We start from the raw sequence: 57671 nt of genomic DNA, 5'->3' as shown, positions 1-57671 counted from the left end.
TGCCGCTGGGCGGGAGGAGCAAAGGGGAGCTGACCAGAAGCGGCCCGGCTCCCCTGCCCTGAGCCCGGTCCCAGCGGCTCGTCGCAGGAGCGACGGTGCTCTCCTAGACGGTGCTCTCCTAGACGGTGCTCTCCTAGCGGTGCCTGGACAGGACGCGGTCGACGCGGTCGGCGAACCGCCGGCAGGCGAGCCGGGCGGTGCTGATCACCGTCGGATCCACCGTTCCCGACTGTGCGATGGCCAGGATGAGCGCCGCGGCATGGTCGACGCACTCTCGGGCGGCTCGCGCGCCGTCCTGGCCGGGGCCGGCGCGCAGGTGATCGGCGGCGCGTGTGACGGCCTCCGCGAGCGGGGCGCCGATCGGGATGGTGGTGCCGCCGGACCTGCGGTGGCCGTTGCGGGCGAGCAGAGCCCGCTGGCGCATGCCCGCCACCATCCCCTCGGCCGGAGCGCCCCCGCCACCGGCGGTCGATGCCCGGACGCCGTCGAGGGCGTCGAAGACGCCCGCCGTGAAGTCGGGCAGGGTGCGACTGGCCTCCTTCATCCTCGGCGGGCACTCCTCCGAGTCGCCGTCGTCGTCGCAGCAGTCGTCCTTGCAGCCGAAGCCGTCACCGCCGCCCCCGCCGAAACCTCCCCCGAAACCACCGCCCGATCCGGACGCGCCGCCCTCACCGCCACCGCCGCCATCGCCGCCGCCTCCTCCAGTGCCGCCGCCGGAGGAGCCGGATCCGGACTCGCTTCCAGGGCTGGGTTCGGGTGCCGGCTGGCCGATCTGCGTGGTGGTCGTGGTCTGCGTGCCGTCGGGGTGGTAGACGGTCGTCGTCTCCGTGCCCACTCCGTTCGCGTCGATCGTCGTGGTGGTGACGGTCGTCGTGCCGTCGGGGGTGGTGCGTTCGACGGTCTTGCTGTAGTTGCCGTTCGCGTCGACGGCCCAGCCGCTGCGCTCGCTGAAGGTCTGGCCCTGGTCGTCGGTGTAGGTCAGCTCCCAGTATCCGGAGCTCGTGCCGGTGGATTCGTTCGTACTGCTCTGGGTGAGCTCGTGGTACACCACCGCCGACGTGCCGTCCGACGAGATGGCGGTGATCGTGGTCTCGCGACTGCTGGGGATGTCCGGTTCGTACAGGGGGCCGCCGCCGGTCTCGGTGATGGTGGTGATCCTCTGGCTGCCGTCAGGGAACGTTTCGACCCTGATCGTGGTACTGGTGCCATCGGTATCGACGGTCGTCGACTCCTCCACCGTGCTGCCGACGACGAGATCACCGTTGATCGTGTTCACCTTGCGGAACCCGTCGTCGGTGGCGAACACCACCTGCTTGCCTTCGAGGGACGCGCCGGCGGCGTCGGTGACCCGGACCCTGGTCGTCTTCCCGGCTCCGGCACTCCGCTTCCCCGCCGCTCCCGCACTCCGCTTCCCGGAACCGCCCACGCCCCGTGGGCTTCGCGGCTCGTCGTAGGTGGTCTCGCTGTCCTCGGACCACAGCGTGTTGCCGAGCCGGTCGCTCCGGCGCCGCGTCAGTGTGGTGACGCCCTGCGCGAAACGGCCTTCGGCGTTCAGGAGCCCCCCGTCCGGAGACTTCTCCTGGACGGTCCATCTACGCGTGTCGTCGGAGCCGATCGTGAGGTCGCGATCCCGCCGGAAGCCGGTGGTCGACAGCAGCACCGAACGGGCCGCGACGCCGCCGTCCGGGGCCGAGCGCGCGGTGCGTAGGGAGAGCAGCCCGTTGGGCGAATGGCGTTCGTGGCCGGCGGTGACGCTCGTCTCGGTCCACTGCCGGTTGTCCAGCGCCACCAGTGACAGGGTGCCTCGGGCGTCGAACTCGGCCCGGAACATGGAGCCGTCGGCGGCGGGAGTGCCCGCGATGAGGAAGGAGCCGTCACTGTCGATCTGGAGCAGTGCCGAGATCTTCTCGTTTCCGTTGACCGGCCGGCGTCGTTGCATAGGAGCCTCTGAAGGAGCGTTGGGACCAGCTTCCTTCCCGAGGCTAACGACACCCCTCCACACGGTACGTGACCGGCCGGACGCCGGGCGTGGCGGCTCGCTCAGCCGACAGAGTGGAACCAATACGGCAAAACCCTTCGACATACCGGACGGGTGACTGGATCATTGGGGCATGTCTGTGATTAAGGAGGTGCCGTTCCCCAGTCCGGAGACTCCTGAGCTCCCGATGAACATCTGGATCGACGACGCCGACTCGGCCGTCGACGTCATCGACGCACTGGCGCTGTCGCCGTTCGCGACCGGGGTGCAGCCCTGGTCCCGCCTGGTCAGCCTGGAGCGCGTACGCACCGAGGCGGCGCTCAGCCCGGCGCAGGGCCGCGTGGTGCGCACGGCCCAGGTGCAGGACGGCCCCGAATCCCGGCTGATCTGCGGTGACGGCTGGACCCTGCGGGTCGTCCGCCACCGCAACCGCACGGCGACGGTCAGCGTGACCGCCGTCAGCGACGAGCTGGCCCGTTCGGTGCTGAAGGAGAGCATCGACGGCGCTGAGGAGCCGGAGCCCGACACCGACCACGTGGAGATGGGCTTCTGGTGGCGCTCCAGCCACGGCGCCACCCGCTCCGAGAAACCCATCACCGCCCAGCCGTGGGCCGAGATCGAAGGCAACTACTCGGCCGAGGCCCGCCAGTCGCTCGACCGCCTGATGGGCGTCACCCCCGCCGACGTCAACGGCCGCCTCATCCTCCTGCACGGCCCGCCCGGCACCGGCAAGACCACGCTGCTGCGCTCGCTGGCCAAGCAGTGGCAGGACTGGTGTCAGGTCGACTGCGTGCTCGACCCCGAGCGCCTCTTCAACGACCCCGGCTACCTGATGGAGGTCGCGGTCGGCTACGACACCGAGGAGGACCAACAGCGCTGGCGGCTGCTCGTGCTGGAGGACTGCGACGAGCTCATCAGCGCGGCGGCCAAGGCGCAGACGGGCCAGGGCCTGTCGCGCCTGCTCAACCTCACCGACGGGCTGCTCGGCCAGGGACGCGACGTGCTGGTGGCGATCACCACCAACGAGGACCTGACCCGCCTGCACCCCGCCGTGGTGCGGCCCGGCCGCTGCCTGGCGCAGATCGAGGTCGGCCCGCTGGCCCGCGAGGAGGCCGTCCGCTGGCTCGGCGCCTCCACGGGCGTCGGCCCGTCGGGCGCCACGCTGGCCGAGTTGTACGCGATCCGCTCGGGCCGCGCCCCGGCCGCCACCGGCGACGAGTCGACCGGCCTCTACCTGTAACCCGGACACCCCGCGCCGCCGCGGCCGGAGCGCCACCCGGGTCGCGGCCCCGGCCGGGCGGCTCAGATGAGCGCGTCCGTCCGCGCGCGGGCGGCGATCCTGGCGGCCAGCACGTGCTTGCACGGCCCGCGCGACCCGCGGTGGTCGAACCACCACGCGCACGTGCACTCCCCCTCGGCGATGCGCACCCTGCGCACGCCGCCGGAGGTGGTGACCTCGGCGAGGCCGCCGTCGAGCCGGACCGCGCCCGACCCGGCCAGCGCGCGGGCGGCGGTGAGCCGCGGGTTGAGCTGAGCCACCTGCTCCCTGTCGTAGGGCAGCTCCCGGTGGAAGTGGGACGCATCGTGCAGGTCGTAGCCGACCCGGCCGGCGGTGCCGAGCTGGGTGAGCGCGGCGCGCACGCGGCCGACCGGCAGCCCGGAGCGGTCGGCGAGCAGCCCGAGCTCGACGGCCGGCTCGAAGTTGAGCAGCATGCCGACCACGTCGGCGTCACCTGCCGCCTCGTCGGTGGACAGGTGGTCGAGGACCGCGCCCTCGCCGGAGAATCCGCGCCACGGCTGCGGCGAGACGGCCAGGGTGTAGCGCATGCCGGGCAGCTCCAGCTCCCACGCGCTCGCCTGGAAGCCGTCGCCGGCGGCCGGGGCGTAGACCCGCAGCGCCTTGGCGAACCTGAGCAGCGGTGACAGCGTGGCGAGGCGGCCGGTGCCGGACAGGCCGACCGCTCCGGGGCCGGGATCGGCGGCGAGCCGCAGGTCGCCGCCGGACGGCACGGCCCAGACGGTCGCCCCGGCCCGGCGCGGCAGCGACCGCAGGAACCGCACCGCCCGCGGCCCCTTCAGCTCGGCGCGCAGGTCGAAACCCGCCGCGATCACCTGGACCTCGGCGAAGCCGCGCAGCCAGCGGACGGGCAGCGGCACCTTCTTCTCCACCACCGCGCCGTCGAGCGTGGTGACGGTCAGCTCGTCGGGCCCGACGCCCAGGTGCAGCGGGTCACGGCCGCCGACCCGGGCCAGCGACTCGCGCAGCGGCCCGTTGACGTCGACGTTGGTGGTGCCGCGGTCGAGCACCTCACCATCGATCGCCGCCACGTCGAGCCGGGCGTAGACGCCGCCGCAGGCGGAGAACGACTCGAACCTGAGCCGGTCGCCGTCGCACGTCACGACCGGGTCGCGGGTCCAGCCGGGACGGGGCTGGTGGTAGCGGGTGAGCGCCACGTCGGCCACGGCCAGCAGGCCGGCGGCGGCCGGGGCGGCCTGGGTGAGCAGCCCGCTGAAGAACCGGGGATGGGCCGGGGCCCCGGACAACGCCGTGCCACCGGAGGTGGACAGGCCGAGCCGGCCACCGGTGAGCGTGGAGGGCCCGGCGTAGGAGTACGCCTGTACGGCTTGGGTCATGGCCGGAACACTAATGATCGACACCGACAGATCCGGCTGTTACGTAAACCTTCCGATGTGCGACACCACAGGTCAAACCACAATGTGCCTGGTGCTCACCGTCGACCTGGCCCGCGTCGCCTTCCGCCGCTTCGCCCCGCCCCTCTCCGGGCCCGCGACCGCGTGGACGAGCGACGAGCAGCCGATCGGCTTCGAGGCCACCCAGCTCGTCCCCTCGTGGACGGCGCGCACCCCGCCCGGCGGCTGGATCGAGGTGGAGCTGCGGGCCAGGACCGCGAGCGGCGCGCTCACCAAGTGGTACGTGATGGGCCGCTGGTCCGAGCACGGCGACCCGCGCACGTCCGTGGCGGGCCAGGGTGACGACGACGGCGACGTGGCGGTGGACACGTTCGTGGCGCGCCGGCCGGTGACGGCCTACCAGGTGCGGGTCACCGCGTGCGGGGCGGGCGCGCGGGTGGGGACGCTCGGCGTGATGGCCTCCGCGGTCCCGCAGCGTCCCGCCGTTCCCGCCTTCTCCGGTCCGGCCGCCGCCGTCGACCTGGCGGTGCCCCGGCACTCGCAGCACGAGCACGCCGGGCACCACCCCGAATGGGACGGCGGAGGCGCCAACTGGTGCGGCCCCGCCTCGGTGGCGATGGTCCTCGGCTTCTGGGGGCGCGGCCCCGGCGACGACGAGCTGGCCTGGGTGGGGGCGGGCGACCCGCATCCAGGGGTGGACCACGCCGCCAGGCACACCTACGACTCCAGCTACCAGGGCACCGGCAACTGGCCGTTCAACGTCGCCTACGCCGGCCGCTACGGGCTGACCGGGTTCGTGACCAGGCTCCGCTCGGCGGGGGAGCTGGAGGCGTTCGTCCGGTCAGGCATCCCGGTGATCGCGTCTCTGTCGTTCAGGGCGCACGAGCTGCCCGGGGCCGGCTACTCGACGGCCGGGGCCATCATGGTCGTCGCCGGGTTCACCGCCGAGGGCGACGTGGTGGTCAACGATCCGGCGGCGCCGGACGACGGGCAGGTGCGCAGGGTCTATCCGCGGGCGGCGTTCGAGAACGTGTGGCTCAGGGGCACCGGCAGCGGCGGCATCGTCTACGTCCTGCACCCGCCCGAGGTCCCCCTGCCCCCTTCTGACGGCAATTGGTAACCGACAACTGATGGCATTGGGTGACTTATGAGCATTAGACCGATTGATGTGGCACGCACGGATGGCGGCCCCCAGTGGGTGGAGGCCGTGGCCACGCCCGCCGGGGTGGAGGTGTGGTGGGACGAGCCGCGCCCGCACGAGGGCGGCAGGCGCTGCGTGGTGCGGCGGCTGCCCGACGGCTCACGCGCCGACGCGCTGCCGGCCGGGTGGAACGCGCGCAACCGCCTGGTCGAGTACGGCGGCCGGTCGTGGCGCCCGCTGCCCGGCGGCGGACTGGTCTTCACCAACTGGGCCGACCAGCGCCTCTACCGCCTCGACGGCGGGGAGCCGGTGGCGCTGACCCCCGAGGGCGCCTCCCGCTACGGCGACCTCTACCTGCCACCGGGACGTGACGAGGTCTGGGCGGTGCGCGAGACCGACGACGTGCGCGACCTGGTGGCGGTGCCGCTCGACGGCGGGCCGGTCCGGGTGATCGTCAAGGCCCAGCACTTCCTGATGAACCCCCGGCTCTCCCCCGGTGGCGGCCAGATCGCCTGGATCGGCTGGGACCACCCCGCCATGCCGTGGGACGGCACCCTGCTGTGCGTCGCCCCGCTCGGCGAGGACGGCGTCGCCGGGCCGTACGAGGTGGTGGCGGGCGGCCCGGAGGAGTCGGTCACCCAGGCCGAGTGGCGCGACGACGACAGCCTCTACGCGGTCGCCGACCCCACCGGCTGGTGGAACGTGCACCTCGTCCGCCGCGACGGCTCGGGCCGGCGCAACCTGACGCCGGTGGAGCTGGAGTTCGGCCACGCGCCGTGGAAGCCGGGCGCCGGCACGTTCGCGGTGGCCGGCGACCGGCTGGTCGTCGTGTACGGCACCGCCGACCACCGCCGCCTGGGCGTCCTCGACCCCGGCACCGGCGACCTGCGCGAGGTCGGCGGCGACGCGACGTACTGGGCCTCGACCGTGTCGGCCGCGGACGGCGTGGCGGCGGCGGTGTTCGCGACGCCGTACACACCGCTGGAGGTGGCGCTGGTCGACCTCGGCGACGGGACGCGCGAGACGGTGTCGGCGCCGAAGCCGCTGCCCGACCGGGAGCTGCTGCCCGACCCGGAGGCGGTGACCGTCGAGGGCGTGCACGCGCACCTCTACCCGCCGGCGGGCGTCCAGGGCCCCGCCCCGTACGTGATCTTCGTGCACGGCGGCCCGACCGGCAGCAGCCCGGTCGTGCTCGACCTGGAGATCGCCTACTTCACCAGCAGGGGCCTCGGCGTGGCCGTGGTCAACTACGGCGGCTCGACCGGCTACGGCAGGGCCTACCGTGAGCGGCTGCGCCACCAGTGGGGCGTGGTCGACGTGCAGGACTGCGCCCGGGTGGCGCGCGGGCTGGTCGAGACGGGCCGCGCCGACGCCGCCCGGATCGCGGTGCGCGGCGGCAGCGCCGGCGGCTGGACCACGGTCGCGGCGCTGGTGCACAGCGACGTCTTCGCGTGCGGCGTCGCGCACTACGCGATCACCGACCCGGAGGGCTGGGCGGCCGAGACGCACGACTTCGAGTCACGCTACCTGGACGGCCTGATCGGCCCGCTCCCCGAGACCAGGCAGCGCTACACCGACCGCTCGCCGCTGCTGCACGCGGCCCGGGCGTCCGGCCCCTGCCTCATGCTGCACGGCCTGGACGACGCGATCGTCGACGTCGGCCAGGCCGAACGGTTCGTCGCCGAGCTGGACCGCCACGGCAGGCAGTGGGCGCTGCTCACCTTCCCGGGCGAGCAGCACGGCTGGCGCAAGGAGGAGACCATCGTCGCGGCGCTGGAGGCCGAGCTGGCCTTCTACGGGCAGGTCCTCGGCTTCGAGACGCCCGAGGTGCCGCCGCTCAAGCTGAAGGGACGCGAGTGAAGAGCGTTGCCGAGATCTGCTCGGATCTGATCAGGTACGACACCACGAATCCGGGCTCGGGGGAACGCCCGGCGGCCGAGTACGTGGCCACGCTGCTGGCCGACGCCGGCCTGGACCCGGTGGTGTTCGAGTCGGCGCCGCGCCGCACGACCGTGGTGGCCAGGATCGACGGCGACTCCCCCGACGCGCTGCTCATCCACGGCCACCTCGACGTGGTGCCCGCCGACCCGTCGGAGTGGCGCACGCACCCGTTCTCCGGGGAGATCGCCGACGGCTGCGTCCACGGCAGGGGCGCGGTCGACATGAAGGGCTCGTGCGCGATGACGCTCGCCACCGTGCTCGACCTGACGGCGCGCGGCGTGCGCCCCAGGCGTGACCTGGTGCTGGCGTTCCTCGCGGACGAGGAGGCGACCGGCGACCACGGCTCGCGGCACGCGGTGGCCGAGCACCGGGAGCTGTTCGACGGCGTCACCGAGGCGATCAGCGAGTCGGGCGGGTTCAGCGTCGTCTCCGGCGACCACCGCGTCTACCCGATCGCGGTGGGCGAGCGCGGCACCGCCTGGATGAAGCTGACCGCGCACGGCGTGGCGGGGCACGGCTCCCGGCCGCCCGTGGACAACCCGGTCGCGACCCTCGCGCACGCCCTGTCGCGGATCGCCTCCCACCAGTGGCCGGTACGGCTCACGCCATCGGTCGCGGCGCTCCTGCGGAGCCTGTCGGAGATCACCGGCACGCCCGTCGACCTCGACCGGCTGGACGAGGAGGCGGCCCGGCTCGGCCCGCTGGGCGGCCTGTTCAGGGGCCAGATCCGCAACTCCGCCAACCCGACCATGCTGAACGCCGGCTACAAGGTGAACGTGGTGCCGGCCACGGCCGAGGCGCACGTCGACGGCCGCTACCTGCCGGGCCTGCAAGAGGAGTTCCTGGCCACGATCGACGAGCTGCTCGGCCCCAAGGTCACCCGGGAGTTCGTCAACCTGGAGGAGGCTCCGGCCGCTCCTTACCCGTCGTCGTTCTTCGACGAGCTGGCGGGCTCGCTCGTCGCGGAGGACCCGATGGCGCGGCCGGTGCCGTACGTGATGAGCGGCGGCACCGACGCCAAGTCGTTCGCCCGGATCGGCATCCGGGGCTACGGCTTCGCGCCGCTGATGCTCCGGCCGGACCTCGACTACTTCGGCATGTTCCACGGCAAGGACGAGCGGGTGCCGGTGGAGGGCCTGGAGTTCGGCACCCGCGTCCTCACCCGGCTGCTGACCTAGCCGCCGGCGCGGCGCAGGACCCGGCGGGCGGCCAGGCCGCCGAACGCGACGGAGGCGGTGAGCAGGATCGCGGCCTCCGTCCACTGGAAGCGCCAGAACCTGGCCGGTGGGTGGTAGTAGACGGCGAACCGGTACCCCTCAGCGAACAGGCACGCGTGCCAGGCGTCGGTGTTGCGGCCGCTGCGCCCGGTGTCGACCCGGCGCGGACAGGCCGCGGCGGCGGGGCCGGCGACCTCCGCGCCCGACGGCTCCACCCAGGCCGCGCGGACGAGCCGGGCGTCGGGGTCGTCGAGCACGACGGCGCCCGTCAGCTCGGCCCGTACGGGCTCCGCGTAGTGGTCGCTGAGCGCGAACAGCGCGAACATGGTCGCCGCCACCCCGGCCACCACCAGGGCCATCGCGGGCAGCGTGCGCCGGAACACCGCCCCGGCCAGCGTGCCCAGCGCGAACGCGTAGAGCCACCACGCCGCCGGGGCCACGCCGACCATGTTGAACACGCCGATGTTGCCGAAGGCGGAGTCGATCCCGTCGCGGAACACCGGCCGCCACAGGCTGACCATCAGCGACAGGACCAGCCCGCCGGCCACGACCGCGCCGCCCAGCACGGCCAGCTTGACCGCCAGCCAGCGCCACGGCGGCACCGACTGGGTCCAGGCCAGCCGGTGCGTGCCCCGCTCGTACTCCCGCCCGAGCAGTGGCGCCCCCCAGAAGGCGCCGATCAGCGCGGGCAGCACCAGCGGCATCCAGCCGAAGACCGAGTAGACGGCGTCGTATCGCTCCGCCAGCCCCACCGCGAGGTCGCCGCAGGCGGTCGCGGCCCCGGGGCAGCCGGGCGGCGCGTGCTCGGCCAGGTAGAGCCTCGCCTCGACGGCGGAGCCGAGCAGCAGCAGCCCCAGCGCGGCGAGGAAGGCGGCGGTGAGGAGGATCTGGGGCCGATGCTGGCGCCAGGTCAGCCAGATCATCCGCCCACCCCCGCCGGCCGGGGCAGCGCCGCCGACTCGGGGCTGCGCAGGTAGGCCATGACCAGCTCCTCCAGCCCGGGGTGGCGGCTGGTCCAGCGGGGGTCGGCCACCGGCCCGCCCCGCACGAGCAGCGTGGCCCGCCGCCCTGCGCGGCCGGCCGCGACGACGCGCGTCCCGGCCGCCACGCCGTCCGCCAGCTCGACCGGCCCGTTCAGCACCAGGTGCCCGGCCAGCAGGTCCTCGATGTCGCCGCTGACCTGGACCCGCCCGCCGTTGAGCACCACCAGCCAGTCGCAGGTGTCCACCAGGTCGGACACGACGTGGGAGGAGAGCAGCACGGTCAGCTCGCGCTCCGCCACCTCCGCCATGATCGCCCGCATGACGTCGTGCCGGGCGAGCGGGTCGAGGTTCGCCAGCGGCTCGTCCAGGACGAGCAGGCCGGGCCGCCGGGCCAGCGCCAGCGTGAGCGCGACCTGTGCCTGCTGCCCGCCGGACAGGCGCCCGACCTTGCGGCCGGGCGGGATGCCGAGGGCGGCCAGCCTGCTCGCGGCGGCCTCGCCGTCCCAGCCGGGATTCGTGCGGCGGCCGAACGCGAGCATCTCGGCGACGGTGAACCCGTCGTACAGCGGCTTGTCCTGCGCCATGAACGCCACCCGGCCGCGCGCCGTCACCGACCCAGTGGCGGGTCTGAGCAGCCCGACGACCGCGTGCATGAGGGTGGTCTTGCCCGCGCCGTTCGGGCCGACCAGCGCGGCGACCCGGCCTCGCGGAAGCGCCAGCGAGCAGTCGCGCAGCGCCCACGCGCGCCGGTGGCGGACGCCCAGCCCGGTCGTCTCCAGCACCGGGGTCACGCGACGCCCTCGGTGAACGCGTCGGCCGTCACCGCGGCGAACAGCGCCCGCACGTCCTCCTGGTCGAGCCCGGCCTCCCGGGCCTGGCCCACCCACTGCTCCAGGCCGCGTCGCAGCCGGTGGTGCTCGGCGAGCGGCGCGCCGCCGCCGATGGCCCGCCGCACGAACGTGCCCTGCCCCGGCCTGCCCTCGACCAGCCCCTCGCGCTCCAGCTCACGGTACGCCTTGAGCACGGTGTTGGGGTTGATCGCCAGGCTGGCGACGACCTCGCGCGCCGTGGGCAACTGGTCGCCCGGCCGCAGCCCGCCGAGCCGGAGCGCCTGTTTGACCTGGTGCACGAGCTGCAGGTACGTCGCCACGCCCGACGCCCGGTCCAGGTGGAACTCGATCACTTAGGAAAACACCCTTTCACTAATGCAATAGAGAAAGGGTGTTGGACGGATCCCGTCCTTGTCAAGCGGGACAGCGGGTTCGAACCAGCCGCGAACAGCCGCCAGCCCACCACTTCTGCGGTACGCTAGGTCTAGACAGACTAGACAGGAGCGCGCCTATGAGCCGCTGGCAGGTGCAGGAGGCGAAACAGCGCTTCAGTGAGGTTGTGCGACGCGCTGTCAACGAGGGGCCCCAAGTCGTCACCCGTCACGGCGAAGAGGTGGCCGTCGTCATCGACATAGCCGAATATCGCCGTCTCAAAGGCGACGCTCCCGACTTCAGAGAGTTCCTCCTCTCCGATCCCGACTGGGACGACGACATCGAGTTCCCACGCGGCCAGGACCTTCCCCGAGAGGTCGATTTCGACTGATGGGCAGCGGCTACCTTCTCGACACGAACGTGGTCTCCGAAGCACGCAAGCGGCACGGGAGCTCCGAGGTCAAGGACTGGATCGCCTCAGCTCACGGGCCCGCTCTCCATCTCAGCAGCCTGACCGTCGGCGAGATTCGCTGCGGAGTCGAGCTTCGCAGACGTCGCGACCCCGGCCAGGCGGCGATCCTGGAACGTTGGCTGCACAGCCTCCAACGGCAGTTCGGCGACCGCGTCATCCCCGTCACCTCGGAGGTCTGCGAGGAGTGGGGGCGGCTCAACGCCATCCGACCGCTCCCCACGACGGACGGCCTGATCGCCGCGACGGCCCGGGTCCACGGCTGGACCCTGGTCAGCCGGAACGTCAAGGACTTCACCGGCACGGGGGTGTCGGTCGTCAACCCGTTCGACGTGCTCGCCTGATCAGGCGAACCTCGATCAGCCGAACTTCGTCCTCGGACGGTCCTGGAGGACGCCGTCGACGTAGGTGTCGACCTTCTCGTTGTAGAAGGACACCAGGCCGGCGATCTTCTCGCTCTCGGGCAGCGGCGTGCGGTAGGACCAGGCGAGGTCCGGGTGCCCGGCGACCGACCAGTATTCGGCCGTGCCCTTGTACGGGCAGTGGGTGACGGTGTCGGTGGGTTCGAGCAGGTCGAAGCGTACGTCCGGCTTGGGCAGGTAGTAGCGGGCCGGCAGGCCCGTCTCGAACAGGATGCGCGGGCTGCGCGAGTCGGCCACCGTCACCCCGTCGACCTCGACGCGCACCTGCCGCGAACTGGGCAGGATGTCCACCCGGGTGTACGGGTCGCGCGCGTGGACGTAGACCTCCTCGTCCTCCTCGAACCAGGCGTCCATCGCGTCCCACCGGAAGCGGACGTGACCGCGGATCTCCTCCAGCGGCGAGTCGGGGTAGACCAGGGCGGCGTCGGCCGCCTCCACTCCCCCGGACGTCACCGTGTAGACCACCCCGTCGCCTCTGCTCGGCGAGTGCTCGACGGCCCCTGACGGCTTCAGCATCGACGTCTCGACGTCGGCCTGCGGGAAGTAGTAGGTGGGATAGTACGGGATCTCCCACACCAGGGACGCGTGGCTGGTGTCGGCCACCACCCGCCCTCCCAGATAGACCCTGACACGCTTGGCCGAGGGCTCGACCCGCACCCGGCCACGGCTCGCGGTATCCATACCTTCGCCAACCGGCCCGCCCGCTCCCCTATTCCGCCCGCTATGGGATACGAGCCGATCCGGGAGCCTTTGACCAGCCCGGCCCCCGAACGCTCACGCGCCCGGCATCCCGGATTGACCCGAGAACCCACTGGCCGTCATGCAAGATTGTCAGGTTCGGATCAACGCCCCGCCACCGAACCCGAGGAGATCCATGTTCCGGCGACTCGGCCTCGTCCTCCCGCCCTTGCTGACGCTGCTGGTGGTGACCGTCCCCGCCACCGCCGCGTCGAGACCCGTCGTCGTCGCCCATCGCGGGGCCTCCGCGGACGCGCCGGAGAACACACTGTCCGCCCTGGCGCTGGCGAGCCGGTTCGGCGCCGACATGGTCGAGGTCGACGTACGGGAGACCAGGGACCACGCGCTGGTGCTGATGCACGACACGACGCTGACCCGCACCACCGACGCCGAGAGCGTGTTCCCCCGCAGGGCTCCGTGGCGGGTCGCCGACTTCACGCTCGCGGAGATCCGCCGGCTCGACGCGGGCTCCTGGTTCGGCCGGGCCGGCCGGGGCCAACGGGTGCCCACGCTGCGAGAGGCGCTGCGCGCGATGAGCGGGAGCGGGCTCGGGCTGCTGCTGGAGATCAAGGAGCCGCGCCTCTACCCGGGCATCGAGGCGCGGGTGGCCGGCGAGCTGCGGCGCGCCCCCTCGTGGCCGGCCGCCGGGCGGCTGGTCGTGCAGTCGTTCGACTGGGGTTCGATGCGGAGGTTCGCCCGGCTCATGCCCAGCCCCGCCATCGGTCTCCTCGGCACTCCGTCCGCCGCCGACCTCCCCGCGCTGGCGGGCTTCGCCGGCCAGGTCAACCCGCCCTACCAGGACGTCACGCCCGAGTACGTACGGCTGGTCCACCGGCACGGCATGCGCGTCTTCGCCTGGGCGGTGGACGACCCCGGCGACATCCAGCGGATGATCTCCGGTGGCGTCGACGGCGTCATCACCAACCGGCCTGCGGTGGCGCGCTCGGTGCTCCAGGACGACGCGTCCCGCCGGGCCGCCTGACCTGCCCTCTCATCGGGATGGTCAGAGGCCGAAGGCCGCCAGGGTCGCCCAGGTGACCAGGGTGCCCACCGCCGCACCGGCCACCACCTGGGCCCAGGTGTGGTGCGCGAGCCGTACGCGGGCCCAGCACACCAGCGCCACCACGGCGGCCCCGGCGGTCGCGGTCGGCGCGGCGGGCAGCACGTGGGCCAGCACGACCACCGTGCCGGAGCAGACGGCGGCGTGGAAGGAGATCTTCCAGCGCGTCGTGATCGGCACGGTCACGGCCAGGGCGGCGAGCATCGCGGTCACCGTGGCGACCAGCAGCGTCGGCGCGCCGAGCGCGACCAGCAGCACGAGCGCGGTGAGAACCGCCGCCACCGCGGCCAGCAGCGGCCCGGTGCGGCGGGCCCGGTCGACGATGTGGTGGGAGTCGAGCCGTCCCGAGCGCACGCCGACGGCGATCACCGCGGCGGGCACCCCGCCGCACAGCGCTGAGGCCACCAGCCCCCACGCCGCTCCGGCCCAGCCCTGGGCGAGCAGTCCCACGAGGGGCGGCATGGCGATCACCAGCACCTGCGGGGCCAGCAGGTCGGTCACCCTTCTCGCCACCAGATCGGCCGTCACGTCGACCAAGATTACGGGACCGCGCCCGCCGCTCCGGTGCGGGCGGGACGGAGTGGGATATAAAGAACCGTGGCCGAGATCACCTTGACCGTTCGCAAGCTTCAGGCGTTCGCCGAGGTCGGCTACCAGGTCGCGGGCGGCGGCGGCGCGCACGGCGCGATGGCGGCGCTGCGCCGGGTGACCGCGATCGACGCCTACGAGTTCGTCGCGTTCGACCCGGCCACCGGCCGGCACCACAGCGTGGTCTCCGACGGCCACCGGCGCATCGACGGCGACGCGGCCGAGGAGTACACCGGGCTCGACGCCTACCGCCGGGCGATGGCCACACGCGCTCCGGTGGGCATGCCCGAGCCGGGCACCCAGCGCTACTTCCGCCGCCATCTCGCCCCCTACGGCTGGCGGGCGGGGCTGACGGCGCCCCTGTTCCTGGCCGAGGGCCGCTACACGGGGCTGCTGCACCTGGCGGCCCGGGAGTCCTTCCCGGAGCTGACCGGGGCGCTGGTGTCGGCGGTGTCCCCGATGCTGGCCCACGTCACCGACCTGACCCGGTGCGTGATCGATCCGGTGGGGTTGCCGGGCGGGTTCCACGCGGTGGCCTTCGACCGGCTGGGCGCCCGCCGCGACGTGCCGGGGTTCGAGGCGTCCCCGGTGCTGCGGAAGGAGCCGGCGCTGGCGGGGCTGGCCCGTGCGTTCATCGACTCGCGCGAGCTGAATCGCCACGGCCTGTGGCCCGCCGGCGACGGCCGCTGGCACGAGCTGCGCCTGCTGCGGGCCGGGGTCGGCTTCCAGGGCTCGTTGCAGGGCGCGGTGGTGGCCGAGCGGCCCTGCTCGCTCCCCTACGACCTGACCGGCCGGGAGGTGGACGTGCTGACCAGGGTCGCGGCGGGCGACTCCAACCCGCAGATCGCCGCCGCGCTGGTGCTGAGCGTCCGCACGGTGACGACCCATCTGGAGCACATCTTCGCCAAGCTGGGCTGCGACAGCCGCACCAGGCTCACCACCAAGGCCCTGGCCGAGGGCCTGTGCCGGCTCGACCTTTAGCCCGCCTCGGCCAGACCGCCTCGGCCAGACCGCCTCGGCTGAACCTCTTCGGCTAGACCGCTTCGGCGCTCCACACGGCGGGGGCGAGCAGGAGCTCGAACCAGACGGTCGTGGCGCCGTTCTCCCGGCTGAGGCCCCAGCGGTGGCTGATCGCCTCGATCAGCGGCAGTCCGCGCCCGCCGGTCGAGCGCAGTCCGGTACGGCACGCGCACGGCGGCCCGTCCGAGCCCCCGTCCAGCACCCACACCCGCACCAGGGAGCCCGAGACGTGCACCGAGACCTGGAAGAAGCCGTCCTGCCCCGACCGGGTGTGCAGGATCGCGTTGGTGGCCAGTTCGCTCAGCAGCAGCACGCAGTCGTCGTAGAGCGGATGGTCGCGGCCGAGGACGCCCGTCACCAGCTCCCTGGCTCTCGACACCTGCGAGGGGACCCCGGGGAACCGGACCAGGAGGTCTCGGGGGCCGGGCTCCGCTGCCTGTCCGACGCGCTGAAAGTCCGGCGGTGCCACGGCGACCTCCCCGATTCCGGCGACGTTATGAGACGCGCTGACGGGGTGGCGGAGATTATTGCGAAAAGGTAGGAATGCCCTTTCCAATGGTCACCTGTCCGTCCGCACCGGCGAACCGAGTAGTCTGCGATCGACGCATCGACGAGGAGGGTGCCCGCGTGAGCAGCCTGGAGGCCGTCTGGGTGCAGCCGTACGCCCGGCCGGGGGCAGCGGTCGTCACCGGGGTGTTCGACATCCTGCACGTGGGTCACGTGCGCTACCTGGGCGCGGTGGCCGCCCGTGGTCTCCCGTTGGTCATCGGTGTGGAGGACGACCCGAGGGTGCGGGCCTGGAAGGGGCCGAGCCGCCCCCTCAACCCCGCCGGCGAGCGCGCCGAGGTGCTGGCCGCGCTCCGCTTCGTGAGCGGCGTGTTCATCGTCACCGGCCCGCCCGAGGCGCACGGCCCCGAGGACTACATCGACCTGCTCTCCCCGATGGAGCCGGGCGCTCTCGCGCACACCGCGGGCGACCCGCACGCGGGCGGCCGATGCGCCGCGGCGGCCCTGCTGGGCGCCGAATGCTGGGAGATGCAGGCCATTCCCGGCCGCTCGACCACCCGCATCGTCAACGCGGCCGGCAAGGGCTGAGTGCTACCATAGATCCATGCAGCGCGCTTCCGTCACGACGACGCCGGACCCGTTCCCGGCGCGCTGATTCCATGCTTCCCGGGCGAACGCCCGGGACAGCTGGTCGTTCGCCCTTCACCGAAGGGTTCCGATGAACGACCACCCGAGCGGCCGGCTCAACGACCACCGCAGGCTCGGCCGCGAGCTGGCCATCTTCGACACCGACCCGCTGGTCGGCTCCGGGCTGCCCTACTGGCTGCCGGCCGGCGCGGCGATCCGCAAGACCATCGAGGACTACGTCCACGAGCTCGAACGCCGCAACGGCTACCAGCACGTCAACTCCCCCGTGCTGGGCAAGCGGGAGCTGTACGAGCGGTCCGGGCACTGGGCGCACTACGCCGAGGACATGTTCCCGCCCATGCGGGTGGGCGGCGAGGAGTTCGTGCTGCGGCCCAGCCTGTGCCCGCACCACGCGCTGATCTATCGCTCGCGCTCGCGCAGCCATCGTGACCTGCCGCTGCGCGTCGCCGAGCTGGGCGGCATGTACCGCTCGGAGCTGTCGGGCGTGCTGGGCGGGCTGACCCGGGTGCGGGCGATCCAGCTCAACGACGGGCACGTGTTCTGCGCGCCGGAGGACGCCGCCGCGGAGGCGTCGGCCGCGCTCGACCTGATCGAGGCCGCGCACGCCCAGCTCGGCATCGAGGCGGCCCGCTACCGGCTCTCGCTGCGCGGCGACGGCGCCAAGTTCGTCGACGATCCGGCCATGTGGGCGCGGTCGGAGGCGATCCTGCGCGACGTGCTGCGCGAGCGCGGCCGTGAGTACGACGAGGAACGCGGCGAGGGGGCCTTCTACGGCCCGAAGATCGACGTGCAGATCACCGATCCGGCGGGACGCGAGTCGACCCTGTCGACCGTCCAGGTCGATCTCTACCAGCCGGAGCGCTTCGACCTCGGCTACGCCGGCGGGCGGCGGCCGGTGATGGTGCACCGCAGCGTGGTGGGCGGCCTGGAGCGGCTGGTGGCCCATCTGATCGAGGTGCACGGCGGCGCCTTCCCCGCGTGGCTGGCGCCGGTGCAGGCGGTCGTGCTGCCCCTCTCCGACGCCGAGCTGCCGGCGGGCCGCGACGTGCTGCGCCGCTGCGTCGCCGCCGGGCTGCGGGCCGAGCTGGCCGCGCCCGACCGGGGCAGCCTGGGCGCCCGGATCAGGGCGCATCGGCTGGTGCCGTACCAGTTGGTGGTCGGGCCGCGCGAGGCGGTGAGCGGCGCGTTCTCGGTGCGGCTGCGCGGTGGCGAGCAGGCGGGTGAGGTGCCGGTCGAGGAATTGGCCCGCATATCGCGACCGGTTTACTGACCCGGGAAGTCAAAGAAAGATAACAACCCCTTCCGCATCCCGGTAAGCGGCTCGTAAAGTCCCCCCTACGCCGTGTCGGGGAGGTTTTCTTTGACGGAGCTCAGCGATCGCGCCGCAGAACTGGTTTCGGCCCACGAGCAGGAACGCCCCGCCCGGCAGCTGACCGGGCCGCTCCGGCTCGGGGTGTGGATCGTCGGCGGGCTGCTGTCGGCCTACTCGCTGATCGTGGTGTTCCGGCCCGTGGAGGCGCTGGAGCATCGGATGACGTTCCTGGCGGTGGCGCTGCCGCTGGTCTTCGTCTGCTACCGCTCGGGGTTGTCGTCCCTGTTCCACCGGCTGCCCGGGGTGCGCCGTACCGAGGACGAGTCGGGTCCGCCGGCCGGCGATCCCGGCCCCGGCGCGGCGCTCGCGATCGACTCGCCACCGGATGGCGGCGACGCCGCGATCGACTCGCCCGTGGGTGACGGCGACGCGGCACTCGCCGTCAGGGAGCGGCCGGCGCCGGGTGACGCGGAGGGCGTGCGGCCCGACCCGGGCGACGCGGAGGGTGTGCGGCCCGAGCAGGGCGACGCGGAGGGTGTGCGGCCCGAGCAGGGCGACGCGGAGGCGGCGCGCCCCGAGCTGGGCGGGCGCCGGGGAGAGCGGCCGACGGTCGCCGACTGGCTGCTGGCCGCGGCCTCGCTCGCGGTGCTCCTCTACCCGCTGCTGGCCATCGACGCGTTCCGCGACCGGGGCTCGGGGTCGGCGCTGACCGGCCTCGACGTGTTCGCCGGGCTGCTGCTGACCGTGCTGCTGCTGGAGGCGGTACGGCGCACGGTCGGCGCCGCGTTCGCCGTCATTTGCGCCATCTTTCTGGTTTATGCGTATTTCGGGGCGTATTTGCCGATTAATTGGACGATCGGCCATCGAGGCTTCGACCTCTCCCAGATCGTCTCGCAGCTTTACACGGGCACCGAGGGATTCTTCGGCGTGCCCCTCCAGGTGGCCGCCAGTTACATCATTCTTTTCACCATCTACGGCGCCGTCCTCGACTATTCGGGCGCCAGCAAGTTCTTCATCGACCTGAGCTTCGCCGCCTTCCGCAAGTCCCGCGCCGCCCCCGGCCGCACGGTCACCACGGCCGGATTCCTGCTCGGCACCGTCTCCGGCTCGGGCGTCGCCACCACCGTCAGCCTGGGCAGCGTCGCGTGGCCGGTGCTGAGGCGGGCCGGCTATCCCAAGGAGCCCGCGGGCGGCATCCTGGCCGCCGGCGGCATCGGCGCCATCCTGTCGCCGCCCACGCTGGGCGCGGCGGCGTTCATCATCGCCGAATATCTCAGGGTGAGCTACCTCGAGGTGCTCATCTACGCCACGATCCCCACGATCCTCTACTACCTGGGCATCTTCCTGGCCATCGAGATCGACTCCCGGCGCTTCAACACCCAAGCCGTGCGGGTCGACTCCCCTCGGGCGGGCAGGCTGCTGCTGCGCTTCGGCTACCACTTCAGCTCGCTCATCCTCATCATCGTGCTGATGGCGCTCGACCGGTCGGCCTTCCAGTCGGTGGTGATCGCCACCTTCATCGCGTTCGCGCTCTCCTTCCTCGACCCGGCCCACCGCATGGGGCCCCGGCGCGTCGGGCAGGCGCTGGCCAAGGGCACGCTGGAGGTGCTGCCGGTGACCGCCGTGTGCGCGGCGGCTGGGATCATCGTCGGCGTCATCACCCAGACCGGGCTCGGGCTCAACCTCAGCGCGATCATCGTGGACGTCGCCGCGGGCAACCTCATCCTGACCACCGTCATGTCGGGCATCGCGGTCATGCTGCTGGGCCTGGCCGTGCCGGTGACCGCGAGCTTCATCATCGCCGCGGTCATCATCGGACCGGCGCTGACCACGCTCGGCGTCGCGCCCGCCGAGGCGTACATGTTCGTGTTCTACTACGCGGTGCTGTCGGAGGTCAGCCCGCCGACCGCGCTGTCGGCGGTGGCGGCGGCCGCCATCACCGGCGGCAACACCTACAAGACGATGATGATGACCTGGCGCTACACGCTGCCCGCCTTCCTGGTGCCGTTCGCGTTCGTGCTCACCCCCAACGGCCAGGCGCTGCTCGGGCAGGGGCCGTTCGGCACCGTGCTGCTGATGACCGCGGTGTCGGCCGTGGCCGTGGCGGCGCTGGCGATGGCCACCGGCGGGCTGAGCGGCTGGCCGGAACGCGTGCTCGCGGCCGTCGCCGCCGTGCTGCTGCTCTTCCTCGAACCTGTCCCCATCGTCGCGGGCCTGGGCGTGCTGGCCGTCGCGGCAGCCGTACACCTCATCAGAAGAAGGAGAGACCCAGCGTGAAGCGGATCATTGCGGTGTTCGCCGCGAGTGTGCTGGCCGCCGGGGCGGCGGGCTGCGGCGGTGGAGCGGGAGGCGGCTCGGGCAACCGGCTGTCGATCGCGACCGGTGGCACGACCGGCGTCTACTACGTCTACGGCGGCGGCCTGGCCAAGCAGCTGACCGCCAACATCGCCAACACCCAGGCCACGGCCTCCGTCACGTCGGCCTCGATCGAGAACATCAAGCTGCTGGCCACCGGCAAGGCCGACATCGGGTTCTCGCAGACCGACACGGCGGCCGACGCTGTCGGCGGCACCGGCTCCTTCACCGCGAAGCAGCCGGTCAAGGCCATCGCCCGGATCTACGACAACTACGCGCACGTGGTCGTCGCGCCCGGCGTCGAGGCGGCCAAGGTGGCCGACCTCAAGGGCAAGAAGGTCTCGCTCGGCCCGCCCAACTCCGGCACCCAGGTCGTGGCCCGGCGCATGCTGGAGGCCGCCGGGCTCAACCCCGACACCGACATCTCCAAGCAGCAGTTGTCCATCAACGAGTCGGTGCAGGCGGTCAAGGACGGCACCATCGACGCGTTCTTCTGGGTCGGCGGCCTGCCCACGGCCGGCGTGGTCGACCTGGCCACGAGCAAGCCCGACATGAAGATGCTCGACACCGCCGACGCCCTCGCCGGCATGCAGGCGAAGTACGGCAAGCAGTACGTCGGGCTCGACGTCGACCTGTCGGTGTACAAACTGTCGGGCACCATCAAGACGGTCGGCGTGGCCAACGTGCTGCTGGTGCCGGACACGATGAACGAGCAGCTCGCCTACGACATCACCAGGACGCTGTTCGAGAAGAAGACCGAGCTGACGGCGGTGCACCCGGAGGCCGCCAAGCTCGACCCGGCGCTCGGCCGGCAGGTCGAGCCGGTCGCGCTGCACCCGGGCGCGGCCCGCTACTTCAAGGAGAAGGGCTGACCAGGCTGCTCCTGGCGCTCGCCGCCCTGCTGGCGTCCGGCTCCGCCTCGGGAGCCGGGCTTCCGGCGGTCCACGGGCTGGTCCTGCCCGAGCCGGGGGTCTTCGCGCTGGCCTACGTGCATTCGGTCTACCGCGCGCCCTCGGCCGAGCTGTTCACGGTCCGGGGGCGCCGCTTCACCATGCGGGCCGTCGTCTCCGCCAGCGGCGGCGTGCTCGACTACTACGCACTGGACGGCGTGCGCAGCCGCCTGCCCGGCGGCGGGTGGATGCTCCGGCTGGCCACGCCCGCCACGTACGACGAGCTGCCGCTGATCGCCACGCCGATCGGGCGCAGGACCCTGGTCGCGGGCGGCCGCTGCCTGCCCCTCTACCCCGCCTCGGGCGCCAGGCAGGTGCGGCTGGCGGTCGCGCTCACCGCGACCGGCCGGGGCGGGCCGTGCCCGCCGCCCTACAACCAGTCCCTCTTCTTGAACGCCATGTAGAGCGCGACGGAGCTGACGGCCACCAGGGCGGAGGACAACCAGAAGCCCCACGGCTGGCCCTCGCCCGGGTAGGGCACGTTCATCCCGTAGAAGCCGGTGATGGCGGTGGGCACGGCGATCACCGCCGCCCAGCCGGTGAGACGCTTCATGATCTCGTTGAGCCGGAAGCCCTGCTGGGCCAGCCGGGTCTCGCGCAGGTTGGCCATCAGGTCGCGCAGCGAGTCGATCCACTGGTCTACCCGGAGCGTGTGGTCGTACACGTCGTGGAAGTAGGGCATCATCTCCGGGGCCACCAGCAGGTCGTGCTCGCGGCGCAGCAGGGTGCCGACCACCTCCCGCATGGGCAGGGCGATCTTGCGGAACATGGCGGCGTTCCTGCGCAGCGTGTAGACGGTGCGCTGGAGCTCGCGGGCGCCGACCCGGCTCGCCTCCTCGAAGAGCGACTCCTCCAGGTCGTCGACCTGGCCGTCGAGGCTCTCGACGAAGTCGAGGTGGCTGTCGACCACGTGGTCGAGCAGGCCGTGCAGCAGGTAGGCCACGCCGTGACCGGCGAGCCGGCGGGAGGCGTCCCAGCGCCTGACCACCTCGTCGATGTCGAACCCGGCGTTCTCACGGATCGTGACCAGCGCGTTGGCGGTGACGAAGACGTCGACCTCGACCGGGGCGAGCCGGTCTCCGTCCAGATGGATGCCGTAGACCGTGATGAACAGATGGTTGTCGTAGATGTCCACCTTGGGGCGCTGGCGCTCGGACACCACGTCCTCGACGGCCAGCTCGTGCAGGCCGAGCTCCTCCCCCAGCGCGCCGAGCTCCTCGGGCGTCGGACAGCACAGGTCGAACCAGACCGTACTGTCCGGATCGCTGACATAGTCGGAGACCTCCTCGATCGGGAAGCCTTCCTTCTCGAGGACGCCGTGGCGATACAGCCGGGTGTACACCTAGACGAGTCTCGCAAACGTGGAGGCATTGCGCACGGCCGCGCCGCCGGGATCGTTGTTGAAGTAGACGAGGGCGTCCCGCCAACCGGCGTCCTTGATCCGGCCGGCCCACGTCTTCAGCGCCTCGTCGCCGTAGGAGGGGTGGGGATGGGCGCGCCCCTCGTGGAAGCGCAGGTAGCCCCAGGAGGCGGTGCGCCACAGCGGCGCCACCGGACGGCCGAGGCGGTCCGCCCAGCACAGCGCGGCCCCTCGGGCCTGCAGCACGTCACGCACCTCGTCGCTCCACCACGAGTCGTGCCGGCACTCGACGGCCACCCGCACGTCGCCCGGGAAGCAGGCCAGGCACCGGTCGAGCCGCCCGGGGTCGGCCTTGAGCGTGGGCGGCAACTGCAGCAGGATCGGCCCGAGCTTGTCCTTCAGCCGGGAGGCCGCCGCCATCAGGTGCTCCACCGGCTCCTCGGGGTCGGTCAGCCGCTTGATATGGGTGATGTACCTGCTGGCCTTGACCGCGATCACGAACCCGTCGGGGGTCTCGTCGCGCCACTTGGCGAACGTGTGCGGCGTCGGCAGCCGGTAGAAGGCGTTGTCGACCTCCACGGTGGGGAACGTCCCGGCGTAGGTGCGCAGCCACAGCCGCTGCGGGACGCCCTCGGGGTACAGGACGCCGCGCCAGTCCTTGTACTGCCACCCGCAGGTGCCCACCAGCGTCGCCATACCCTGCGACTACCCATGAGACCGGCGGCTACCCGTGAGGCGGCCACCCCGCGAGACCGCGCGCGGCCACCCGGGAGACCGGCGGCCACCCACCTCCGGGTGCACTACTGTCACCCTTCGTGGCACGGAGAAGGGGTCTCAATGGGTGGTGATCACGGGCATGGCGCCGGCCTGCCCGGTTCGCGGCGCGCGGTCGTGGCGACGCTCGCCGTACTGGTGCCGGTGGCGGCCCTGACGCTGGCGATGCTCGTGTGGCTCTGGCCCTCCGGCCAGCCCGCCCGGGAGCCCGCCGCCGGAGTCGAGCGCCTCACCGGGACGATCACGGCCGTGCTTCTCAAACCGTGCCCCGAGCAGTCGGCGGGCGCGCCCCGCTCCGACCCGGCCACCTGCGGCAACGCCACCGTCAGGATGCGCGAAGGGCCCGACCTCGGGCGTGAGCTGACGCTGCGGCTGCCGACCGGGCCGGGCGCCCAGCGGTTCGCCGCCGGCGACGACGTGGTGCTCATCAGCGTCCAGGACGGCGAGTCGGGCGAGTCCGGCTACCAGATCTCCGACCACGACCGGTCGACGCCGCTGTGGCTGTTCGGGCTGGCCTTCGCGCTGGCGGTGATCGCCTTCGGCCGCTGGCGCGGGGTCACGGCGCTCGCCGGCCTGGCGATCACGTTCGTGCTGCTGCTCACGTTCGTCATTCCCGGCATCCTCGGCGGCGAGCCGCCCATGCTGGTGGCCATCGTGGGCGCGGCGGCGATCATGCTGACCGTCCTCTACCTGACACACGGCTTCACGCTGACCACCTCGATGGCCGTGCTCGGCACGCTCGCCAGCCTCACGCTCACCGGACTGCTGTCCTACGCCGCCATCGGGTTCGCCCGGCTCAGCGGCATCACCGACGACAGCTCGTTCACGCTGGACCTCAGCCTGTCCATCGACACCCAGGGGCTGCTGCTGGCCAGCATCATCATCGGCGCGCTGGGCGTGCTGGACGACGTCACGGTCACGCAGGCGGTCACGGTCGGCGAGCTGGCCGCGGCCAACCCCTCCTACCGGTTCCGCCGCCTCTACCGGGCCGGCAGCCGGGTCGGCCGGGCGCACATCGCCTCGGTGATCAACACGATCATCCTGGCGTACGCGGGGGCGTCGCTGCCCCTGCTGCTGCTCTTCAGCGTCGGCGAGCAGCCGCTGGGCGAGGTGCTGACCACTCCGGTCATCGCCCAGGAGATCGTCCGCAGCGTGGTGGGCACGCTGGGCCTGATCTCGGCGGTGCCGATCACCACGGCCCTGGCGGCGCTGGTGGCGACGCGGCGCGACCCGGAGAAGGCGCCCCGCCGGCCCGGCGCCCACGGCGGTCAGCCGGCCTCGGCGCTGCCGCCGACCCGCAGCTTGCGGCGGGCGCGCTCATAGAACGTGGTGCCGAGCCGCACCACCCGGGCCGCGCCCGGCAGGGCGGCGACCGTGATGCGGTCACCCGGACCCAGGTGCCCCAGGACGGCGCCGTCGACCTCGACGGCCAGCCGCCCGCTGCTGGGCAGCAGTTCGAGCTCCACCTGCTCGTCGGCGGGCAGCACCAGGGCCCGGTTGAAAGCCGAGTGGGCGGCGGCCGGGACGACCAGCACGGCCTCCACACGAGGGGAGACGATCGGCCCGCCGGCCGAGAAGCTGTAGGCGGTGGAGCCGGTGGAGGTGGCCACGATCACCGCGTCGGCGGCGTATCTGACGAACGGGTCGCCGCCCGGCGCGACGGAGACGACGGTCAGCCCCTCGCCGGGGATGCGGGCCAGCGCGATGTCGTTGAACGCGATCACCTGGCGGCCCTCGCGGAGCGTGGTGCGCACCGCCATGCGCGGCTCGACGGTGTAGTCGTCGGCGTCGATGGCCGTCAGGGTCGCGGGCAGGTCGCGGACGTCGATCTCGGCCAGGAAGCCGAGCCGCCCGAGGTTGACGCCGAGCACCGGCGTGGGCCGTCCGGCGATCAGCCGCATCGTGCGCAGCATGGTGCCGTCGCCGCCGAGACTCACCACCAGATCTGCCCGCTCGGCGAGCGTGGCGGCATCGACGCCCACGGCGCTGCAGTCGATGCGGCCCACCTCCTGGGGCAGCCCGAGCACGGTGACGCCTCTCTCGCCGGCCCAGCCCACGATGGTGTCGATCGCCTCCGCCGAGTCGCGCTCCGGGTGGAGCACCAGCCCGACCGTCCCGACCATCCCCATGAGGACCACCCTACGGGGGCTCCTGCCAGGCCCTTCGCCGGAACTCTCCCGTTGCTGGGGTTTTCCGCAGGAAACTACAACAGAACGTGTCGTCCCCCAGCGAAGGAGAGGAATGTCGGGCTTGAAACGGCAACGACACTCGAGGTCCGCGAGCGACACGGATGAGACGCCGGCCGACGGGGAGGCAGCCCCCCGGGGCGTGCGTCACTCGTTCCGCGCCTTCCGGCAGCGGGACTTCACCATCTTCTGGTGTGGCGCCCTGGTCTCCAACACCGGGAGCTGGCTGAGCAACCTGGCAGTGCCGTACGTGCTCTACCAGATCACCGAGAGCGCCCTGTGGGTCGCCCTGGTGAGCGTCGCGCAGTTCCTGCCCGGCATCTTCCTGGCCCCGGCGGGCGGGTCGATCGCCGACCGTCGCAACCGCAAGCGGGTGCTGCTGTTCACGCAGTCCGGGATGGCCCTTTCGGCGCTGCTGCTGTGGGCGTGCTGGACCTCGGGGTGGCACCAGCCGGTCGTCCTGCTCCTGCTGGTCGGCGTCGGCGGCGTCTTCGCGGGCATCAACCTGCCGAGCTGGCAGTCGTTCGTCAGCGACCTGGTCCCTCGCGGCGACCTGCACTCGGCGGTGACGCTGAACTCCCTGCAGTTCAACGCCGCCCGCTCGATCGGCCCGGCGCTCGCCGGGCTGCTGCTCGCCGTGCTGGGGCCGTCGTGGACGTTCCTGCTGAACGCCGTGTCGTTCCTGTTCGTGCTCGGCGCGCTGACGCTGATCCGGACCACGCCGGCCCGGCCCGCGTACCCCGCGTCGGGGGGCGTCATCCGCCGGTTCCTCGCCGCCCTCGGCTACATCCGCCGCCGGCCGGGGCTGGTCATGGCGCTGGTGGTCTCCGTCCTGGTGGGCGTGCTGGGCAACCCGATCTTCCAGTTCACCGTGGTGTTCGCGGAGAGCGTCTTCGCGGTGGGGCCGGTCGGGCTGGGCATTCTCAACGCCGCGTTCGGGCTCGGCGCGGTCATCGCGGCACCCCTCGTCTCGGGCTGGAACCACCAGGTGAGCCTTGGCCAGGTGGTGCGCTGGGGCCTGCTGATCTACGGCCTCGGCATCGTGGCCTTCGGCGTCGCTCCCGGTTACGTGTTCGGCGTGATCGCGCTGGTGGTGGTCGGCGGGTGCTTCCTGGCGGTCGTCTCGGCGGTGAACACCTCGATGCAGGTCATCGTGGCCGACCACATGCGCGGCCGGGTGATGGCCTGCCGGATCATGTGCTACACGGCGTCCTTCCCGATCGGGGGGCTGGTCCAGGGGTTCGTCTCGGACCGGCTCGGCCCGCGCACGGCGGTCTGCTGGGCCGGGGCGCTGATGCTCGTGGCGGCCGTGCTGCTGATGCGCTGGCGGGGTGAGACCCGGCTGGCCCGTCTCGACGACCCGCACGACGACGCCCGTCTCGTCCCGGTGACGTCCTGAGTCCTTGGGGTCCGTGCGCCCCTCTGGGACGAGGAGTGCCGGCGACTCCCGTGGGACGGGCGTTGACGATGGTGGCGCTGGGCCCGGCCCGTCTTCGGCGGCCGGCCTGGCAAACCCGCGACCTCCCAGAATGTACGAATTCCGGGAGGTCGCCGGGGCCCCCTGGGGCATCGAGCGGCCGTTGCCCAGGAAATCGTTCCGCCCGGGCGACGTCGTCACGACCTTGGGGCTCCAGGTGCCCTTTCCCTCCATTTACCGTGTCGCTGGCGCACCATTGATGGCACTCGGGAATCCGCGAGAACTCCCCGAATCAGGAGAACGCATTCCCGGCTCGGCATCAGTCGGCCGTCCTCGGCCCGCAAGGCCGCTGCCACCAGGGATATCCGACAATTCACTTTCAGGTGGAGAGGGGCCGGAAATAAGGCTTTGCCGCTCTCCGGAAGACCGCCGCCAGGCGCCGTGCTTACTCTGAGAAATGTTCAGCGCGCCGCATCGGCGCATCCCGGGAAAACCGATTCCGACGCTCACCCGATCCCATGCATCTGGGACTCGACAACATTCAGGGAGTGATCTCTGGTGCTCAAGCGTCTGCTCATCACCGCCACGATGGCGGGATCCACGATCGTCGCAGGAACCTTCGCGGCCATGCCGTCCAGCGCCTCCAGTTCGACCACCACGTACGCGACCGTCAGCCAGCAGGCCTCGATCACGCCGCAGAGCTCGGCTCGCAGGTGCGAGTGGCGGTGGCGCAACGGCAGAAGGTGCTACTACTGCCGCTCCCACGGTGAGTGGCGGCGCCAGTGGTGCCGCAACGGCGGCGGCGGCAGCGGCAACCGCAACGAGAACATGAACCGGAACGAGAACCTCAACCGGAACGAAAACCTCAACCGGAACCAGAACCTGAACCGGAACGAGAACATCAACCGCAACGAGAACATCAACCGCAACCAGTGACCTCACCGGGCCCTGACGAGGCCCTGCGATGACGGTCGCCCCGCGAGGCATCCCCTCGCGGGGCGACCGCCCATTCAGGCCCGGACGCCGCCCGAGCCCGTACCTCACCTGGGCCGGCCGGACCCGTCAGCGGTCGTGGCGCAGTCCGTCCACGAGCGGGTTCGTGTGCAGGTAGAGATCACGCAACAGGCAGACCTCGGACAGGTGGTGGATCAGCTCGCGGTGGATGTGCAGCACCAGATCGGCCATGGGCAGCTCAGGAAAGGGCTCCTTGGCGCCGACCGGGACCCGCAGCCCTGTCTCGCCGAGACCGCGCACCCCGGCCAGCCAACCGTCGAGCTGGGCTTCGAGCTGGTCGAGCGCGGTGGCCGCGCTGCCGGCGTACTCCCAGGTCTCGTACGACGCCGCCGGCGCGCCGAAGTGCGCCGCGTTGCGCGCGGCGAGCACGCCGACGATGACGTGACCGAGTCGCCAGGCGATCGTGCTGAAGGCCGTGGGGACCGGCTCGGGGAAGGCGTAGTCCATGGTGAAGTCCCCGGCGCCGGCCTGCACGGGCGCCTTCGAACTGCCGCGCGGCCGCACGCTCCAGGCGTCCGGCACCGGCGACCAGAAATACTCGTCGTCGGTGAGGCCGTCCAGCCGGCCTCGGAGCTGATGGTTCCAATGGAACTCCCACTGCTCGCGCAGCGTCCGGTTCCAATCGAGCTCGTCTGCGTTCATGGAGGCACCCTGGCACCCCTGGCGGACAGCATCAGTCCGCTATGGATGGCGACATGGACGGGCGAGCGGTGCCGAACAAGCGCCGGCACCGTTGTAGGGGTCGGGCAGGCCGCACTCAGCCACGAGCTGCTTCCTGGTCTCGTGGAGCATGCGAGGCGCGTATGCGGACGCGGGTCTTGTAGCAGCGGGAGCAGGCTTGGGTGGCGATGTGGCCGATCTGCTCGACGGTCTCCCAGCGGTGGCGGAGGTGCATCAGAACCTCCACCGGCCGTTGAGGAATCGGGTCTCGCGGGTCATCGGGTGTCCTCTCGCGTCTTGCGGGTGATGGGCTGGGTTCGGCTGTTCGGAATCGTTCCGAGCCGTTCCGAGTCGTTCCAATGCCGTTCCGAGGCGACGGCCGGGCGGGGCATTGGTTCGGCCGCGCTCGGGTCCGGCAGCTCGTCCTCATGGCCTTGCGCTGCAACCGGATGACGGCGATGACCGGGGCGAGCGCGGCGCGCATGTGCTGCGCCCAGTCCAGGTGCGCCCGTACGCGGTCGCGGATCGCCTCGGCCCCGGCCGCCGAGATGACCCTCACGTCCTACGGCGCGCGCGTGGCGGCCTCGCGGGTGCGAGTGGCGGTGGCGCAACGGCAGGCGGTGCTACTACTGCCGTCACCACGGTGAGTGGCGGCGTCAGTGGTGCAACGACCGCGACGGCCGCGGCAACGACAACATGAACCGGAACTGACCTCATCCGGCCGGACGGTCCCGCGATGACGGTCGCCCCGCGAGGCATCTCCTCGCGGGGCGACCTGCCCCCTCGCGTCGCCCGCACCCCGCTTTCGAGCAGGATCGGCCAGCCCTCGTGACGCATTCAGCGGTAGGCTACGGGTGATCCGATCAGCTTGTTGATCATGGATTTTGCAGCGAACCTCCGGGGTCTTCCGCACAACCGAAGGTTCACTGCAAAACGACCCTTGACCGGCCTCACCGTTGGGCGTGTGACCTGCGCCTTTACTCTGGGGTCTTCATCGCCCCTACGAGGGGTCGCAACTACAGGTAGGCGACGCCGATGCCGCGCGGGATGCCGGGTCTTCATCGCCCCTACGAGGGGTCGCAACCCGTGGTGGACGCGGTAGCCCAGGTACGACGGGTGCAGGTCTTCATCGCCCCTACGAGGGGTCGCAACCCGGGCGGTTTGAGCTTGGGCAGCTTGCCGTCCAGTCTTCATCGCCCCTACGAGGGGTCGCAACCTGCTGCCGTGGCTGCTGGACGACCTCGGCGGCGTCTTCATCGCCCCTACGAGGGGTCGCAACCGCTCGCCGAGCGGGCCTCCATGCGGCGAGCCCACGTCTTCATCGCCCCTACGAGGGGTCGCAACCTGGCGCGGCGGGCGAGGGTGCGTTGGGTTCCGTAGTCTTCATCGCCCCTACGAGGGGTCGCAACCTGTCGTGGAGGCGGTAGGTGAAGGCGATCATGGGGGGGTCTTCATCGCCCCTACGAGGGGTCGCAACCGTCATCACCAGGCGGGCAGGATGACCGCGACCGAGGTCTTCATCGCCCCTACGAGGGGTCGCAACACCGGAATCACAACGTCGAACGGGACCACCAGGATGTCTTCATCGCCCCTACGAGGGGTCGCAACCGGCGGCCGGCCCCCCTTGCGGGGGCCGGCCGTTTTGCGTCTTCATCGCCCCTACGAGGGGTCGCAACACGAGCTTCCGCCCGCCCTTGCGGTAGCGGTCCACGGTCTTCATCGCCCCTACGAGGGGTCGCAACATCAGCCGCAAAACCGCATCGGCACGCGTGTGCATGCGTCTTCATCGCCCCTACGAGGGGTCGCAACCGCGCCCTGGTCCGTCATCCAGGAAGTCTCACTCATGTCTTCATCGCCCCTACGAGGGGTCGCAACCGGCGCCCAAACTGCGGGCGCCGCGCAAGCCCCTCGGTCTTCATCGCCCCTACGAGGGGTCGCAACCGGATGACACAGCCTCGCCACGATCCCGGCTATTCCGACGTCTTCATCGCCCCTACGAGGGGTCGCAACACGCGGTCACGGTGACCCTGCACGCCGATGACGTGGCGGTCTTCATCGCCCCTACGAGGGGTCGCAACACGACGACACCCAGGTACGCAATGACGTCACGGTGTGTCTTCATCGCCCCTACGAGGGGTCGCAACATCCACCTCGCGCCGCACGCCTCACCACGCCGCAGAGTCTTCATCGCCCCTACGAGGGGTCGCAACACGAAGCGCGCCCCCTACTTGAGCACGCAGATCTGAGTCTTCATCGCCCCTACGAGGGGTCGCAACACCACCTCGACACCCTCATCGAGGGCAGCGTCTCGTCTTCATCGCCCCTACGAGGGGTCGCAACCTCACGTGACGCTGGATGGACATCGGCGCTATGAGGTCTTCATCGCCCCTACGAGGGGTCGCAACCTCACGTGACGCTGGATGGACATCGGCGCTATGCGGTCTTCATCGCCCCTACGAGGGGTCGCAACACGCCGAGTGTGAGCCGTCCCCCGGGACGTTCTGGAGTCTTCATCGCCCCTACGAGGGGTCGCAACTCCCACCGGTCGCGGAGGGTGTCGAACTCGTCGTCCGGTCTTCATCGCCCCTACGAGGGGTCGCAACCGGAACGTGGCGCCGCACCCGCGATCACAAGTCATCGTCTTCATCGCCCCTACGAGGGGTCGCAACACGGACCAGATGACCGCTTCCATGGGCTTATACATGTCTTCATCGCCCCTACGAGGGGTCGCAACGCCGCGAGCAGGCCCACGTCGGGGCCTGCTGACGAGTCTTCATCGCCCCTACGAGGGGTCGCAACCGGGGTCCCGCACGCCTTGCACTCCTGGCGCCGCCAGAGTCTTCATCGCCCCTACGAGGGGTCGCAACAAGCTCATGACCCTCCCGTCCGTACCATCGTGGGTGTCTTCATCGCCCCTACGAGGGGTCGCAACCTCCACGAGCGGCTGCCGGTGATGAGGATGCGGGTCTTCATCGCCCCTACGAGGGGTCGCAACCTGCCGTTCAGGTGCTCGGCGATCCTCTCCGGGATGAGTCCTCATGCCCCTACGAGGGGTCGCAACGCGTATGAGGCCGCCTACGACATGGCCATGACGGGGCGGTCCTCATCGCCCCTACGAGGGGTCAAAACTCGGGGCTGTCGCCGTGGCTCACCTTGACGTAGAGGTCCTTATTGCCCCCTCCACCAGGGGTTACAACAATCCGGATCGCTCTGCGGGGACCGACCGTGCGGTCCCCGCAGAGCGTGATGGTTACTGCGAGCGATGGGGAGTCGTACGGCACTGGGAAGCGACCCAGTCCAGGTCCGCGAGGGCGACCAGGTGGATGAGGTGTCGGGCGAAGCGGTCGGCGGCCGTGGGGGTGATCCCGTATTCGTTCGTGATCCAGTGGACGAGCTCGGCGCCGTTCGGGGGCGCGTCAGCGCAGATCCGGGCAAGCAACGGCCGGTAGCGTGCCGTCGCGGTGCGCACGCCGGCATCGCCTGCCAGCAGCTGACCCACCGTACGCCGTGCCGCATCCTTCTCTTCCTGGTCAAGGAGCAGTTCCTCCGGAGACTGCGCCAGTGAAGTCGATGCGGGCGGGAGCTCCTGTCCGAGGTACCCCGTCACGTTGGCCCGGTAGAAGGCAGGGCGGAGTGTACGGAGACCGTCCAGGGCTTCGCGCAGGATGCGCCGTGCCGGAAGCAGGTCCACGCCTAGGGAGTTGAGCAGGACGAGCGGGATGTCGTAGGGGTCCACTGCCCCGTGCCGCAGCCGGGTGACCGCGTCCAGCAGGAGCTGGAACGCGACCCTGTCCGCGCGGAGCGGCTTCGCCCAGGTGGAGTCGCGGAGGTCGCGGTCGGGCTTGGCCGAGGCTCCCCGCCGGGTGGCATCTGCTCGGCGTACTTGGGCTTCGAGGTTGCGCAAGGGGTGGTGGACGAGCTGGGCACGGGCCGCGCGCAGGCCAGGCGGCTCCCCCTCGGTGGGACGCTGCCTGATCTGGCGTGCTTTACGGGTGAGGATCTCGTGAGCGGCTTCGGGCGACGTCAGCCACCGGATGGCCGCTTCCATCTCGCGTACGGTCTCGCCCGTCCGTGTGCAGGGTGGTCCCCCTGCCAGGGCCTTGCGGAACCTTGCGTACCCGCGGAGGAGAAGGTCGGCGATCACGTCTTCACATCCGTCGCACCAGCGGGTCCTACTGACTCCGGCGCACGCTCTCCCGTTGTGCCGGGCACGGCGCAGCGGTCCTCGCGCGGCTTCTCGGAGCGCGGGCGAGATCAGTGAGCAGTACGCGTGGAAGGCGATGTGCTCGTGCGAGGAAACGACGACTGCGAGGTTCATGGATTTGCCCCTCCGAGGCATGACAGGAGAACGCGCCCGATAGCGCGATATCGACCTCGGAGTTCGAGGCCCTCAGAGGGAGTGGTCCGAAACCACTCAAGCTCGCAGGCACGCAGCCGTTGAACGGGACCAGGCTGCCAAGACGTCAAGCCAAGGTCAAGCGCTTTGCCGATATATCCCTTCAAGGCGATTGATCACCGTTTTGTGCGCCGAAACGAGCGCACCGTCCAGCCCCCCGAACTCGCGCGCGGCGCGGACCAGCGTCTCGCGCACGTCGGTCGCGGTGGGAGAGGAAGGGCGACGGATCCGGTCTTGCCGATCCAGCGCATGCCCCTGGAGTGACTCGTTCGCGAGCTTCGCCAGCTGCCTCAGTGCGGGCTGAGCTGCGCACATCTCCTTCCACACCGTCCACGGGAACAAGGCCGGCCGCAGGGCCTCCAGCGCGATGTAGGCCACCGGCACGTGGTGCCGTCGTTCGCTGACCACCTGGGCGAGAAGCGTCAGACGCCTGCTCGCCGCGGACCGTCGCTCGGCCGGTGTCCAAGGGTCGGGGGCGGCACCGAGCAGATCCTGTTCCAGCTCCGCGAGGGCGGGCAACACGGTGCGCAATGTCTCCGAGCCCCGTCCGGCAAGGCGGCGTGCCGTCCGCATGTCCAGCCTCTTCACGGCGTTCACCGCCAGGTGTGCCAGCATGCGATCCGCCCCCAGACGCGCGAGCACCCGCTGGCCGCCGCGCAGCTCCGATGGTACGCCCGCCTTCCGCACCAGCTCCGCCACCCATAGGGGACAGGCCGCGGTCAGGGACCATTCCACGCCTGCCGCGATCATGCCGTAGTTCGTGAGGGGCGGTCCGGGATTGAGGACGATCATGATTTCGTCGACGTCGCGGAGGCTGCCTGATCCGAGTTTGCCGGTCGGAGCCGCCTCGGCCGCCAGCTCGGCGAGGATAGCGTCCCTGGCTCCCGTGAAGTCGGCGGGAACGGGCGCGATCACCCGCACATCCGCGCCGCTTTCCGTGGCTGCCCATCGTGCCAGCGCGTGCGCCCGCTCCTGAGTTTCGACACTGGCCAGCAGCCGCAGCCTCACGACACCTCGACGCGGCAGCATCTCGCGTCTGCCGCGCAGTTCGGTGAGCACGGTTCGCAGAGCGAGCCGATCCTCGGCCTCCCTTCCGTCATGCTCCAGCCCGACGACGAGCAAGCCCAGGACGTCTCCGCTGCCGAGGACAGGCCAACCGGTGTGCCCGGTGCTGGAGACCAGTCTCACTCCCTGGTCATCCTTCGCCTCCCACCGGTCGGCGGCCTGCAGCAAGGTCGGGGGCAGCGGTCCGGACGCCAGGCGCTCAGGCCGGAGGTGCGCCCGATGAGTGGACGCGGCGGTGTAGAGGCGCGTCAGCGCGTCATCTTTGATCATCGCGGCGCACCCGCTGGTGGTGTCTGACCACGACGCGCGGGCGACCACGCGGATGTGCCCGGCGGCCCCACCTTCCCCGTCCGCCCGGTCACCGAGCAGGTCGATCAACCGCCCGATCTGGTCGCGTGCGTGTCTGGGGAGCCTGTCCTGCTCTTTCCTGAACAGACTACGGAGGGATTGGGTGAACCAAGCGCGGAGCAGCCCGTAGTCGGCGGCCTCCCCTCGTCCGATCCGTTCGAACAGGGCCGCCTGCGCGGTCGGCCACTTCTCGGTGAACTTGCCGAGCTGCCCGTCGGTGAGGCCGTGCCGTTCGGCAGGGCTGGAGCGTTCCCTTACGGTGGCGGCGAAGCCGGTGTCTCCGGCCTGCCGGGCCGCGAGGAGCTCCCAGATGATCCGGTTGGCCGGATCGGCCTCGGCGAGAGCGTCCCAGAACCGATGGCGGATCAACCACGGCACCAGGCGAGCTTCCGCGTCACATGTCCGGTCCAGTGAGTAGGTCCGCCACGGGGCGTCGATGGGCAGGATCCGGACCGGGCAACCGGCCGCCAGAGCCGCGCATACCGCTCCCATGCTCAACGCGAACGCCCCGGAACCACACGTGACCAGAACGTCGGTGGGCGGACGCCCGGCGAACCACCCGCCCACGGCCGCCGACGAATCCCCGAGAGTGGGAGCCCGCACGTCGACGACCGAGACGGCGGCCGGGTCGAAGCGCATGCCGAACATCCCTTCCGCCGAGGTGAGCCGTGCCTGGAGCGCACCGGCGTGCTCGGCGAAGGTCCTGCCGCCCGGTCCACCCGCTGCGGTCGTCCCGAGTAACGCGACCTGCGCGATCGGGACCTCCGCCGCCGCCGAGGCTTCGAGCACCTTGCGGAGCGGCCGGCGATCCTTGCCCTCGTCACCCGGATCACCGTCGAGGTTGGGGACCACCGACTCGAAACTCCGCGCTCCCGGGCATCCGAGATCACCGCCGCCCACCGCGTGCACCAGAAGCACGCCCTCGGTCACGCTCACGACAAGGCCTTCCGAACGGCAGGCGGAATCGACCTGAATGACGTTAACGCACTATCGCAGTTCCCGTCGAAAAACTAAAAATGATGTCATTGACGCCGTTTCTTGGTAACACCAGAAGACCGGGCGGATTTATTGCGATTTGTCGATTTCCCTGTGCCACGTTGCTCTTCGCCCGCTTTGCCGTTCTTGTCGGGATACACGACGAGCGGATCCGCATCGACCGGGGCGGGCAGAGATCGTCCCCGTCCCGAGGCGACCTTTTCTCCTTCCACCCTCTCGTTCTCCGTGAACCAGGTGTAGTTCTGTCCGCGCGGGTCCGGAGGCGCGGGAATACCGCCAAGCAGCCGATCCGGACGCGTACGGGGATAATGCACCGGCAATTCAGGGTTGCCTCGCGCCGCCGCGAGAAGTGCCGTCCTGACCGTGGACAGCTCCTCGGAGCCCTCGATCAGCCGGACGAACTCCTCACGCACCCGCGCGAGGACCTCGGTCCCGTCCTCGTCGGGCAGAGACCCCGACAGCGAGCGGTAGTAGTCGGCGAACTGCTCGCCCGCGTGGAGCTCGGCCGTGTCGACATCGAGCCGTACGCTGCCGAACCCCAGCGGCCTGCCATAGCCCAGCCGGTGGAAGTGCCCGGCGGGCAGGCTGAGCAGCCAGGCGAGCGCGCCAAGCTCGACATCGTCGAGATCGCGGACCTCGACGGAGAACCGGAAGGTCGTCCCAGGGCGCACCCACCCCTTGATCGACCGGTTCTGCGTGTCGCGCTGCTCGACGTCCGTCGTCTGATAGCGCTTGCGATCAGGCGTGAGCGAACCGCTGTCGTCGAGCGAGCTGCGGGGACGGCGGAATTCGCGGTAGTGGCGACCGACCCGGACCTGAGTGGGATCGAGCTTGCCCTGTCCCTCGCTCCAGTGCTGCCGCCGGTCCAGCCCGGCATGGTGCCAGTAGACCTTGCGGCCCCGCAGTCCCCGCCCGGCCTGGTAGAGCTTCTCCTTGGGGGCCCCGCCAGGGATCGGGCGATCGGGCCGGTCCGCGGACTCCGCCAGGTAGAAACGTCCTTGCTGCGGCTTGGGCCCGCCGAGGATCGCGATCGGCAGGCCGTCTCCGTCGAATCTCTCCACGCTCTCGTCGGCGTCCTGGTCACAGACGACCGGACCGATGCGCAGCCTGCCGCGATAGGCCGCCGGCCGTACTCCGGAGCCTTGGGGGGCGACCCAGCCGAACACGCGATCCGCCGGTGAGAGCTCGTCGTAACAGGACGCCGGGGCCAGCGACCGGGGCAGGAGGTCCGCCGGAGCCACGGAGTGGAGATCACGCGGCACCAGCACGGGATAGAGCCGGTCGACCCGGCCGTTCACCAGGCGGGCGTAGCAGAGCCGGCCTCCCTTGAGCTCTTTCCGTTCCTTCTCGTACAGGTGCGGGCTCCAGGCGAGTCGGCCGGGAGTGTCGCCGAGGCGCGCGCTCGGCGCCACGACGGTGCCGTCCGGGCCCTTTCGCCCGAACAGCTCGGCGTCGTCATGCGCGCGCTCGTAGTTCTCGATCAGGATGTCCCATCGTGTTTCGATCTCGTTCCACGGCCTGGCGAGTTCGAGTTTCCGGGGCGCGTCGCCGTCCACGTAGAACAGCCGCTCGCAGGTCTTGCCGTCGATGTTGGGTCCGGTGACGAAGGCGAGACCCTCGACGACCCCTTCGCCGTTGCCCGGCCGGAGCACCTCCGGAGAGGACTTCCTCACGAACCGGACCACTTCGGTCGGTCCTCTGTTCCCGCCCTTGATGACGGCTCGGAGCCTTTCCAGATGCCGGGGAGCCTCCTGCCCGTCGCGAGGGTAGACGCTGTCGCCGCTCTTCTTCTCGTACATCCTGAGCGACGCCTGCTGGAACGCGTAACACACGCCCGAAGAGCCGACCAGAACGGGCACCATGCCCAGCGCGTAGCCAGCGTCCCGGCGGAAACCCAGCGGGACGTCGTGACCGTCGAACACGCCGAGCCGGGAGTTGGTCACGGCCTCGTACGCCGCGCGGAGCATGCCCTTGACCGAGGTGGCTGGCAGGTGCGGGCGGCCGTCCCGGAGCCGCACCGGGAAGACCTCATGCCCGTCTCCGGGGAGACGGTCCGCTCTGGCCGTGTCGAGGAGCAGCAGCGGCGTCTCCGCAGTCACCGTGACCTCGATACGGCCGGTCCAGCAGCCCGGACGCAGCCGGGCGCGGGAAGGCGGCGGCCCGTCCTGCAGTGGTTGCGGCAGGCGTTCCCTCGGGAACGCCTGGATGAACGTGTAGGGATTGAGGAACTCGTCGGCCATCACGCGGCCCCTTCCGCTGCGTAGGGCTCGAAGCTGATCAGCCGTTCCTCGGCTACGTAGGCGTTGCCGTGGCCGGGGTCGGCGACGACGTACTCGCGGGCGACGAGCCGCACGCGGTCCGCGCGCGGCTCTGACGCCATGGGGACCGTGAGGGTGCCGACGCGGGCGGAGGCGAGGCTGGTCCAGCCCGCGTCGGAGGCCGTCACGGAGCCCCAGACGAGGTAGCCGGCGTCCATGGTGCCGATCGCAGGCAGCGGATCCACCGCCTCCCCGAACGACTCCGGCAGCAGGCTCGCGTCCTCCGTGAGGAGCACCGCATATCCGGACTCGACCCAGCGCAGCTCCACGTCGGCGGTGAAGGCTCGCGCCTCGTAGACGACGGACAGGTCTGCCGGGCCGGACGAGGTCACGCACGCGCGGCCCTCGACCCGGGCCACGCGATACGCCGAAGGAGTGGTGAGCAAGGCGCATCCGCCGTCCATGCCCGCGGCTTCCAGCGCCTCCGGCAGCGTGCTTCCGGAGACGGCCGCGCCGTACAGGGTCGTCATGACACCTCCTGTGCCAGGTAGTCCGTCCAAGCTCGGGCGATGGTGGAGATCTCGGGCCCGTTCAGCACGTCCGCCAGCTCGATCTGCTCGTGCCATGGCCCGCCGGAAAGGGTGATCCCGCTGACCTCGATGTCGCCGAACCCTCTGTTGACCGCGGCCCCGACTGGGACGCGCCCGGCGGCCAGATCGCGCAGGGTCAGCAGGAGCAGGGCCAGGGCGTGGTCCCGCTCGTCGCCCAGCCGGGTGAGGTCGATCGAGAGCCTGATGGGCTCCCACCGCACCGAGTGCGGCTCCAGCACGCTGAACAGGCGGCCGTCCGCCGCGCCGCCGGTCCATCGGTCGAGTGCGACGTGATCGGCCTGGGCCAGGCCGTGGTCGTCCAGCCTCTCTCGGACCGCTCGCGGCAGTGACCCCTCACGCTCGTCCGGCGCGGCGAGCGCGGCGTCGGCTCCGGTGGCGGACAACCAGAGGGACTCGGGAATGGTGACCAGCGAGTCGCATTCCTCGACGCGCAGGGCTCCCGCCCGCCGGTCCTTGACGTCGTCTCGTGCCGCGCCGAACAGAGCCCGTACGGCGCGCAGCTGGTCGAGCTGGGCCCGGAACGCGATGCTGTGCTCGCTGGCGGACGCACCGCGCGCCGCCTGTGGCGCGGTGATGCCCCGCGCGGTGCGCTCCACGAATTCGGCGTGGCCACGTAGCGCCCCCTTCAGCGAACTTCCTGCCAGAACAAGGGTCAGATGGCGGTCGTCGACCCGCGTGGTGAGTGGCAGCGTGTCGACGGTCAGCCCGCTCGCCGTCGCCCTGACCATGACCGGTGCCAGCGGCTTCCAGCCGATCTGGATGTCGAGGAGTTCCCGGCGGGGCGGCAGTTCAGGATCGGCCGTTCCAAGGGACGTCAGGGATCGCGCGCGTGTCGCGTCATCACGCAGGACGGCCAGCAGTCCCGCCGGTGAGTCGAACCGGTCCACCACCAGGTCGAGGCAGTCGTCCAGGAGCCGTACGACGCCGAGGCCCCGGCCGGTGGCGGCGCCGAGCCGGATCTCCCCCGCCGCCAGCGCGGTGAGCAACGCCCGCATCCTGGCCTCGTCCAGAGCCGGAGACTCAGCCGACTCGACGTCGATCTCCAGCCGCAGGTAGTGCCCGGCGGGCACGACCTGCCTGCCGTAGAGGATTTCCGGAGCCGCCGCGCCCGTGGTCCTGTCGATGCCCACCGAGCTCCGGACCTCCAACTGGGCCACGCTGAGCGGGCTGGCCGGAAGGCCGCGTTCGTCGAGCCGACGATCGGAGGTCACCAGGGCGTCTGCGACGATCACCCGACTGGCCCGGCCACCGTCTCCCCTGGCCGCGGCGAACCCCCAGAGCTCGTCCAGCGCGTCCGGCCCCGCACCGCGCGACCAGTCGCGCAGCACCCCGGCCAAGGTCGTTCCCGGCACGTATGGACGGTTCAGGCCGTCCACGGCAAGCGGCAACGGTTCGGCGGGGCCCGTGCCAAGGCCGCCGACGTGCAACGGCGACTCGGTGCGGAGCCAGCCGCGTGCCCGGACCCGGCTCGTAACACGCCGTCCTGTCCAGGGAGTCATGTCCCGCTCCTTTCCGCTATCGCGCGGCCGTGCGCCGCCAGGCAGGCGGTGAGCAGCACGCGCACGGCCTCGTCACGCAGCTCCGCCCGCAGCGAAGCCACCCCGTCGCCGGTCACGGTCAGCCTGTGTTCGGGCAGAGCGAGCCGGGCCCAGACCGATCCGGGTTCGGCGAACAGGGCACGCAGGCTCTCCTCCTGCTCGGCCGGCCAGGACCTGCGGCCCTTCGGGGGCCGGACGAGCCGTTCCAGGCGGTGCAGGCTCCGATCCATCGAGGGCTCCCCCACCACCTCGCGCAGCCCGTTCAGCTGGGTGGGGGTCACCTCGGCGGGCAGGAGCTCCGCTCGGCGGGCAGGGTCGGCCATGATGCCCTCGCACACGCGGTGGATCTCGGCCCGCCACGCCGCACGCTCGAAGATCCGCGCCTCGGCATGCCCTTCCTCACCGGGGCCGAGCGGGTCGGCGTCCGTGACGTCCGGCCCGGCGGCCAGGTGTCCCCCGACCGGTCCGGCGCTTCGGAGGAGCAGGTCGTGGTCGATCTCGATCTGGCCGAACCCTTCGCCTCGGCGCTCCCCCACCCCCGCGGCTCGCACCTCGTCCAGCGCTTCGGCGGTAACCGGCTCACCGGACGCCGCGAAGGTCAGGCAGCTCCCGGCGGCCAGCCCGTACAGGGTGGGGCGCGGCAGCCTCCAGCCCCGATGCCAGCTCTCGGTCCGGTGCGTGCCGATCGCGCCCTCGTCGGGCGCGGTCAGCGGGGTCAGGGTCACGCCACGCGTGCCTCCTCGGTTGAGAGCCTGTTCCAGCGCCCTGGCGACATCGCGGAGGTCGGTGCTCGGCCGCAGTCTGGTGTCCCGGACCAGCAGCTCCGACAGCAGCCACACCCGGATCGTGCTTCCCGCCGCTGAGGCGCGGACGGCGGCGCTGACCGGGCGCGCGTCCACCCGTGCCTGGCCGTAGTCGTCCTTGGCGGACCGGCCGAGTCGCCATCGTCCGGCCAGTCTCTTCTCCCAGCCGGATTCCAGCAGGCCGGACCGGACCCGGACCTCGGCGCGGAGCACGGTGCCGGCGGCGAGAGCGCGATAGATGTAGACGCCGCCGACCTCGCGGCTCGGCCGCTGGATCTCGTCGTGGACGGTGTTGTGCATACGCAGGGTGAAGTCCGTGCCGACTACCGCGCCCGCTTCCTCCCCATCCGGTACGACGTGCCCTTCTCGAAATGACTTGCCATGGTTCGTAGATCCCACCAGCCGGTTGCCGGTGATGACCTTCTTGTTACCCTTGGCGTGCGTGAAGACCTTGGGCATGGGCAGCGTCCGCGTTGCTCCCACCGACTGCGGGGTGGCTGCCGTGACCAGGAGGTCGCCGGTACGGACGAGAGCGTGGGCCACTCCCCCGAGCCGCCTGGCCACCTCCGGCATCAGGCACCAGCCCGGCAGGAACCCCGCCCCTCGGACCAGGTTGCCCTGGACGGTCGCCGCCGCGAGGACGGGCTGCTCCACCGTGATGACCAGTTCCGCCCGCTCCCAGCCGCTCGCGGCCGGTGCGGGTGCGGGCAGCGGACGATCCGCCACGCCGTACGGCACGGACGACGGAGGACGCGGAACGTCCGATCCTGAGAACACCGCGAAGTCAGGCGAGATCCCCCGTAGCGTCAGCCGGCAGCGCCCGGATCCCCGGCGCCGCCTGCCACCGATGCCTTCCAGGAGCCGTGCCCCGGCCGCCAGCAGGGTGACGGCGGCGTCCTGCTGGGTTCGCTCCAGCTCGTCGAAGCCCCGGATCTGGGCCTCGCCCGTCAGCGTCAGCCCGGCGCGGGCCATCTCGTCGAACCGGAGCTTTCCCGGCTCAGCGGTGCCCGTGCGTGGGTCGATCGCAACGCCCGGCTTGCGGAACGTCGCCGCCCAGGCCACCTGAGGGCGAGCCTTCAGCAGATCGGGAAGCCGTCCCGGGAGTTGTAGTGGCCCGTCGAGGAGCAGGGCCGCGGGCCGTACGGGCCGGCTGTCCTGGTCGTGATACTGGCCGCCGAACAGGAAATTCAGCCAGTCGTGCCACACACCGGCGGGTCCGCTGTCCAGCGCGTGCGCCACCAACTCACAGGAGTCGCGCCATACCCCGATCAGCGTCTTGGCCGGGACGACCGGCGCGGCGGGCGCCGAGCCGGCGTCTCCGCCGTCCCGCTGCACGAGCCGGTCGGCGTAGCCGGGGACACCGGTTCCGGTGCCGACTCTCCAGTCGCTGACCATGAAGAGGTCCAGCTTGATGTTCATCTCCCCCCTTCCTTGACGGGCAGGAACGACAGCGCCGCCATCGCGTCCATGAGCCCCGTCACCGTTCTCTCCTCGTCGCCGGACCGGTCGGTCCACACCAGTTGACCCGGATCCCCCTCCAGCTCGGCCAACGCGTCCAGGCGGGCGCGGTCTCCGGCGAACCGCGTGCGCAGCAGCGCGAACCGGGCCCGCGCCACCTCCGCCCCAAGACACAGTCCTTCACGCAGGTCGTGTACGGCACCGCGCGGGATGAGCAGCTCGCCCGACACCGGGTCGGTGCGCCGTAGCGCCTCGACCCGGCGCAGGAGATCCGCCCAGCGCCGGCGCTCCGCCCGTGGTCCGTCCGCGCCCTGCCCCACCAGATACGGCGAAGCCGAAGCGGCGGAACCACCCGCCAGCGTGGCCGAGCGCCGGATCCTGGACAGGTCGGGAGCCGAACTCTCGAACAGGACGGTGAACGCCAGCGCCGACCCCCATTCCTTGACCCGCTTCGCCTCCACCGAGATCAGCTCCTCGGCCAGGTCGTAGGCGAATCTGAACGGGTAGTTCCGCTTCACGATGGCCACACCTGCGGCTGCGCCGAGCGACGGGCGTTCCAGTCTGTGGAGCATGGGGCGAAGCGAGACGTCGTTCGCCGTCTCCTCCTCGAACGCCTCCAGGTAGTGCCGGGTGAACGGCAGCGCCGAGGCGCCCTCGCACACGACGGTCAGGTCGTCGCCACCGAGCACGAGCGGCAGCACCGGGGGCCTGCCGCTCACGGTGACGGCCTCCGGTTCGCGGGCGGTCCGGTCGAGCGCCACCCGGAACGCCCTCCGCGCGCAGGCGTCGACCCCACGAGACAGCGTGCGCAGCGCGTCCGCGTACGCCTGGTCTCCGTCCACCAGGCTGCCAAGGGTGCGGAAGAGGTCGCCGAAACCGTTGCCGTCGGCGTGGACCACGGCCACCCAGTCGGCCTCCAGCCCCAGCCTGTCGACGATTTCTCGCATCGTGGAACGATCGGTCTCCGCGTCGCCGGCCAGCCGGTCGAGCGCGGCCGGGAAGTGCCTCAGCTTGGCCATCGACGCAGCGGACCGGGTCCTGAAGGGCTCGTCCCTTCCTTCGCGGTGCAGCGCCTGCGCGGGCAGGCCGGTGGAGGCGCAGTCTTCGGCCAGCGGCAGCCGCAGGAACCTCGCCTGCGGTCCCGGCCTGGCCTCGCGCACGGCCGCGAGCTCCGTGCGCGCCTTGGTCATACCGATCCCGTTCACGGGTTCCGGCGTCGCGACCACCACCCCGCAGACGTGCAGACCAGGTGCCTCTGCCAGCGCTCTGTGCGTCACCTCCGTCACCAGGCGCCGGCCCGCGTCTCTGTTCCTGACCAGCGCGGTTATCGTGCCCGCACCCGCGGTCAGCAGCTCGGCGTCATGACCGTCCCCGACACGCCAGGACGGCTCGAACCCCGGGAACACGGACGCCATCGCCTCGTCCGCCCAGGCACCGTTGACCCGGGCGATCAGGTCGGACGCGCCGACGATCTCCTGCCGCTTGCCGGAGGAGAAAATGTAGCGCTGGTTGCCCGCCGTGCCGATCATGACGACGTACATGGCTCTCCTTGCTCGTACGGGTGCGGGACCGGCGTGATCGTGTGGCCCATCAGCCAGCCCAGCGCGAACACGACGCTGGCCGGCGCGGCGACGAACAACCGGACGCGCAGGCCAGCGAGCTGCGGGCGCGCGGCAACCCACTCCAGCCACGCGGAGTGGACATACCGAACGATCAGCTCGAAGTCAGCGGTCGTCTCCGGAATGTTGGCCGGCACACCGTCGATGACCAGAGCGGCCCGGCACCGCTCCTGCCGCAACTCGACGTCCAGGCACCCCTCCGCCGCCGCCCGCAGCGCCTCGGCCACCATTCGCGGATTCTCCGCGAGGTGCACCACGAGCGCGACCGCCTCACCGTCGGCCGCCCCGGGGAACTCCGGCTCCTCGACCACCCGGGCGATCTTCGCCGCGCGCACGGCCTCCGCCGGGCTGAGCGGGTCCTTCAACCGGCCGCTGATCCGTACCGCAGGGAAGAAATCCGACTCCGCGAGCTCGGCCCGCTGCGGCAGGACAAAAGGCACGGCCGGCTCGTCCTCCCCCGTGACTGTCCGCTCTCGCGCGGGGAACGCGGCGACTCCGTGAAGTCTTCGATGGACGTTGAACTTGAACATCGCCCCCAGCTCGAAGGCATCAGGCAGCGCGGCGTTGACGTACAGGGAGATCGGCGTCGAGGGGTCAGCCTCGGACAGCTCGGTGAGCCGCGCGTTCACCAGCTCGTAGGCGAGCTCCAGGGTGTCCTTTCGCGCCTCGCGCGCCGCCTTCCTGGCTCTCATGTCGTCGTCCGGCCGCGCACCCTCGACGTCCCGCCGCACCACGAAGCACGAGTCGTGGTGCCGTCTGGCGTGCGCGACGGCCGCGGCGCTCCACTGTTCGCTCCACGAGGCTCGCCAGTTCTTCCTCGGCAGCGCTATAACGATGCCGACGCCCTTGCTGCGCTGCTGCCACAGGTTGATGCCCGCGAACACAGCGGCGGCGACCACGCACAGCACGGTCAGGAACGCCCGCTGGTCGCCCAGCCAGCTCTTGATCACATCGGGTACGGTCCCCGCCGCGACCGCCGCCGCCACACCCGCCAGAGCCGCCACCGTCCACCGCGACGCCCCTTCCACGACCACCTTCGCCCGGCCTCGTGAACGCCCCATCCAGCCACCTCTTCGTTGTCTCCGGCCTTCACCTCCTACAGATGGACGAAGTCCTCTGCTGGGTGGAGCCGGCGGCCAAAGGCGCGTTATTCGCCGACCCCTCGAACACGGATGGCCCCGAGCCATACCCTGAGGTTGCGACATCACCAGGAGGTGCGGAGCCCTATGCGCGAGACCAGCACCGGACACATGGTCAGGCTTCAGCGCGAGCTGCGGGGCATGAGCACCACGGCGCTCGCCACCCAGGCCGGTTGCACGTCACGCCACATCGAGCTGATCGAGCAGGGCCGCCGGACCCCCTCCCTGCCCCTGCTGCGTGAGATCGCCAAGGTGCTCGGCGTGCGCACGGCCGTGCTGCTCGGCGAACCCCCCAGAGACTCCCACGAGCGGGGCCGCCCACAGATCAGGGACATCGAGCGGGCCATCTTCTCCTACCGCAGCCTGCCCTTCGACGCGGAGCCGCCGGACATCGAGCAACTCGCCGAACGCGTCGCCACAGCCCGGAGCACGTGGCTGACCTCGCCCAACAAGTACACGATCCTCATGCGGGCGCTCCCAGCCCTGATCATCGACGCGGAGCAACTGCTCTCGCAGGCCGACGGCCACCCGGACGAGCGCCGCGCCGCCGCCCAGGTGGCGGCTGAGGCGTACACGGTGGCCCGCGGCGTACTCAAGAGTCTGGGGCGGACGGACCTCCAGCACATGGCCGCGGATCGCGCCATGCGGTACGCGGAGGAAACCGAAGATCCGTTGCTGATCGCGTGGTCACAGCGGAACCTCAGCGCTTCGATGCTCACCGATGACATGCACGAGGTCGCCGAGGAAGTTGCGCTGCGCAGTATCGAGATCTTCTCGCCTTACGTGCCGGACGGCGACGAGCGGCACCGCAGCATCCTGGGCAGCCTGCACCTCATGGCCGCGCTGTCGGTCGCACGCCGCGGCGACTACGCGCACGCGCGCGAGCTGGTCCGCGGCCCGGCCCGCACGCTCGCACTCACCGTCAGGGACGAGTCCAACCACTTCGGGCTCGCGTTCGGCCCGACGAACGTGATGATCCATATGACGTCCGTAGAGCACGAAGCCCGCGAGCCTGCGGCGGCCATCCGCGTCGCCGACGAGATCGACGTCCGGAAGGTGCCGTCCATTGAACGGCGGACCACCCACCTGGGACAGGTCGCCCGCGCGTGCGAGGACCTGGGTGACGACGCGGCCAGTCTGGTCTACCTCATGCGCATCGAACGCGAGTGTCCGGAGGAGCTCGACCACACGCCTCTGCTGCGTGACATGATCCACGCCCTCGCCCAGCGCGCCAGGCCCTCCTGGGCACCCGAAGTGCGATACCTGGCCGAGCGTCACCGGATCGCGGTCTAGCGAACTCAGAGTTCGCGGCGAACTGTTCGGAGCGGCATGGCCGACTGGTGGCAGCCTTCCGGTCATGACCTTCGTGAGCGGCAGCAACCTCGACGGCTTCTTCGAGTGGAAGGCGGTCGGCGGGGCCGGAGACGGCGCATGCGGAGTGACCGACGATCCGGCGCGTGCGGCTCAACACCTCAAGGCTGCCCTCAAGCGGCTCGGGACCGGCGCATCCGGGCAGGTCGGCGTGGTCCATCTCGACCGGTTCGCCAGGAACCCCGCGTACGTCTACGGGAGGGTCCTCGTCCGTGTCGGCCACGAAGCGGTGGATGTGGACCAGCCATGAGCCCCCGGAGAGCGGGACCGTCACTCTCACGGGACCGAGATCCACACCGCTGTCTTGACCAACTCACGGTCGGCACCCAGAAACGTCCGGCAGTCCACCACCTGATGCCGGACCAGCCCCGCCCATCCGATCGGGCGGGTAGCCAGACCCCCGGCGATGGTAGTCATGTCCCTCCGCCGGGATGCAGGGCCCATGCCTGGCCGCTGGGCCCGAGTCCGGAAGGTCCGCTCCGGGCGATCTGCCGGGCCCCGCGCACCGCCTGACGCGGGGCCCGGCCAGACTCCCCGGCCGTGTGACGCAGACTGCGGACCGGGGCCAGGGCACGGCGGCGGAAGCAACTTCCCAGGCAACCGCCGCCGTGCCTTTTTGCAGAGGCGATGAGAACAACTTCCCGGCCAGGTCAGCGACCACGTCCCGGTCGTGTTGCAACCCCTCGTAGGGGCGATGAGGACAGGCCGCCGGGATCGCCACACAGTGCGGCCCGCCCCCCGAGCCGCCCGCCTCGGCCGAGTGGACGCAGCAGTGCTGCAGATACAGCGGCGCGGGCGGCTGGTACGAGCCCGTCGAGGTCGAGACGCCCAGCGGCGGGAAGGTCGTCACCCAGAAGTTGGTGAACTGCCGGCCGTGCGGCGGGACTGGACGGGTGCCGAAGTAGTCACTTCCGGTTGAGGATACGCGCCCCGAACCGGACGTGGTGAACTCTGCCGTCGCAGGCCCGGCATTTGCCGAACGCGCCCTTGAATGTGGTGGAGTGTGACTCTTTCGACCGGTTGCACGTCTTGCACTTCATGTAGGGGTGGTAGTGGCACGACAACAGGTAGACGCCGATGGCGATGAATGTGATAACGAGAGCTGGATGCATTCCGTCAGTGTGCACAGACAGTGACGTTACCGTCACGTAAATCTCGACACAGAGGCATCGCTATGTGCATTCGGAAGGTAACGGTACGTTCATTCGGTTACAGGATGTGGGCGTCCAGATACTCCTGGACAGGCGGGAAGAACGAGAACGGCACCAGCTCCGCCACCCTGGCCCGGTCGCACCACTCGACCTCGGCGAACTCGTCGGCGACGTGTGCGACGCCCTCGCACACCACGTAGATCATGTGGCGGCCGGTCGCCGGATGGATACGGTCGCCCAACGTCTTCACCGCGGCGATGAGGACCTGCGATGTGCTGCGTGACCACGTCTCGTCCTGGATCTAGCTGCGACCCCTCGTAGGGGTGATGAGGACATGAACTGGTCGCCTTTTACACCGCCCGTCTCGAGTTGCGACCCCTCACAGGGGCGATGAGGACGCGTACGGATTCCTGCGCGGGATCTACCTCCAGATGTTGCGACCCCTCACAGGGGCGATGAGGACCGTCTCAAGGGGGGCGCCGGTCTCGGGGTCCATGCCAAGTTGCGACCCCTCACAGGGGCGATGAGGACTGGCGCATTTCCGTGATCTGCTGGTTCACGCTCGGTTGCGACCCCTCACAGGGGCGATGAGGACACCGCGCCGACGCCCACCGCCAAGAGCAGGGCTTCCGGTTGCGACCCCTCACAGGGGCGATGAGGACCCGCAAACGCTGGCCAGGTGGTTCACGTACAAGCAGCTAGTTGCGACCCCTCACAGGGGCGATGAGGACGGGCGACTGACCGCCCCTGCTCTCGCGTGGGCCGGGTTGCGACCCCTCACAGGGGCGATGAGGACGTCCTCATCGCCCCTACGAGGGGTCGCAACATCCATTTCGGCACGCGTCGGGCCATACCGTGAAGTCCTCATCGCCCCTACGAGGGGTCGCAACAAGATCGTCATCGGCAACATGCTGATGGAAATCTGGTCCTCATCGCCCCTACGAGGGGTCGCAACGTCGGCGTCGTACGGCCAGTCGGTGTCGAGCTCAGGCGTCCTCATCGCCCCTACGAGGGGTCGCAACATCCATTTCGGCACGCGTCGGGCCATACCGTGAAGTCCTCATCGCCCCTACGAGGGGTCGCAACGCGAGCGCGGCCAAGTCTCCGGCGTCGACCGCGGTGTCCTCATCGCCCCTACGAGGGGTCGCAACCGCTTCCACTTGCCTGCGACGAAGGCGTTGCGGGTCGTCCTCATCGCCCCTACGAGGGGTCGCAACGCGGCGAGCTGGATCTGGCCGATGGTGTGCGGCATGGTCCTCATCGCCCCTACGAGGGGTCGCAACACTCCGAGATCACCCTCACCCTCTTGACCGGCTGCCCGTCCTCATCGCCCCTACGAGGGGTCGCAACGCTGTGTACCGCACGACGCCCCGGTGTGTCACCTCGACGTCCTCATCGCCCCTACGAGGGGTCGCAACGCGCCAACTGCCTCGTGATGTACGCCCTGCTCCTGACGAGTCCTCATCGCCCCTGTGAGGGGTCGCAACCCCTCGTAGGGGCGATGAGGACCCCACGGTAAAGCCGCAGGTCAAGCCGTACGAATCTGGTGGCTGGAGACTCGGTTTTGCAGTGAACCTCCGGTTGTGCAGAAACTCCGGGAGGTTCGCTGCAAAACCATGATCACCAAGGGCAGCGATGACGTCCTGGACGCAGGGTAGCCCGCGAATCGCCTTCACGGCCACCATCCGGCGGTTTCTCCGTCGCCTTGGCGTTGACCTGCACGGACACGCAGCCCAGCAAGCCGCTTGAGTCTTCGTCCATCTGTGTCGGGTGAAGGGCCGAACCGGCGGGAGGAAGCAGTGAGGTTGCGGATCGAGGTCACCACGGCGGCGACCGAACTCGCGTGGGCGAAGGTGCTGGCACCAGGCCGGTCGTTGGCGTACGACCTGCTGGCGCACACGGCACCCGAGCTTGGACGGGAGTTGCATCATCGGGGTACGGGACCGCACGGCATGGTGCCGCTGGGGCATGGAGCACCGGTGTTCCCCAGGGCCGTGCGACGGCGGGGAGCATACGCGGCAGGTGGACGGGGCTACGTGGAGCTCGGCAGCCCGCGGTTCGAGGTGCTGACCGCGCTGGCTCAGGGGGTCAAGCAGCGGGAGTTGCTCGACTGGGGTGGGGCGGCCTTCCGGGTGTTGAAGGCGGCCATCGTCGAGCATCCCGGTTTCGGGTCGGGCCGGGGACGGTTCCGGACGGTTACGCCCGTGGTCATGAAAGGGACTGGTCGCGATGACAGCGGGACCCGGACCACCCGGCAGGCCTGGCTGATGCCGGCCGACCCGGAGTTCCCGGTGTTCTTCCAGCGCAATCTGCGGCGGAAGGCGGAGACGCTCGGGCTGGACCCGGAGGTGTATCTGACGGCGATCACGTGGATCGGTTCCAAGAGGTCGTTCACCGTCGGCCAGGGAGCCAAGCCAGGAGCGCCCGTCGAGGTCGAGCTCACCGGGCCGCCCGAGACGCTGCAGGCGATCTGGAGTTGGGGTCTGGGACAGGCCAACGCCGCCGGTTTCGGCTGGGTGGCGGGATGAGCGAAGCTCATCGGCTCAGGCTGACGGCGCACCCCCTGCAGCGGGTCGGCGCCTACGCCATGGTGTTCCTCGGCAAGGCGTCGACCGTCGAGAGTCTCACGCCGGACGGCTTCGAGACTGCGGTCGAGACGGTCACCCGGGACGCTGTGACCGCCGCCCTCGTGCGTGACACGAAGAGCGACCGGGGCTTCTGGCTCAAGGCCAGCATGTCCTTCTTCCCGAACTCGAAGATGAGCCATCACAGCAACGCGAAGAAGAACGACGACACCGTACGCGACGCCGTCCGGGAATGGCGCCGATGCCCGGAGCCCGCAACCTGGCCTGACGCGCCGTGCGTGCTGTGCGGGCGGGAAGCGGTGGGCTACTACGGCAAGGTCGACGTGCCCCTGGCCGAGAGCGATCTCTACCGGAACAACACGCCGCGCGGGCACGCCGGGATGGCGCTGTGCTGGCCGTGCCTCTGTAGTTTCTACGCCCTGCCGTACGGCTGCCGTCTGACCGGCGGGCCGTCCACCGTCCTGCACAGCTGGGACGAGAGATTCATGGCCCGGACGCTTTCGCGGCGAGTGGAGCGTAACCGGCAGCTGATCGCCTTGGGCAAGGCCGATCCCCACAAGGTGCTCTCGAACGAGGTGATGGCCCTCCAGGCGTTGCGGCACCACGAGGACAGGCTGACCGCCGGCGTGGAGTTGCTGGTCTTCAGTAACAACAACCGCGGCCAGACGCTGGAGATCCAGTCGCTTGAGCAGCCGTTGGCCGAATGGCTGCGGCGATCGGCCCGGCCGCCTCTCAGACGCGGGTTTCCGGCGCTGTTGCGCGCCCACGCGACGGCGGACCGTCCGGGCGTGCTCGGGCTGGCGCGCAACGCCTTCCGGGCGCCAGAGCAGATCGCCCGTGCGTGTGGCCGCTATCTGACCGCGCAGCTGGACCGGGCCGTGATCCGTGCGGACACCGCCGAACTGGCCGAGCTGTGCTTCTCCTTCGTGATCGAGGTGATGCGGATGAACCAGAACGAGATCGACGAGATCAAGGCCGCCGGAGCGCAGGTGGCCTCGTGGTTGAACGCGGAGAACTCCGCAGGGCGGCTCCGGGCGTTCAACGCGACGCTGAAGGAGCCGCGTCGGATGCGGCACTGGCTCATGCGCCGCAACATCGACGCCCTGCTGGACCAGGACAGCGGGATCGACGGCCCGCTGATCACCGAGCACCAGTTCCGGCTGCTCTTCGACCCCGAGGTGGAGCAGGCGTGGTTCCATCGGCAACTGCTCATCGTCGCGGCGCTTCAGCGACTGCACGAGCTGGGGTTCAAGCCCGCGGACCGGGCGGAGGTCGCCGCCGCGATGGCGGATGAGGAGAAGGAGCATCCGGAGGACATGGACTACCTGAAAGGCGATGAGTGAGAGATGAGCTACCTGGTGGGAAAGGTCGTCCTCGATGTGGTGGCCGGAGCGCCGAACAACGGTCTCGGTGAGGACAACGTCGCCACGGTGAAGCAACTGCGGGTCGGCCGTGACATCCATCCGTACGTGTCGGCGCAGGCGTTCCGCCGCTGGCTGCGGGACTCCCTGCCTGCCTCGGAACCGGTCTCTCCGGTGGTGCGGTCGGGCAGTGGCCAGAAGCAGCAGGCGTACACGCACGGCCGTCCAGACCGCTATCTGGACGACGACCTGTTCGGCTACATGGTCGCGGTGAAGGGCGACAAGACCAAGACATGTCAGAGGGACACGGTCCTGGCCACGGGGACGTTCGTGTCGGTCGCTCCGCGCCGCCCGGAGCGGGACTTCGGGACGATGAGCCGTGGCTTCGCCGCCGGCGAGAACCCGGTGCTGCACGGTCACGAGTTCTACAGCGCCGAGCTGGCCGGTGACGTTCTGCTCGACCTGGCTCGCATCGGGGTCTTCGAGATCGACGGCGCAGGATTGAAGATCGCCCTGCCGGAGCCCGCCGCCAAGGAGGCAGCTGACAACGGCGCGGAGCCGGTCGCCTTTCGCGGCTGTTCCGCGCTGCGGCTAACGATCGAGGAGAGACGCCGCAGGGCCGCTCTGCTGCTCCGCACGCTGACCGCCGTACGGGGTGGTGCCAAGAGGTCGATGCACTACGGCGACCGGACCCCGGCGCTCATCCTCCTCGCACCGGTGAAAGGCGGGATCAATCCGTTCACCCGCGTGCTCGGTGTCCGGGGCGATCGTGCGCTGTTCGACGCGGGCGTGCTGCGTGCGGAGATCGAGGCATGGGCCGACGAGCTCGACGGGCCGGTGCTGCTGGGCTGGGCGCCGGGTTTCCTCGGCGAACAGCGAGAGCGCGCCCAGGCCGAGCTCGCCGATCTGATCAGCGCCGGAAGCTTGCTCATCGACCATCCGCGGGTGCTGTTCGGCGCTCTGGCCGAGCAGATCGAGCGGGGTGAGCGGGACACCTGGTTCGAGGATCCGAAGGCATGACCACGACCGAGGCGCTGAAGGTGACGGTGACCGCGCCGATCGTCTCCTTCCGCAATCCGTTGTATGCGGGGGTCCAGGTGGCATTGCCGTGCCCTCCCCCGGCGACCGTGGGCGGCGTGCTCGCGGCGGCGGCCGGGGGCTGGAATGCCGTCAACGTGGAGACGCGGTTCGCCATGGCCTTTCACGCGCGTGGCAAGGGGGTCGATCTGGAGACCTACCATCCGCTGGACGCCACCGGGAAGAAAGCCGATCCGACGCCGCGCGAACGCGAGTTTCTGGCCGACGTCACGCTCACGGTGTGGCTCACCGAGGAGGTCGCCTTCTGGGAACGCAGGTTGCGCAGGCCGGTGTGGCCGTTGCGGCTGGGAAGGAGCCAGGACCTGGTCGGGTTGACGACCCGCCGCGTGACGCTGCGTGCCGGCCCCGGCTGCCAAGGCGACGCGGTGCTTCCCGAAGGTCTCGCGCCTGTCGCCGCCGGAACGCTGCTGCGCTTGCCGACCGCCGTGTCACTCAACCGTCATCGGACCCGGTGGGATGGCTACCACTTCGACGCCTCGGGCCGGAATGACGTGGTGGTCGACTCCGGCTGGGCCGACGAGGACGGCAGAGTGGTGGCCCCTCTGCCGCAGGTGCATCCCGGTCTGGTGGAGGGGTGACCGTGGAACTGCGCGAGATGCTCGCCAAGAGCAGCCCGGAGGAGAGTCTCACCGCTCATCTGTCGGCGACGCTGGACGGGGCTCTCGCGCTGCGGCGGCGCGTAGGTGAGATCTCCTTCGTGGATCAGGTCACCGGGGGGCGCTTCTGGGCGGCGGTGTGTCTGGCCGCGCTCTGTCACGATGCCGGGAAGATCCCGGACGGCTTCCAGAACATGCTCAAGGGCCTGGTCAGATCGTGGGGAGAACGGCACGAGATCGTCTCGCTCGGCTTCCTGCCGGGGCTTGTCACCGACGAACGGCTGCTGATGTGGGTCGCCACCGGTGTGGCCACTCACCACCGCTCGCTGGAAGGTGGGCGTGGTCCGCTCATCAAGGCGTACGGCGGAGCTTCCGACGAGGAGTGGCGCAGCCGCTTGCGGCCGGTCCCGGAGAACGTCGCCGTCGAGCTCACCGGTTGGCTCGCGCGGACGGCGAGGGAAGCGGGCTTACCGATCACGGCCCACGTTCCGGGAGAAGTGGACGTGATCGGGGAGGCGAGGCGGGTGTTCAGCGAGCTGTTGGACGCCTGGGAGCTTCCGGTTCCGCCGGATGAAGGGCTCGTGGCTGTTCTGCTGCAGGGCGCTGTCACCCTGGCGGACCATGTCTCGTCAGCCCACGGCACGCTGCACACGCGCCAGCCCGTCGGCGCCGGGTTCCGGCCGTTGCTGGAGCAGGTGTTCGCGGGAAGGGGGCAGGTGCTCCGCCCGCATCAGACCGAGGCGGCGTCGGTACGCGGTCACCTGCTGCTACGTGCTCCCACTGGTTCAGGGAAGACCGAGGGCGGGCTCCTTTGGGCGGCGACGCAGGCGGCTGAGATCACCCACCGGACGGGCGGTGTGCCGAGAGTGTTCTTCACCCTGCCTTATCTGGCCTCCATCAACGCCATGGCCGTACGACTCGGCTCTCTTCTGGGCGACGACACGCTGGTGGGAGTGATGCACTCGCGGGCCGCTTCGTACCACCTCGCGGCGGCGATCTGCCCGGAGGACGGGGACGACGAGCAGGCCGTGGCCGCGCGGAAGGCCGTTTCGCGGGCTGCGGCCACCCGGTTGTTCCGGGAGACCGTGCGGGTCGGCACGCCGTACCAGATCCTCCGGGGCGTGCTGGCCGGTCCGGCTCATTCGAGCACCGTGATCGACGCGGCGAACTCGGTGTTCGTGCTGGACGAGTTGCACGCCTACGATCCCCGACGGCTCGGTTACATCCTTGCCGCCGCCCGGCTGTGGGAACGGCTCGGCGGGCGCGTCGCCGTACTGTCGGCCACACTCCCTGACGCGCTGGCCCGCCTGTTCCGGCAGGTGCTCGACCACGACGTCCGGTTGGTCGAGGCGTCCACCTCGGGCACCCCGCCCCGGCACCGGCTCGGTCTGCGGGAGCACCGGCTGACCGATCCGGAGTCGATCGGGGAGATCAAGCGCAGGTTGGCGGGCGGCGAGTCGGTGCTCGTGGTGGCCAACAACGTGGCGGACGCCCAGGGGTTGTTCGCCGAGTTGGCACCGGTCACCGACGTTGCCTTCCTGCTGCACTCACGGTTCCGCCGGATGGACCGCTCCGCTCTGGAGCAGGTCATCGGTGAGCGCTTCGGTGTCGGGCGGCCCCGTCAGCTGGGGCTGGTGGTCGCCACCCAGGTCGTCGAGGTGAGCCTGGACGTGGACTTCGACTGTCTCTTCACGTCGGCGGCGCCTCTGGAAGCTCTGCTGCAACGGTTCGGCCGGGTCAACCGGATCGGTTCGAGGCCACCTGCCGATGTGGTCGTGCACGCGGCCTCCTTCGCGCCCCGGCGCAAGGGGGGCGAGGAGTACGCCGACGGCGTCTACCCCCGGCCCGCCGTGGATCTGGGCTGGCACATCCTGACCCGCCATGACGGCAAGGAGGTCGATGAGGCGGACGCCCGGCTGTGGCTCGACGAGGTGTACGGCAGCGCATGGGGTCAGGAATGGTACGACGACGTGCTGAGACACCAACAGGAGTTCACGGAGGCCTTCCTCGGCTTCGCCCACCCCTTCGTGAGCCGCGACGAGCTCACCGAGCGCTTCGACGAGCTGTTCGACGGCACGGAGGCCGTTCTGGAGCGGGATCGCGATGCCTACGAAGCCGACTTGACGACGGGCCATAAAGCAGCCGGGCGTCTGCTCGCCGAGCGTTACCTGATCCCGATGCCGCACTGGGCCGCGCCCCTCACCACGTGGGAGAAAAGGCTCGGGGTGCGGGTCGTCGACGCGGACTACGATGAGCGGCTCGGTCTCGGCGAGATCCATGGCCGCGCCTTCCAGAACTACCAGGCGGGTGAGGTGCTGTGATCGGCGCGGAAGACGTCGGCGGAGTGCACGTAAAGTACCTCTACCACTGCCGCCGCCAGCTCTGGCTGTACGCGCGCGGGTTCCGCCCCGAGCATCTCAGCGCCGCCGTACAGCTGGGCGAAGCGGTCCACGAAACCTCCTATACGCGCACTTCGCCGGTCGATCTGGGCGCCGCCAAGCTCGACCACCTCGACGGCGCGGCCTGGGTCCACGAGGTCAAGTCGTCGTCCAAGCCCACGAAGGCCGACGAGGCCCAGGCCATGCACTACTGCTACCGATTGCACGCCGTGGGCATCGCCGCCCAGGGCGGGATCCTGCACTACCCGAAAACCCGCCGCACCCGGCGCCTGCCGTACACCGCCGAGGCGGCGAAGCAGGCCGAGACCGATATCGAGGAGGTGCTGACCGTGATCTCCGCGGACAGCTCACCGCCGCTCCTCAGCAGGTCGGCCTGCCGAGGGTGCTCCTTTGCCGACTACTGCTGGAACGAATGATGCCTACAGCCGCCCGAACCTACTGGCTCACTACTCCTTGCCGGATCCGGCGCAAGGATCAGTCACTGCGCATCGAGCGGGCCGACGGCTCGCCCGTGCACATCCCCATCACCGACGTCCGCGACATCGTCGCGTGCGAGCCGGTGGACATCAACACCGCAGTGATCAGTCTGCTCAACCAGCACCGCATCAACGTTCACTTCCTCAGCCACTACGGCGACTACGCCGGTTCGCTGCTGACCTCCGAAACCAGCACCTCCGGCCAGACCGTCATCGCCCAGACCCGGATAGCCGAGGACTCCGCGGCCTCCCTGAACATCGCCCGCGCGATCGTGGTCAGCGCGGCAACGAACGTGCGACGGGTGATCGACCGCAAACTGCTGACCCGGCCCATGGCGGTGCTGGAAACCTCCGTCACCGAGGCGTCCACGCGTGAGGAGCTCATGGGCGCCGAAGGCATCTTCAGGCGAGCGGCCTGGGCCGTCCTCGACACCCGGCTGCCCGACTGGCTACGGCTCGACGGCCGCAGCCGCCGTCCGCCGCGCAACGCCGGCAACGCGTTCATCAGCTATGTCAACGGGATCATTTATGCCCGGTTGCTGTCAGCGATCCGGCTCACGCCGCTGCACTCGGGCGTGGCCTTCCTGCACAGCACGATGGAACGGCAGCGTCACTCCCTCGTCCTCGACCTGGCCGAGGTGTTCAAGCCGCTGTTCGCCGAACGGCTCCTGCTCCGGCTCTCTGGGCGAGGCCAGCTCAAGCCAGCCCATTTCGACGTCGATGTCAACCAGGCCATGCTGTCCGAGCCGGGCCGCAAGCTGGTGGTGCAGACCGTGCGGGACGAGTTGGCGGTGACGATCCAGCATCGCGCTCTGGGCCGCAACGTGGCGTATGACGAGCTGCTGTACCTCGAAGCCCTGCAGCTCACCCGTACCTGCTTGGAGGGGACGCCGTACAAGCCCTTCAAGATCTGGTGGTGAGGTCACGTGTACGTGGTCGTGGTCTACGACACCCTGGCCAAGCGCAACGCCGCCATCCTGCGACTGTGCCGCCAGTACCTTCACCACGTGCAACGGAGCGTCTTCGAAGGCGCGCTGAGCCCTGCCCAGCTACGGCGGTTTCACCACGAGGTCGAGAGCGTGATCGACGCCGGCTACGACAGTGTGCTCGTCTTCACCTTCCCTCCCGGCACGACACCCGAACGCCAGGAATGGGGCATCGCCCAACCCGCTCCCAGCGATATCCTGTGACCGGCACCCAGCATCTTGATCATGAAATTTGCAGCAGACCTCCCGGGTTTTCAGTACAACCGGAGGTTCACTGCAAAAACCTCATCCGACGGCCCGAACATCACACTTCTGACCTGCGGCTTTACCGTGGGGTCCTCATCGCCCCTACGAGGGGTCGCAACGAGGTGCCGAACGTGACGTTCGTGCACACGCTGTGGTCCTCATCGCCCCTACGAGGGGTCGCAACATCTGGACCTCCTGCCACGGCGTGGCCCTGCCCAGTCCTCATCGCCCCTACGAGGGGTCGCAACTAGAAGACTGCCGCGCCTACGCGCGGTTTGCTCCCCCGTCCTCATCGCCCCTACGAGGGGTCGCAACGTGTCGAGCCCTGCCAGGTTGAGGGACAGGATCGGGAGTCCTCATCGCCCCTACGAGGGGTCGCAACGAATAGATCGTGTCCTCATGGCCACGGACCACGATCGTGTCCTCATCGCCCCTACGAGGGGTCGCAACCGCATGAGCGCGTTCAGCGCGCCGACGACTTCCAGGCCATGTCCTCATCGCCCCTACGAGGGGTCGCAACATGTCGCCAATGATCTTCGCCAGCTTGGCGCGGGTGTCCTCATCGCCCCTACGAGGG

At 70.5% G+C, this 57671-nt stretch carries 50 protein-coding genes and 3 CRISPR repeat arrays (1 of these 53 running past the window's edge); of the genes, 28 read left to right on the top strand and 22 right to left on the bottom strand.

Annotated features, from left to right (window positions below; genetic code table 11):
* On the top strand, positions 1–62 hold the end of the coding sequence (locus IEY82_RS18105) for a serine/threonine protein kinase (protein WP_189125320.1). It extends 1483 nt beyond the left edge of the window; the window shows 62 of its 1545 coding nt (coding positions 1484–1545); its start codon lies off the left edge, out of view; the stop codon is at positions 60–62.
* A gap of 71 nt (positions 63–133) precedes the next feature.
* Here the strand turns inward: IEY82_RS18105 and IEY82_RS18100 are convergent, their stop codons facing one another.
* Complete coding sequence (locus IEY82_RS18100; protein ID WP_189125319.1) at positions 134–1939, bottom strand: hypothetical protein; 1806 nt, start codon at positions 1937–1939, stop codon at positions 134–136.
* Between the two features lie 172 nt (positions 1940–2111).
* On the opposite strand from IEY82_RS18100, the gene IEY82_RS18095 reads away from it, so the two are divergent.
* Positions 2112–3218, top strand: a complete 1107-nt coding sequence (locus tag IEY82_RS18095; RefSeq protein WP_225262939.1) for a DUF5925 domain-containing protein — start codon at positions 2112–2114, stop codon at positions 3216–3218.
* 62 nt (positions 3219–3280) lie between these two features.
* On the opposite strand, the gene IEY82_RS18090 is transcribed toward IEY82_RS18095, so the two are convergent.
* Positions 3281–4612, bottom strand: coding sequence for an SWIM zinc finger family protein (locus tag IEY82_RS18090; protein WP_189125318.1), 1332 nt, complete (start codon positions 4610–4612; stop codon positions 3281–3283).
* A gap of 82 nt (positions 4613–4694) precedes the next feature.
* On the opposite strand from IEY82_RS18090, the gene IEY82_RS18085 reads away from it, so the two are divergent.
* From IEY82_RS18085 to IEY82_RS18075, 3 genes are read left to right on the top strand one after another with little or no spacing between them, the layout of a single operon-like run.
* A complete protein-coding gene (locus tag IEY82_RS18085; protein WP_189125317.1) occupies positions 4695–5750 on the top strand; it encodes a C39 family peptidase in 1056 nt (351 codons plus the stop codon).
* A 48-nt stretch (positions 5751–5798) separates the two neighbouring features.
* Positions 5799–7631, top strand: a complete 1833-nt coding sequence (locus IEY82_RS18080) for a S9 family peptidase (RefSeq protein ID WP_225262937.1) — start codon at positions 5799–5801, stop codon at positions 7629–7631.
* Positions 7628–8890, top strand: a complete 1263-nt coding sequence (locus IEY82_RS18075) for a M20/M25/M40 family metallo-hydrolase (RefSeq protein ID WP_225262934.1) — start codon at positions 7628–7630, stop codon at positions 8888–8890. Before IEY82_RS18080 ends, IEY82_RS18075 begins: the two co-directional genes overlap by 4 nt.
* Here IEY82_RS18075 and IEY82_RS18070 read toward each other — a convergent pair.
* Genes IEY82_RS18070 through IEY82_RS18060 form a run of 3 tightly spaced genes read right to left on the bottom strand, consistent with a single transcriptional unit; the run spans position 8887 to position 11095 of the window.
* The gene (locus IEY82_RS18070; protein ID WP_189125315.1) at positions 8887–9852 is read right to left on the bottom strand and encodes an ABC transporter permease; all 966 of its coding nucleotides are present in this window, start codon (positions 9850–9852) and stop codon (positions 8887–8889) included. The two genes, IEY82_RS18075 and IEY82_RS18070, sit on opposite strands and share 4 nt — an antisense overlap.
* On the bottom strand, positions 9849–10703 hold the full coding sequence (locus IEY82_RS18065; RefSeq protein WP_189125314.1) for an ABC transporter ATP-binding protein: 855 nt from the start codon (positions 10701–10703) through the stop codon (positions 9849–9851). The genes IEY82_RS18070 and IEY82_RS18065 overlap by 4 nt, the downstream gene beginning before the upstream one ends.
* Positions 10700–11095, bottom strand: coding sequence for a GntR family transcriptional regulator (locus IEY82_RS18060; protein ID WP_189125313.1), 396 nt, complete (start codon positions 11093–11095; stop codon positions 10700–10702). Before IEY82_RS18060 ends, IEY82_RS18065 begins: the two co-directional genes overlap by 4 nt.
* Before the next feature lie 158 nt (positions 11096–11253).
* Here IEY82_RS18060 and IEY82_RS18055 point away from each other — a divergent pair, with 158 nt between their 5' ends.
* Both IEY82_RS18055 and IEY82_RS18050 read left to right on the top strand, forming a co-directional pair.
* Positions 11254–11505: a type II toxin-antitoxin system Phd/YefM family antitoxin gene (locus IEY82_RS18055; RefSeq protein WP_189125312.1), complete on the top strand. Its 252-nt coding sequence runs from the start codon at positions 11254–11256 to the stop codon at positions 11503–11505.
* Positions 11505–11927, top strand: coding sequence for a type II toxin-antitoxin system VapC family toxin (locus IEY82_RS18050; RefSeq protein WP_189125311.1), 423 nt, complete (start codon positions 11505–11507; stop codon positions 11925–11927). Before IEY82_RS18055 ends, IEY82_RS18050 begins: the two co-directional genes overlap by 1 nt.
* A gap of 15 nt (positions 11928–11942) precedes the next feature.
* Here the strand turns inward: IEY82_RS18050 and IEY82_RS18045 are convergent, their stop codons facing one another.
* The gene (locus IEY82_RS18045; protein ID WP_189125310.1) at positions 11943–12686 is read right to left on the bottom strand and encodes a DUF427 domain-containing protein; all 744 of its coding nucleotides are present in this window, start codon (positions 12684–12686) and stop codon (positions 11943–11945) included.
* A gap of 193 nt (positions 12687–12879) precedes the next feature.
* Between IEY82_RS18045 and IEY82_RS18040 the strand changes: the two genes are divergently transcribed.
* Entirely contained in the window at positions 12880–13725 is an 846-nt protein-coding gene (locus IEY82_RS18040) for a glycerophosphodiester phosphodiesterase (RefSeq protein WP_189125309.1), read from the top strand.
* A 21-nt stretch (positions 13726–13746) separates the two neighbouring features.
* Here the strand turns inward: IEY82_RS18040 and IEY82_RS18035 are convergent, their stop codons facing one another.
* Positions 13747–14331 (bottom strand): hypothetical protein, encoded by a 585-nt coding sequence (locus IEY82_RS18035; protein WP_189125308.1) that lies wholly within the window; start codon positions 14329–14331, stop codon positions 13747–13749.
* 69 nt (positions 14332–14400) lie between these two features.
* Here IEY82_RS18035 and IEY82_RS18030 point away from each other — a divergent pair, with 69 nt between their 5' ends.
* On the top strand, positions 14401–15372 hold the full coding sequence (locus tag IEY82_RS18030) for a helix-turn-helix transcriptional regulator (protein ID WP_189125307.1): 972 nt from the start codon (positions 14401–14403) through the stop codon (positions 15370–15372).
* 52 nt (positions 15373–15424) lie between these two features.
* Here the strand turns inward: IEY82_RS18030 and IEY82_RS18025 are convergent, their stop codons facing one another.
* Positions 15425–15880 (bottom strand): ATP-binding protein, encoded by a 456-nt coding sequence (locus IEY82_RS18025; RefSeq protein ID WP_225262931.1) that lies wholly within the window; start codon positions 15878–15880, stop codon positions 15425–15427.
* Positions 15881–16038: 158 nt separating this feature from the next.
* Here IEY82_RS18025 and IEY82_RS18020 point away from each other — a divergent pair, with 158 nt between their 5' ends.
* From IEY82_RS18020 to IEY82_RS18000, 5 genes are all read left to right on the top strand, one after another.
* Positions 16039–16506, top strand: a complete 468-nt coding sequence (locus IEY82_RS18020; protein ID WP_189125306.1) for an adenylyltransferase/cytidyltransferase family protein — start codon at positions 16039–16041, stop codon at positions 16504–16506.
* 130 nt (positions 16507–16636) lie between these two features.
* Entirely contained in the window at positions 16637–17836 is a 1200-nt protein-coding gene (gene thrS / locus IEY82_RS18015; RefSeq protein ID WP_189125305.1) for a threonine--tRNA ligase, read from the top strand.
* A gap of 90 nt (positions 17837–17926) precedes the next feature.
* Positions 17927–20155: a TRAP transporter permease gene (locus tag IEY82_RS18010; protein WP_225262929.1), complete on the top strand. Its 2229-nt coding sequence runs from the start codon at positions 17927–17929 to the stop codon at positions 20153–20155.
* Positions 20152–21105, top strand: a complete 954-nt coding sequence (locus tag IEY82_RS18005; protein ID WP_189125304.1) for a TAXI family TRAP transporter solute-binding subunit — start codon at positions 20152–20154, stop codon at positions 21103–21105. The genes IEY82_RS18010 and IEY82_RS18005 overlap by 4 nt, the downstream gene beginning before the upstream one ends.
* Positions 21102–21587: a DUF1850 domain-containing protein gene (locus IEY82_RS18000; protein ID WP_308015971.1), complete on the top strand. Its 486-nt coding sequence runs from the start codon at positions 21102–21104 to the stop codon at positions 21585–21587. The genes IEY82_RS18005 and IEY82_RS18000 overlap by 4 nt, the downstream gene beginning before the upstream one ends.
* Here IEY82_RS18000 and IEY82_RS17995 read toward each other — a convergent pair.
* Together IEY82_RS17995 and IEY82_RS17990 are read right to left on the bottom strand one after the other, a co-directional pair.
* A complete protein-coding gene (locus IEY82_RS17995; protein ID WP_225262927.1) occupies positions 21554–22525 on the bottom strand; it encodes a magnesium transporter CorA family protein in 972 nt (323 codons plus the stop codon). The two genes, IEY82_RS18000 and IEY82_RS17995, sit on opposite strands and share 34 nt — an antisense overlap.
* Entirely contained in the window at positions 22526–23239 is a 714-nt protein-coding gene (locus tag IEY82_RS17990) for a DUF72 domain-containing protein (protein WP_189125302.1), read from the bottom strand.
* Positions 23240–23380: 141 nt separating this feature from the next.
* On the opposite strand from IEY82_RS17990, the gene IEY82_RS17985 reads away from it, so the two are divergent.
* Positions 23381–24640, top strand: coding sequence for a YibE/F family protein (locus tag IEY82_RS17985; RefSeq protein ID WP_189125301.1), 1260 nt, complete (start codon positions 23381–23383; stop codon positions 24638–24640).
* Here the strand turns inward: IEY82_RS17985 and IEY82_RS17980 are convergent.
* Positions 24586–25446 carry an NAD(+)/NADH kinase gene (locus tag IEY82_RS17980; protein ID WP_189125300.1) on the bottom strand — a complete coding sequence of 287 codons (861 nt, stop codon included), beginning with the start codon at positions 25444–25446 and terminating at the stop codon, positions 24586–24588. The genes IEY82_RS17985 and IEY82_RS17980 overlap by 55 nt on opposite strands.
* Positions 25447–25645: 199 nt before the next feature.
* Here IEY82_RS17980 and IEY82_RS17975 point away from each other — a divergent pair, with 199 nt between their 5' ends.
* Together IEY82_RS17975 and IEY82_RS17970 are read left to right on the top strand one after the other, a co-directional pair.
* On the top strand, positions 25646–26902 hold the full coding sequence (locus IEY82_RS17975; RefSeq protein ID WP_189125299.1) for an MFS transporter: 1257 nt from the start codon (positions 25646–25648) through the stop codon (positions 26900–26902).
* 576 nt (positions 26903–27478) lie between these two features.
* Positions 27479–27856, top strand: a complete 378-nt coding sequence (locus IEY82_RS17970) for a hypothetical protein (RefSeq protein WP_189125298.1) — start codon at positions 27479–27481, stop codon at positions 27854–27856.
* Positions 27857–27982: 126 nt separating this feature from the next.
* On the opposite strand, the gene IEY82_RS17965 is transcribed toward IEY82_RS17970, so the two are convergent.
* The gene (locus IEY82_RS17965; protein WP_189125297.1) at positions 27983–28576 is read right to left on the bottom strand and encodes a DinB family protein; all 594 of its coding nucleotides are present in this window, start codon (positions 28574–28576) and stop codon (positions 27983–27985) included.
* Positions 28577–28691: 115 nt separating this feature from the next.
* Complete coding sequence (locus IEY82_RS17960) at positions 28692–28829, bottom strand: hypothetical protein (protein ID WP_189125296.1); 138 nt, start codon at positions 28827–28829, stop codon at positions 28692–28694.
* A gap of 124 nt (positions 28830–28953) precedes the next feature.
* Here IEY82_RS17960 and IEY82_RS17955 point away from each other — a divergent pair, with 124 nt between their 5' ends.
* On the top strand, positions 28954–29241 hold the full coding sequence (locus tag IEY82_RS17955; RefSeq protein ID WP_189125295.1) for a hypothetical protein: 288 nt from the start codon (positions 28954–28956) through the stop codon (positions 29239–29241).
* A 340-nt stretch (positions 29242–29581) separates the two neighbouring features.
* Positions 29582–31589: a CRISPR direct-repeat array (repeat unit 30 nt; unit sequence GTCTTCATCGCCCCTACGAGGGGTCGCAAC).
* A 255-nt stretch (positions 31590–31844) separates the two neighbouring features.
* Here IEY82_RS17955 and IEY82_RS17950 read toward each other — a convergent pair.
* From IEY82_RS17950 to IEY82_RS17915, 8 genes are all read right to left on the bottom strand, one after another.
* Positions 31845–32642, bottom strand: a complete 798-nt coding sequence (locus IEY82_RS17950; protein WP_189125294.1) for a hypothetical protein — start codon at positions 32640–32642, stop codon at positions 31845–31847.
* A gap of 426 nt (positions 32643–33068) precedes the next feature.
* Positions 33069–35192, bottom strand: coding sequence for a hypothetical protein (locus IEY82_RS17945; RefSeq protein WP_189125293.1), 2124 nt, complete (start codon positions 35190–35192; stop codon positions 33069–33071).
* 233 nt (positions 35193–35425) lie between these two features.
* Positions 35426–37639: a TIGR03986 family type III CRISPR-associated RAMP protein gene (locus tag IEY82_RS17940; protein WP_189125292.1), complete on the bottom strand. Its 2214-nt coding sequence runs from the start codon at positions 37637–37639 to the stop codon at positions 35426–35428.
* Positions 37639–38187, bottom strand: coding sequence for a type III-D CRISPR-associated protein Csx19 (gene csx19, locus IEY82_RS17935; RefSeq protein ID WP_189125291.1), 549 nt, complete (start codon positions 38185–38187; stop codon positions 37639–37641). Before csx19 ends, IEY82_RS17940 begins: the two co-directional genes overlap by 1 nt.
* A complete protein-coding gene (locus IEY82_RS17930) occupies positions 38184–39767 on the bottom strand; it encodes an RAMP superfamily CRISPR-associated protein (RefSeq protein ID WP_189125290.1) in 1584 nt (527 codons plus the stop codon). The genes csx19 and IEY82_RS17930 overlap by 4 nt, the downstream gene beginning before the upstream one ends.
* On the bottom strand, positions 39764–42028 hold the full coding sequence (locus tag IEY82_RS17925; RefSeq protein ID WP_189125289.1) for an RAMP superfamily CRISPR-associated protein: 2265 nt from the start codon (positions 42026–42028) through the stop codon (positions 39764–39766). The genes IEY82_RS17930 and IEY82_RS17925 overlap by 4 nt, the downstream gene beginning before the upstream one ends.
* Positions 42025–43608: a Cas10/Cmr2 second palm domain-containing protein gene (locus IEY82_RS17920; protein WP_189125288.1), complete on the bottom strand. Its 1584-nt coding sequence runs from the start codon at positions 43606–43608 to the stop codon at positions 42025–42027. The genes IEY82_RS17925 and IEY82_RS17920 overlap by 4 nt, the downstream gene beginning before the upstream one ends.
* The gene (locus IEY82_RS17915) at positions 43593–44747 is read right to left on the bottom strand and encodes a hypothetical protein (RefSeq protein WP_189125287.1); all 1155 of its coding nucleotides are present in this window, start codon (positions 44745–44747) and stop codon (positions 43593–43595) included. The genes IEY82_RS17920 and IEY82_RS17915 overlap by 16 nt, the downstream gene beginning before the upstream one ends.
* 165 nt (positions 44748–44912) lie before the next feature.
* Between IEY82_RS17915 and IEY82_RS17910 the strand changes: the two genes are divergently transcribed.
* Together IEY82_RS17910 and IEY82_RS17905 are read left to right on the top strand one after the other, a co-directional pair.
* The gene (locus IEY82_RS17910; RefSeq protein ID WP_189125286.1) at positions 44913–46118 is read left to right on the top strand and encodes a helix-turn-helix domain-containing protein; all 1206 of its coding nucleotides are present in this window, start codon (positions 44913–44915) and stop codon (positions 46116–46118) included.
* Positions 46119–46182: 64 nt separating this feature from the next.
* A complete protein-coding gene (locus IEY82_RS17905; RefSeq protein WP_189125285.1) occupies positions 46183–46446 on the top strand; it encodes a hypothetical protein in 264 nt (87 codons plus the stop codon).
* A gap of 959 nt (positions 46447–47405) precedes the next feature.
* Here the strand turns inward: IEY82_RS17905 and IEY82_RS17900 are convergent.
* Positions 47406–47597: a hypothetical protein gene (locus tag IEY82_RS17900; protein ID WP_189125284.1), complete on the bottom strand. Its 192-nt coding sequence runs from the start codon at positions 47595–47597 to the stop codon at positions 47406–47408.
* A gap of 546 nt (positions 47598–48143) precedes the next feature.
* A CRISPR array of direct repeats spans positions 48144–48834; the repeat unit is 30 nt; unit sequence GTCCTCATCGCCCCTACGAGGGGTCGCAAC.
* Between the two features lie 312 nt (positions 48835–49146).
* Here IEY82_RS17900 and IEY82_RS17895 point away from each other — a divergent pair.
* The 8 genes from IEY82_RS17895 to cas2 are packed head-to-tail and all read left to right on the top strand — an operon-like array spanning position 49147 to position 57052.
* Positions 49147–49875 (top strand): CRISPR-associated endoribonuclease Cas6, encoded by a 729-nt coding sequence (locus tag IEY82_RS17895; protein WP_189125283.1) that lies wholly within the window; start codon positions 49147–49149, stop codon positions 49873–49875.
* Positions 49872–51275 (top strand): hypothetical protein, encoded by a 1404-nt coding sequence (locus tag IEY82_RS17890; protein ID WP_189125282.1) that lies wholly within the window; start codon positions 49872–49874, stop codon positions 51273–51275. Before IEY82_RS17895 ends, IEY82_RS17890 begins: the two co-directional genes overlap by 4 nt.
* 3 nt (positions 51276–51278) lie before the next feature.
* Positions 51279–52313 (top strand): type I-B CRISPR-associated protein Cas7/Cst2/DevR, encoded by a 1035-nt coding sequence (gene cas7i / locus IEY82_RS17885; RefSeq protein ID WP_189125281.1) that lies wholly within the window; start codon positions 51279–51281, stop codon positions 52311–52313.
* On the top strand, positions 52310–52969 hold the full coding sequence (cas5, locus tag IEY82_RS17880; RefSeq protein WP_189125280.1) for a CRISPR-associated protein Cas5: 660 nt from the start codon (positions 52310–52312) through the stop codon (positions 52967–52969). The genes cas7i and cas5 overlap by 4 nt, the downstream gene beginning before the upstream one ends.
* A 2-nt stretch (positions 52970–52971) precedes the next feature.
* Positions 52972–55308 (top strand): CRISPR-associated helicase Cas3', encoded by a 2337-nt coding sequence (cas3, locus tag IEY82_RS17875; protein ID WP_189125279.1) that lies wholly within the window; start codon positions 52972–52974, stop codon positions 55306–55308.
* The gene (locus tag IEY82_RS17870; RefSeq protein WP_225262925.1) at positions 55305–55802 is read left to right on the top strand and encodes a CRISPR-associated protein Cas4; all 498 of its coding nucleotides are present in this window, start codon (positions 55305–55307) and stop codon (positions 55800–55802) included. Before cas3 ends, IEY82_RS17870 begins: the two co-directional genes overlap by 4 nt.
* Positions 55799–56782: a type I-B CRISPR-associated endonuclease Cas1b gene (gene cas1b, locus IEY82_RS17865; protein ID WP_225262923.1), complete on the top strand. Its 984-nt coding sequence runs from the start codon at positions 55799–55801 to the stop codon at positions 56780–56782. The genes IEY82_RS17870 and cas1b overlap by 4 nt, the downstream gene beginning before the upstream one ends.
* Before the next feature lie 6 nt (positions 56783–56788).
* Positions 56789–57052: a CRISPR-associated endonuclease Cas2 gene (gene cas2 / locus IEY82_RS17860; RefSeq protein WP_189125278.1), complete on the top strand. Its 264-nt coding sequence runs from the start codon at positions 56789–56791 to the stop codon at positions 57050–57052.
* 131 nt (positions 57053–57183) lie between these two features.
* A CRISPR array of direct repeats spans positions 57184–57614; the repeat unit is 30 nt; unit sequence GTCCTCATCGCCCCTACGAGGGGTCGCAAC.
* Positions 57615–57671 lie beyond the last annotated feature (57 nt).

This window comes from Nonomuraea cavernae (assembly GCF_014646355.1).
Lineage (GTDB): Bacteria > Actinomycetota > Actinomycetes > Streptosporangiales > Streptosporangiaceae > Nonomuraea > Nonomuraea cavernae.
The sequence above is the reverse complement of the archived record's forward strand: the minus strand, read 5'-3'. Positions and strand labels throughout refer to the sequence as shown.

Coding starts and splice junctions, on each gene's coding strand:
- thrS (WP_189125305.1), top strand. CDS start 16,637: ATGAACGACCACCCGAGCGGCCGGCTCAACGACCACCGCAGGCTCGGC.
- IEY82_RS17965 (WP_189125297.1), bottom strand. CDS start 28,576: ATGAACGCAGACGAGCTCGATTGGAACCGGACGCTGCGCGAGCAGTGG.
- IEY82_RS17950 (WP_189125294.1), bottom strand. CDS start 32,642: ATGGAAGCGGCCATCCGGTGGCTGACGTCGCCCGAAGCCGCTCACGAG.
- IEY82_RS17925 (WP_189125289.1), bottom strand. CDS start 42,028: ATGAACATCAAGCTGGACCTCTTCATGGTCAGCGACTGGAGAGTCGGC.
- IEY82_RS18070 (WP_189125315.1), bottom strand. CDS start 9,852: ATGATCTGGCTGACCTGGCGCCAGCATCGGCCCCAGATCCTCCTCACC.
- IEY82_RS18090 (WP_189125318.1), bottom strand. CDS start 4,612: ATGACCCAAGCCGTACAGGCGTACTCCTACGCCGGGCCCTCCACGCTC.
- csx19 (WP_189125291.1), bottom strand. CDS start 38,187: ATGACGACCCTGTACGGCGCGGCCGTCTCCGGAAGCACGCTGCCGGAG.
- IEY82_RS18050 (WP_189125311.1), top strand. CDS start 11,505: ATGGGCAGCGGCTACCTTCTCGACACGAACGTGGTCTCCGAAGCACGC.
- IEY82_RS18055 (WP_189125312.1), top strand. CDS start 11,254: ATGAGCCGCTGGCAGGTGCAGGAGGCGAAACAGCGCTTCAGTGAGGTT.
- IEY82_RS18085 (WP_189125317.1), top strand. CDS start 4,695: ATGTGCCTGGTGCTCACCGTCGACCTGGCCCGCGTCGCCTTCCGCCGC.
- IEY82_RS17930 (WP_189125290.1), bottom strand. CDS start 39,767: ATGACTCCCTGGACAGGACGGCGTGTTACGAGCCGGGTCCGGGCACGC.
- IEY82_RS18045 (WP_189125310.1), bottom strand. CDS start 12,686: ATGGATACCGCGAGCCGTGGCCGGGTGCGGGTCGAGCCCTCGGCCAAG.
- IEY82_RS17910 (WP_189125286.1), top strand. CDS start 44,913: ATGCGCGAGACCAGCACCGGACACATGGTCAGGCTTCAGCGCGAGCTG.
- IEY82_RS17990 (WP_189125302.1), bottom strand. CDS start 23,239: ATGGCGACGCTGGTGGGCACCTGCGGGTGGCAGTACAAGGACTGGCGC.
- IEY82_RS17955 (WP_189125295.1), top strand. CDS start 28,954: ATGCCGTTCCGAGGCGACGGCCGGGCGGGGCATTGGTTCGGCCGCGCT.
- IEY82_RS17960 (WP_189125296.1), bottom strand. CDS start 28,829: ATGCACCTCCGCCACCGCTGGGAGACCGTCGAGCAGATCGGCCACATC.
- IEY82_RS17985 (WP_189125301.1), top strand. CDS start 23,381: ATGGGTGGTGATCACGGGCATGGCGCCGGCCTGCCCGGTTCGCGGCGC.
- IEY82_RS17920 (WP_189125288.1), bottom strand. CDS start 43,608: ATGTACGTCGTCATGATCGGCACGGCGGGCAACCAGCGCTACATTTTC.
- cas5 (WP_189125280.1), top strand. CDS start 52,310: ATGACCACGACCGAGGCGCTGAAGGTGACGGTGACCGCGCCGATCGTC.
- cas1b (WP_225262923.1), top strand. CDS start 55,799: ATGATGCCTACAGCCGCCCGAACCTACTGGCTCACTACTCCTTGCCGG.
- IEY82_RS18040 (WP_189125309.1), top strand. CDS start 12,880: ATGTTCCGGCGACTCGGCCTCGTCCTCCCGCCCTTGCTGACGCTGCTG.
- IEY82_RS17915 (WP_189125287.1), bottom strand. CDS start 44,747: ATGGGGCGTTCACGAGGCCGGGCGAAGGTGGTCGTGGAAGGGGCGTCG.
- IEY82_RS17980 (WP_189125300.1), bottom strand. CDS start 25,446: ATGGGGATGGTCGGGACGGTCGGGCTGGTGCTCCACCCGGAGCGCGAC.
- IEY82_RS17940 (WP_189125292.1), bottom strand. CDS start 37,639: ATGGCCGACGAGTTCCTCAATCCCTACACGTTCATCCAGGCGTTCCCG.
- IEY82_RS18095 (WP_225262939.1), top strand. CDS start 2,112: ATGTCTGTGATTAAGGAGGTGCCGTTCCCCAGTCCGGAGACTCCTGAG.
- IEY82_RS18100 (WP_189125319.1), bottom strand. CDS start 1,939: ATGCAACGACGCCGGCCGGTCAACGGAAACGAGAAGATCTCGGCACTG.
- IEY82_RS17890 (WP_189125282.1), top strand. CDS start 49,872: ATGAGCGAAGCTCATCGGCTCAGGCTGACGGCGCACCCCCTGCAGCGG.
- cas7i (WP_189125281.1), top strand. CDS start 51,279: ATGAGCTACCTGGTGGGAAAGGTCGTCCTCGATGTGGTGGCCGGAGCG.
- IEY82_RS17905 (WP_189125285.1), top strand. CDS start 46,183: ATGACCTTCGTGAGCGGCAGCAACCTCGACGGCTTCTTCGAGTGGAAG.